Annotated in this window: 41 protein-coding genes and 1 pseudogene; 21 read left to right on the forward strand and 21 right to left on the reverse strand. The window is 71.0% G+C overall.

The window, feature by feature from the left end; genetic code table 11:
* Positions 1-473 precede the first annotated feature (473 nt).
* The gene (aspS, locus tag AB0395_RS34545) at positions 474-1,805 is read left to right on the forward strand and encodes an aspartate--tRNA(Asn) ligase (RefSeq protein WP_366288211.1); all 1,332 of its coding nucleotides are present in this window, start codon (positions 474-476) and stop codon (positions 1,803-1,805) included.
* A 59-nt stretch (positions 1,806-1,864) separates the two neighbouring features.
* On the opposite strand, the gene AB0395_RS34550 is transcribed toward aspS, so the two are convergent.
* From AB0395_RS34550 to AB0395_RS34560, 3 genes are all read right to left on the reverse strand, one after another.
* Positions 1,865-2,899, reverse strand: coding sequence for an iron chelate uptake ABC transporter family permease subunit (locus AB0395_RS34550; RefSeq protein ID WP_366288212.1), 1,035 nt, complete (start codon positions 2,897-2,899; stop codon positions 1,865-1,867).
* A gap of 86 nt (positions 2,900-2,985) precedes the next feature.
* Positions 2,986-4,023, reverse strand: coding sequence for an iron ABC transporter permease (locus AB0395_RS34555; RefSeq protein ID WP_366288213.1), 1,038 nt, complete (start codon positions 4,021-4,023; stop codon positions 2,986-2,988).
* 26 nt (positions 4,024-4,049) lie between these two features.
* A complete protein-coding gene (locus tag AB0395_RS34560) occupies positions 4,050-5,096 on the reverse strand; it encodes an iron-siderophore ABC transporter substrate-binding protein (protein WP_366288214.1) in 1,047 nt (348 codons plus the stop codon).
* Positions 5,097-5,430: 334 nt separating this feature from the next.
* Between AB0395_RS34560 and AB0395_RS34565 the strand changes: the two genes are divergently transcribed.
* Positions 5,431-6,543: an MBL fold metallo-hydrolase gene (locus tag AB0395_RS34565; RefSeq protein ID WP_366288215.1), complete on the forward strand. Its 1,113-nt coding sequence runs from the start codon at positions 5,431-5,433 to the stop codon at positions 6,541-6,543.
* Positions 6,544-6,609: 66 nt separating this feature from the next.
* Here AB0395_RS34565 and AB0395_RS34570 read toward each other — a convergent pair whose 3' ends face one another.
* On the reverse strand, positions 6,610-7,260 hold the full coding sequence (locus AB0395_RS34570; RefSeq protein ID WP_366288216.1) for a nucleotidyltransferase domain-containing protein: 651 nt from the start codon (positions 7,258-7,260) through the stop codon (positions 6,610-6,612).
* A 357-nt stretch (positions 7,261-7,617) separates the two neighbouring features.
* On the opposite strand from AB0395_RS34570, the gene AB0395_RS34575 reads away from it, so the two are divergent.
* The 5 genes from AB0395_RS34575 (at position 7,618) to AB0395_RS34595 (ending at position 15,300) form a co-directional block, all read left to right on the forward strand.
* Positions 7,618-9,330 carry a cellulose synthase catalytic subunit gene (locus AB0395_RS34575; protein ID WP_366288217.1) on the forward strand — a complete coding sequence of 571 codons (1,713 nt, stop codon included), beginning with the start codon at positions 7,618-7,620 and terminating at the stop codon, positions 9,328-9,330.
* The gene (locus AB0395_RS34580; protein ID WP_366288218.1) at positions 9,327-11,360 is read left to right on the forward strand and encodes a galactose oxidase-like domain-containing protein; all 2,034 of its coding nucleotides are present in this window, start codon (positions 9,327-9,329) and stop codon (positions 11,358-11,360) included. The genes AB0395_RS34575 and AB0395_RS34580 overlap by 4 nt, the downstream gene beginning before the upstream one ends.
* Positions 11,357-12,358 carry a glycoside hydrolase family 6 protein gene (locus AB0395_RS34585; protein WP_366288219.1) on the forward strand — a complete coding sequence of 334 codons (1,002 nt, stop codon included), beginning with the start codon at positions 11,357-11,359 and terminating at the stop codon, positions 12,356-12,358. Before AB0395_RS34580 ends, AB0395_RS34585 begins: the two co-directional genes overlap by 4 nt.
* 101 nt (positions 12,359-12,459) lie before the next feature.
* Positions 12,460-14,415, forward strand: coding sequence for a Xaa-Pro dipeptidyl-peptidase (locus tag AB0395_RS34590; RefSeq protein ID WP_366288220.1), 1,956 nt, complete (start codon positions 12,460-12,462; stop codon positions 14,413-14,415).
* A gap of 234 nt (positions 14,416-14,649) precedes the next feature.
* Positions 14,650-15,300: an SDR family NAD(P)-dependent oxidoreductase gene (locus tag AB0395_RS34595; protein ID WP_366288221.1), complete on the forward strand. Its 651-nt coding sequence runs from the start codon at positions 14,650-14,652 to the stop codon at positions 15,298-15,300.
* A gap of 93 nt (positions 15,301-15,393) precedes the next feature.
* Here AB0395_RS34595 and AB0395_RS34600 read toward each other — a convergent pair whose 3' ends face one another.
* Positions 15,394-15,684, reverse strand: coding sequence for a DUF1330 domain-containing protein (locus AB0395_RS34600; RefSeq protein ID WP_366288222.1), 291 nt, complete (start codon positions 15,682-15,684; stop codon positions 15,394-15,396).
* 728 nt (positions 15,685-16,412) lie between these two features.
* Between AB0395_RS34600 and AB0395_RS34605 the strand changes: the two genes are divergently transcribed.
* Together AB0395_RS34605 and AB0395_RS34610 are read left to right on the forward strand one after the other, a co-directional pair.
* Positions 16,413-17,519: a hypothetical protein gene (locus AB0395_RS34605; RefSeq protein WP_366288223.1), complete on the forward strand. Its 1,107-nt coding sequence runs from the start codon at positions 16,413-16,415 to the stop codon at positions 17,517-17,519.
* On the forward strand, positions 17,516-18,697 hold the full coding sequence (locus AB0395_RS34610; RefSeq protein WP_366288224.1) for a S8 family serine peptidase: 1,182 nt from the start codon (positions 17,516-17,518) through the stop codon (positions 18,695-18,697). Before AB0395_RS34605 ends, AB0395_RS34610 begins: the two co-directional genes overlap by 4 nt.
* 58 nt (positions 18,698-18,755) lie before the next feature.
* Here AB0395_RS34610 and AB0395_RS34615 read toward each other — a convergent pair whose 3' ends face one another.
* Together AB0395_RS34615 and AB0395_RS34620 are read right to left on the reverse strand one after the other, a co-directional pair.
* A complete protein-coding gene (locus tag AB0395_RS34615) occupies positions 18,756-19,703 on the reverse strand; it encodes a YihY/virulence factor BrkB family protein (RefSeq protein WP_366288225.1) in 948 nt (315 codons plus the stop codon).
* A 269-nt stretch (positions 19,704-19,972) separates the two neighbouring features.
* A complete protein-coding gene (locus tag AB0395_RS34620) occupies positions 19,973-21,556 on the reverse strand; it encodes a helix-turn-helix domain-containing protein (protein WP_366288226.1) in 1,584 nt (527 codons plus the stop codon).
* A gap of 84 nt (positions 21,557-21,640) precedes the next feature.
* Between AB0395_RS34620 and AB0395_RS34625 the strand changes: the two genes are divergently transcribed.
* From AB0395_RS34625 to AB0395_RS34645, 5 genes are all read left to right on the forward strand, one after another.
* Positions 21,641-23,464 carry a penicillin acylase family protein gene (locus AB0395_RS34625; protein ID WP_366288227.1) on the forward strand — a complete coding sequence of 608 codons (1,824 nt, stop codon included), beginning with the start codon at positions 21,641-21,643 and terminating at the stop codon, positions 23,462-23,464.
* A complete protein-coding gene (locus tag AB0395_RS34630) occupies positions 23,461-24,669 on the forward strand; it encodes an MFS transporter (protein ID WP_366288228.1) in 1,209 nt (402 codons plus the stop codon). Before AB0395_RS34625 ends, AB0395_RS34630 begins: the two co-directional genes overlap by 4 nt.
* The gene (locus AB0395_RS34635) at positions 24,662-25,513 is read left to right on the forward strand and encodes an alpha/beta hydrolase (protein WP_366288229.1); all 852 of its coding nucleotides are present in this window, start codon (positions 24,662-24,664) and stop codon (positions 25,511-25,513) included. Before AB0395_RS34630 ends, AB0395_RS34635 begins: the two co-directional genes overlap by 8 nt.
* 278 nt (positions 25,514-25,791) lie before the next feature.
* Positions 25,792-25,962 carry a hypothetical protein gene (locus AB0395_RS34640; protein WP_366288230.1) on the forward strand — a complete coding sequence of 57 codons (171 nt, stop codon included), beginning with the start codon at positions 25,792-25,794 and terminating at the stop codon, positions 25,960-25,962.
* A gap of 209 nt (positions 25,963-26,171) precedes the next feature.
* Positions 26,172-27,395, forward strand: coding sequence for a GNAT family N-acetyltransferase (locus tag AB0395_RS34645; RefSeq protein WP_366288231.1), 1,224 nt, complete (start codon positions 26,172-26,174; stop codon positions 27,393-27,395).
* A gap of 103 nt (positions 27,396-27,498) precedes the next feature.
* On the opposite strand, the gene AB0395_RS34650 is transcribed toward AB0395_RS34645, so the two are convergent.
* Positions 27,499-27,912, reverse strand: coding sequence for a DUF2795 domain-containing protein (locus AB0395_RS34650; RefSeq protein WP_366288232.1), 414 nt, complete (start codon positions 27,910-27,912; stop codon positions 27,499-27,501).
* 378 nt (positions 27,913-28,290) lie between these two features.
* Here AB0395_RS34650 and AB0395_RS34655 point away from each other — a divergent pair, with 378 nt between their 5' ends.
* On the forward strand, positions 28,291-29,664 hold the full coding sequence (locus AB0395_RS34655) for an NADP-dependent succinic semialdehyde dehydrogenase (protein WP_366288233.1): 1,374 nt from the start codon (positions 28,291-28,293) through the stop codon (positions 29,662-29,664).
* 214 nt (positions 29,665-29,878) lie between these two features.
* Here AB0395_RS34655 and AB0395_RS34660 read toward each other — a convergent pair whose 3' ends face one another.
* A complete protein-coding gene (locus AB0395_RS34660) occupies positions 29,879-31,186 on the reverse strand; it encodes a glycine hydroxymethyltransferase (protein WP_366288234.1) in 1,308 nt (435 codons plus the stop codon).
* Between the two features lie 103 nt (positions 31,187-31,289).
* On the opposite strand from AB0395_RS34660, the gene AB0395_RS34665 reads away from it, so the two are divergent.
* Both AB0395_RS34665 and AB0395_RS34670 read left to right on the forward strand, forming a co-directional pair.
* Complete coding sequence (locus AB0395_RS34665; protein WP_366288235.1) at positions 31,290-32,339, forward strand: helix-turn-helix domain-containing protein; 1,050 nt, start codon at positions 31,290-31,292, stop codon at positions 32,337-32,339.
* Between the two features lie 28 nt (positions 32,340-32,367).
* Positions 32,368-32,514 carry a hypothetical protein gene (locus AB0395_RS34670; protein ID WP_366288251.1) on the forward strand — a complete coding sequence of 49 codons (147 nt, stop codon included), beginning with the start codon at positions 32,368-32,370 and terminating at the stop codon, positions 32,512-32,514.
* A 153-nt stretch (positions 32,515-32,667) separates the two neighbouring features.
* On the opposite strand, the pseudogene AB0395_RS34675 reads toward AB0395_RS34670, so the two are convergent.
* The 4 genes and pseudogenes from AB0395_RS34675 to AB0395_RS34690 form a co-directional block, all read right to left on the reverse strand.
* Positions 32,668-33,087, reverse strand: a pseudogene (locus AB0395_RS34675) (cytochrome P450); the annotation flags it as partial.
* Positions 33,088-33,131: 44 nt separating this feature from the next.
* Positions 33,132-33,668: an ATP-binding protein gene (locus AB0395_RS34680; protein ID WP_366288236.1), complete on the reverse strand. Its 537-nt coding sequence runs from the start codon at positions 33,666-33,668 to the stop codon at positions 33,132-33,134.
* Positions 33,669-33,798: 130 nt separating this feature from the next.
* Positions 33,799-34,116, reverse strand: coding sequence for a DUF4031 domain-containing protein (locus AB0395_RS34685; protein ID WP_366288237.1), 318 nt, complete (start codon positions 34,114-34,116; stop codon positions 33,799-33,801).
* Positions 34,113-34,664, reverse strand: a complete 552-nt coding sequence (locus AB0395_RS34690) for a helix-turn-helix domain-containing protein (RefSeq protein ID WP_366288238.1) — start codon at positions 34,662-34,664, stop codon at positions 34,113-34,115. Before AB0395_RS34690 ends, AB0395_RS34685 begins: the two co-directional genes overlap by 4 nt.
* Positions 34,665-34,784: 120 nt before the next feature.
* Here AB0395_RS34690 and AB0395_RS34695 point away from each other — a divergent pair, with 120 nt between their 5' ends.
* Both AB0395_RS34695 and AB0395_RS34700 read left to right on the forward strand, forming a co-directional pair.
* Complete coding sequence (locus tag AB0395_RS34695; RefSeq protein ID WP_366288239.1) at positions 34,785-36,362, forward strand: MDR family MFS transporter; 1,578 nt, start codon at positions 34,785-34,787, stop codon at positions 36,360-36,362.
* A 50-nt stretch (positions 36,363-36,412) separates the two neighbouring features.
* Complete coding sequence (locus AB0395_RS34700; protein WP_366288240.1) at positions 36,413-37,393, forward strand: GNAT family N-acetyltransferase; 981 nt, start codon at positions 36,413-36,415, stop codon at positions 37,391-37,393.
* Between the two features lie 113 nt (positions 37,394-37,506).
* Here AB0395_RS34700 and AB0395_RS34705 read toward each other — a convergent pair whose 3' ends face one another.
* Entirely contained in the window at positions 37,507-38,886 is a 1,380-nt protein-coding gene (locus AB0395_RS34705; protein ID WP_366288241.1) for an MFS transporter, read from the reverse strand.
* Between the two features lie 102 nt (positions 38,887-38,988).
* Here AB0395_RS34705 and AB0395_RS34710 point away from each other — a divergent pair, with 102 nt between their 5' ends.
* Complete coding sequence (locus tag AB0395_RS34710; RefSeq protein ID WP_366288242.1) at positions 38,989-39,855, forward strand: helix-turn-helix transcriptional regulator; 867 nt, start codon at positions 38,989-38,991, stop codon at positions 39,853-39,855.
* 28 nt (positions 39,856-39,883) lie between these two features.
* Here AB0395_RS34710 and AB0395_RS34715 read toward each other — a convergent pair whose 3' ends face one another.
* The 5 genes from AB0395_RS34715 to AB0395_RS34735 form a co-directional block, all read right to left on the reverse strand.
* On the reverse strand, positions 39,884-41,176 hold the full coding sequence (locus AB0395_RS34715; RefSeq protein WP_366288243.1) for an AAA family ATPase: 1,293 nt from the start codon (positions 41,174-41,176) through the stop codon (positions 39,884-39,886).
* Positions 41,177-41,213: 37 nt separating this feature from the next.
* The gene (locus tag AB0395_RS34720; RefSeq protein ID WP_366288244.1) at positions 41,214-42,683 is read right to left on the reverse strand and encodes a hypothetical protein; all 1,470 of its coding nucleotides are present in this window, start codon (positions 42,681-42,683) and stop codon (positions 41,214-41,216) included.
* Positions 42,680-43,783 (reverse strand): hypothetical protein, encoded by a 1,104-nt coding sequence (locus AB0395_RS34725; protein WP_366288245.1) that lies wholly within the window; start codon positions 43,781-43,783, stop codon positions 42,680-42,682. The genes AB0395_RS34720 and AB0395_RS34725 overlap by 4 nt, the downstream gene beginning before the upstream one ends.
* The gene (locus tag AB0395_RS34730) at positions 43,780-44,559 is read right to left on the reverse strand and encodes a hypothetical protein (protein WP_366288246.1); all 780 of its coding nucleotides are present in this window, start codon (positions 44,557-44,559) and stop codon (positions 43,780-43,782) included. The genes AB0395_RS34725 and AB0395_RS34730 overlap by 4 nt, the downstream gene beginning before the upstream one ends.
* Positions 44,560-44,732: 173 nt before the next feature.
* A complete protein-coding gene (locus AB0395_RS34735) occupies positions 44,733-46,763 on the reverse strand; it encodes an AAA family ATPase (protein ID WP_366288247.1) in 2,031 nt (676 codons plus the stop codon).
* A 69-nt stretch (positions 46,764-46,832) separates the two neighbouring features.
* Here AB0395_RS34735 and AB0395_RS34740 point away from each other — a divergent pair, with 69 nt between their 5' ends.
* Entirely contained in the window at positions 46,833-47,435 is a 603-nt protein-coding gene (locus AB0395_RS34740; protein ID WP_366288248.1) for a helix-turn-helix domain-containing protein, read from the forward strand.
* 237 nt (positions 47,436-47,672) lie between these two features.
* Here the strand turns inward: AB0395_RS34740 and gndA are convergent, their stop codons facing one another.
* Entirely contained in the window at positions 47,673-49,103 is a 1,431-nt protein-coding gene (gene gndA / locus AB0395_RS34745; RefSeq protein ID WP_366288249.1) for an NADP-dependent phosphogluconate dehydrogenase, read from the reverse strand.
* Positions 49,104-49,227: 124 nt separating this feature from the next.
* Positions 49,228-50,922: a protein kinase gene (locus AB0395_RS34750; protein ID WP_366288250.1), complete on the reverse strand. Its 1,695-nt coding sequence runs from the start codon at positions 50,920-50,922 to the stop codon at positions 49,228-49,230.
* Positions 50,923-51,580: the final 658 nt, after the last annotated feature.

Raw genomic sequence — 51,580 nt, forward strand, 5'->3', positions numbered from 1 at the left:
AACTACAACACCCCCCCCCCCCCGGCCGCGCCCGGGCGCGCGGAAGGGACCGTCTCGTGGAGGGGGCTGTGTCGTGGAAGGGGCGTGTCGTGGAGGGGACGGTGTCCTGGCCGGACGGCACCGGCGCGGACACGGCCCGGCGCTCCCACGCGACACGTGGCGATTGCCGTTGCGATCCGGGGCGGCGCACACGTAATCTTCCGGCAACGCGTTGACGGAGACGAGTAGTCACCGACCAGGGCAGGCAGGAGAGAGCCGCCGGAAGCTGCGAAGGCGGACCCGCCCCCGGTGCCGAAGACCCTCCCGAGCGCGGGGAGGAACGGCGTCCGCGCCCAATGCCCCGCCGGTCGGCCCCCGTAACCGGGCCATTGAGGCCGCCGTCGTCACGGCGGCGGCGAAAGTGCGGTGGCACCGCGAGTTCCCTTCTCGCCCGCACTCCCAAGGGATCACCACTCACTGACCAGAGGTTTGTGATGATCTCCACACCCGCAACCGTTCAACCCGCCTGCCGGACCTTGGCCGCGGAGCTCCCGCGGCACATCGGCCGGCAGGTGACCGTCCAGGGATGGCTCCACCGCAGGCGCACCCTGAAATCCGTGGTCTTCCTCATCCTGCGGGACCGTTCCGGCCTGGTCCAGGCCGTGGTCACCGAGCCCGAGGCCATGGCCGCGGCCGAAGGCCACCCGGAAGAGACCGTCCTGCGGATCACCGGGACCGCGACCGCCAACCCCCAGGCCCCCGGCGGAGTCGAGGTGACCTCCCCGGAGGTTGCCGCCCTGTCAGGACCGGCGGAGGCCCCGCCGTTCGACCTCTACCGCCCCGCCGTCCCGGCCACGCTGCCGACCATCCTCGACCATGCCCCGGCCGCCCTGCGGCATCCGCTGCTGCGAGCCCCCCACGTCATCTCCGCGGCCTCGGTCGCGGGTTTTCGGGCGACACTGGACGCGCTCGGCTTCACCGAGATCCACACACCCAAGGTGGTGGCCTCGGCGACCGAGTCCGGCGCCAACGTCTTCGCGATCGACTGGTTCGGCACCCGCGCCTACCTGGCCCAGTCCCCGCAGTTCTTCAAGCAGGCCATGGTCGGTGTCTTCGAGCGCGTCTACGAGACCGGCCCCGTCTTCCGGGCCGAGCCCCACGACACCGCACGGCACCTGGCCCAGTACACCTCGCTGGACGCCGAGCTCGGTTTCGTCACCGACCACCGGGAGGTGATGGCCGTGCTGCGCGAGGTTCTCGCCGGAATGACGGCCGCCGTCGGGAACCGGGCCGGTGAGGCGTGCGCGCTGCTGGGCGTCGAACTGCCCGACGTCCCGGAACGGATCCCGGAGATCCACTTCGCCCAGGCCCAGGAACTCCTCGCCGCCCACACCGGTGAGGACCCCCGGGGCGAGCCGGACCTCGCCCCGGCCCACGAACGCTGGCTGTCGGAGTGGGCGCTGCGCGAGCACGGCAGCGAGTTCCTGTTCGTCACCGGTTACCCGATGGCCAAACGCCCCTTCTACACCCACCCCGAGCCCGGCAGGCCGCAGTACTCCAACAGCTTCGACCTGCTCTTCCGCGGCCTGGAACTGGTGACCGGCGGCCAGCGCCTGCACCGCCACGAGGACTACCTCGCGGCCCTGGCGGCCCGCGGGGAGTCGCCGGAGCCGTACGCCGGCTACCTCGCCGCCTTCCGGCACGGCATGCCGCCGCACGGCGGCTTCGCCCTCGGTCTGGAACGGTGGACCGCCCGGCTGACCGGGGCGGACAACATCCGCCGCGCCACCCTGTTCCCGCGTGACCTGCACCGCCTGACCCCGTGACGCGCCCGCGGCGCGGCCCCTTTCGAACACCACCGGAACGGGCCGCGCCGCCCGGCTGCTCACAGGCTTCCCCGTCGCCATTCGCGGCTCAGCAGGTAGCCGAGGTAGACGCCCCCGACGGCCAGCGTGTAGATGCCGACGGGCAGGTTTCCCGGGATGGGCGACTGCTGCGCGGCGAGGTCGGCGAGCACCAGCAGCAGCGCGCCGACCAGTGCGGCCAGTGTCAGGTGCGGGCCCGGCAGGCCCGTGAGCCGCCTGGCGATCTGCGGGGCGGTCAGCGCGATGAACGCGATGGGCCCGGCGACGGCGACGGCGCCCGCGGACAGGACGATCGACAGGACGATGGCGACCGCCCTCGTGCGCTCTGGGGCGGCACCGAGCCCGGCGGCGAGATCGTCCCCCAGCTCGGCGGCGACGAGGCGCCGTGAGATGAACACGACGAACGGTGCCGCGACCAGGAGGATCACCCAGATCGTGGCGGCGTGGTCCCAGGCCCGTGCTGCCAGGCTGCCGTTGACGTAGGCGGCGAGCACGGCGGCCTTGTCCCGTTCCACCGCGTAGACGACGTACTGGGTGAACGCCGTCGCCATCGCGTGGACGCCGATGCCCGCGACGATCAGGCGTCCGGGGGCGCGGAACCCGCTCCCGGTCGACAGGTGGACCAGCGCCATGGCGACCGCGCCGCCGGCGAGGGCGCCCGCGGAGGCCGGTAGCGCGCCGGGCAGGAGCAGCACGACGAGCGCGGCTCCCGCCCCGGCGCCTGCGCCGAGCCCGATCACGTCCGGGCTGCCGAGGGGGTTGCGGGTGACCGTCTGGAACAGCGCCCCGGACAGGCCGAGCGCGGCGCCGGTGCCGACGGCCACGGCCAGGCGCGGGCCGCGCAGGCGCTCGAGCACGAACGCCTGCTTGCCCTCGGCTCCCCCGGTGAGGGCGCCGGCGAGGTCGGCGAGGGGGATACCGAGCCGCCCGAGCGACAGCGTGGCGACGGCAGCGGCGGCGATGAGCGACACGATGACGATCGCGGCGATGACGGAGACACGCGAGACGGGGATCGCCACCGCGCGCCCGATCGTGACGAGGCCGCGCGGGGACACAGAAGGGGATCCAGAAGGGGACACGGAAGGGGACACCGAAGGGGACACCGAAGGGGGCGCGGGAGAGGGCGCGGAAGGGGGGCGCGTCATGCGAGGCCTCTCATCCTGCGTACGGCCAGCAGCAGCGCCGGCGCTCCGATGAACGCGGTCACCACGCCGACCATCAGTTCCTGCGGACGCAGGACGACGCGGCCCGCGACGTCCGCCAGGAGCAGCAGGCTGGGGCCCGTGATGGCCGAGAACGCGATCCGCGCGCGGAAGTCGGCGCCGGCGAGTGCCCTGACGATGTGCGGAACGGCCAGGCCGACGAAGGCGATGGGGCCGACGGCCGCGGTCGCCGCCGTACTCAGCAGTGTCGCCGACAACAGGCCACAGGAACGGGTCAGGGCGAGGTTCGCGCCGAGCGCCGTCGCGGCCTCGTCGCCCAGGGCGAGCGTGTTGAGCGCGGGCCCCAGGAGTACGGCGAGCAGCAGGCCTGCCGCGGCCAGGGGGAGGACCGAGAACAGGACCTCGAAGTCCCGTCCGCCCAGGGCGCCGACCACCCAGTAGCGGTAGCCGTCGAAGACCCGGGGCATGCTCAGGGCGACCCCCTGGACGTAGGCCGTCAGCACCGCCGAGACGACCGCGCCCGCCAGGACGAGCCGTAGCAGGCCTGCGCCGGAGCCCGTCGAACCGATGACGTGGACGAGGAGCCCGGCCAGGAGCGCTCCCGGCAGCGCCCACCACACGGTGGCCCACTGGCCGGACGCGCCGAGGAAGGCCGTCGCGGTGACGATGGCCGCGGACGCGCCCGAGGTGATGCCGAGGAGACCGGGGTCGGCGAGGGGGTTGCGGGTGACGCCCTGCATGAGCGTTCCCGCGACCGCGAGGCACAGACCGGCGAGCAGGCCGAGCGCGGTCCGCGGGTACCGGCTTTCGACGACCGCCGCGGTCTCGGGGTCCGAGGCGCCGGTGAGGACGCCGAGGACGTCCGCGAGCGAGGTGGGGCGGCTGCCGAGCGCGATGCTCGCGACCACGGCGAGCGCGAGCACGGCCAGTCCGATGATCAGGAGGCACGCCTGCCGGGCGGCGCCGGTGCGGGATCGGCCGGTGCCGCCCGGCAGGGGGCGGGTTGTGGTGCTCATCGAGGCGGGACGGTCGCCGTGCGATCTCAGCGGTCGACGGTCGCGACCGCCTTGTCGATCAGCGGCAGGTAGCGGTCGATGACCCACGGCACCGTGAGCGGGTTGATGATCGACGACGCGGTGACGAACGGGGTGTCGTCGCTGGAGACGACGCCGCCGCGCTTGACCGCGGGGATCGCCGCGTACAGCTTCTGCGCCTCGATCTCCTTGCGGGTCTTCTCGTCGGTGTAGAAGGTGAAGACCAGGTCGCTGCCGGCGAGCTTCTGCGCGTTCTCCAAGCCGATGAGGGCGGAGTCGGTGCCCTCGGTCTCCTTGAAGGTGTTCACCACGGGGTCGACGGTGAGCCCGAGGGAGGAGACCATCTCGACCCGCTGCTCCTCAGGCTTGAACACGCCGAGGGTTCCGGGGCCGCTGGTGTAGATGTAGGAGAAGGTGACGCCCTTGTACTGGGGCCTGGTCGCGGCCGCGTCGGCGAGCTGCTTCCTGATGTTCGAGATCAGCGTCTGAGCCTCCGCGGGCTTGCCGAGAGCCTTGGAGATGATCTCGATCTGCTGGTCCCAGTTCGTGCTCCAGGGCAGGTCGGGATAGCCGACGGTGGGTGCGATGTCCGAGAGGAGGGCGTACTGCTCCTTCGTGATGCCGGACCAGGGGGCGAGGATCACGTCCGGGTCGAGTTCGACGATCGTGTCGAAGTCGATGTCGTCGCCGCCGGCGAACTGCTTCGGCAGCGTGCCGCCCGCCTTGGTCACCGCCTCGTGGATCCACGGCAGGTAGCCGGTCTTGTCGCTGCCCCATGAGTAGCTCTCGATCCCCACCGGCGTGAAGCCGAGCGCGATGGCGGTCTCGGTCGACCCCTGCCCGAGGGTGACGACGCGCCTGGGCTGTTCGGTGATCGTCGCCTGGCCGAGCGAGCTGTCGATCGTGACGGGGAAGGCGGAGGTGCCGGTCTTCACCGGTGCGGCGGCGGGCTTCTCCTCCGGGGTTGAGCAACCGCCGAGGGAGAGGGCGGCCGTGGCGACGATCGCCGAGAGGGTGAGCGCATGGCGGCGCACGCGGGTGAGACTGAACGGCATGGGTGTTCCCTGTGTTTCGTGGAATGCGCTGTCGCGTCCCGGCGCCCCGAGGAACCGGCCCTGGATCGGGCGGCGGGGGAGACGGCGGAGCGCAACGCGAACGTTGAAAGTGGAGCACAACGCGAACGTTGAAAGTTAGGTAAGGCTAGCCTATGTATTTTTTCGCCTTCGGGTCGCCCCCGTGTTACGCGTGGGGCCCTGGGGCCGGGCGGGGTGCCGTGGACCAGGCCGGGCGTCCTCGCGCCGCCGTACTGGGAACACCGGCCGGGTCCGGATCAGTTAGAAGATCGGAGCTACTTCGGGCGTGTGGGACGGACCTCGGGAGCGTGGGCGGATGGCGGGAAACAGGTCGGTTGGGCGTCTGCTGGCGGGCGGGCTGGCGCTGGCCGCGGCGGGCTGGGTACTGCGGGACGTCCCGGCCGCTCTCGGCGGCAGGGCCGAGGGCGAGCGGCTGGCGCGGATGCGCCGCTCGCCGCAGTTTCGCGACGGCGCCTTCTACAACCCGGTGCCCGGCGCGGAGATGTCGCCGGGCGCTCTGCCCAGGCTCCTCGGGAAGCTGATCTTCGACCGTGACGGGCGGCGCCCGTCGGGACCGGTCCCCCTGGTGACCTCACCCGCCGTCCCCCCGTCCGCGAACGGTCTCAGCGTCGTCTGGTACGGCCACGCCACGACGCTGGTCGAGATCGAGGGACGGCGGGTGCTGTTCGACCCGGTGTGGAGCGACAGGTGTTCCCCGGTGCCGCTGGCCGGGCCGAGGCGGCTGCACCCGCTGCCGGTGCCACTGACCGCCCTGCCCGCAGTGGACGCCGTGGTGATCTCGCACGACCACTACGACCACCTCGACATGGCGACGGTCCGTGCGCTCACCGTTCTGCAGAGCGCCCCCTTCCTGGTCCCGCTTGGCATCGGCGCGCACCTGGAGCGCTGGGGCGTGCCCCCCTCGCGGATCGTCGAGCTGGACTGGGAGGAGGAGACGCGGGTCGCGGGCCTACGGTTCGTCGCGACCGCGGCCAGGCACTTCTCCGGGCGCACCCTGACGCGCAACACGACGCTGTGGGGCTCCTGGGTCGTCGCGGGGAAGGACCGGCGGGTCTTCTACGCGGGAGACTCCGGATACTTCGACGGCTACGCCGCGATCGGCGCCGCGCACGGTCCCTTCGACCTGACGCTCATGCCCATCGGTGCCTACAGCCCGAGCTGGCCGGACATTCACATGAACCCGGAGGAGGCGGTGAACGCCCACCTCGACCTGGGCGGCGAACTGCTCCTGCCCGTCCACTGGGCGACCTTCAACCTCGCCTTCCACCCGTGGGCCGAACCCGTCGACCGGCTGTGGCGCGAGGCCAAGGCCAGAGACGTCCGGCTCGCGATCCCCCGCCCCGGTGACCGCGTCGACGTCGGCGACCCGTCCGCGCCGGACAGCTGGTGGGAGCTGTTCGGCGCCTGAGGCCCCCGCGGGCGCCCGGCGAGCCGTCATCCGGCGTCTCGGGCGGCCACGCGGGCAGGGCGACGGTCAAAGGGCGGCCTTTCTCGTGCTCACCAGATACTCCTCGACACGCTGCCGGTCCGGCTCGGCGGGAAGCGCGTCCCCGCCGTCCAGACGGGCGATCAGCTCCTCCCGCCACCGCTGGACCTCGGCCCAGGGCGTCTCGCCCCGCCGTACGGCCAGCAGCCGGTCGCGGTAGTCGTCCATCCGCACCAGCGGCTCGCCGTGGCGGACCAGATGCAGGCCGCTGAGCAGCAGCCTGATCATGTGCATGGCCTGCTTCCACCGGGGACGCTCGGGGTCCAGGCGGCGGAACTGGGCGTCGGCGTATCCGGCGAAGGTCTGGCGGGCACGTGCGGACAGGAAGGCGTCCCGGATCGCGAGCAGCTCCGCGCCCGCGGGTGCGGTGTGCTCGACGATCGGTGACCACAGGCACTCCAGGACCGTCGGGTTGGCCTCCATCGCGAGGCGGCAGAACCGCTCGACCTCCCAGGAGAACTGCTCGGGCAGCGGCCCCTCCACGTGCGTCGGAGGCTTGGCGAGCCGCCAGAACAGCGGGGTCGGCGCCACGAAGACCCCGCGCCGGTCGACGTCGGAGTCCTCGGTCTCCAGCCCGTATGCCCGCGAGCCGGTCACCACCGACAGCACCAGATGATCCGGGACGAACCTTACTTCCATCCGCTCAGCCTGCCAGTTCCCCGCGTCCGCCCGACACGGGTTTTCCCGCAGCCCGCTCTCCGCCGGCGGCTCCGCGGCGCTTGGTCCGGCGGCCGGGACCGGCGGGGGGAGAGGGGAGCGCACCTCTGATGAGGGCGTTCTCCGGGCCGTCTCGCCGAGGGTCTGGCAGTCCTCCTCTGGAATGGTCCAAAACCTCTGATACAGGTGATGTCTGGCTTATTGCTGAGAATATGATGGACCACTGTTTACCGATCTACGGGCCGGTGGTGACCATGCTTTCGGGCGGGACGGCCGGTGTGATCCACCTGGGGGGACAGTGCCGGGTTTCTTCGTGCGTGCGGTGAGGTCGCCGGACCAATGAGCGCCTCCACGAGCACCGCGAGGACCGCTCTTTACGACTACGAACGGTTCAGCAGGCTGGCAGGCCCCATGACCGAGCCGGAGCCCGGCGAACCGTACCGGGTCCGTTATCGCTCGCTGCTGTCGGGCGAGCCGCACCGGGTGCGCGCGGCGCTGCTGATGGTCGCCGCTCTCGTTGTCGAGTTCACCCTGATGGTGTGGTTGCTGCTGCCCGAGCACTGGACGGTCCGTCCCGACCCCTACGGCGGGCTTCCGTGGTACCTGCCGGTCGCTGACCGGGCCATGCTCGTGGCGATCGCCATGATCGAGCTGTTCCGCCTGGTCAGCGTGGTGTCCAACGTGCACGCCATGCTCGCGGCCAGGGACCCCCTTCCGGTCACGCCCGAGCCTGGCAGCAGGGTCGCCTTCATCACCACCTGCGTGCCAGGCAAGGAGCCCCTCGAGATGGTCAGGGAGACCCTGGCCGCGGCACTGAAGATCCGCCACGACGGAGTCCTCGACGTGTGGCTGCTGGATGAGGGCGACGACCCCGACATCCACGAGCTCTGCGACTGGCTGGGCGCGCGCCACTTCACCCGCAAGGGCGTGCCCGAGTGGAACCAGCCGAAGGGCTCCTTCAGGGCGAGGACCAAACACGGCAACTACAACAGCTGGCTGGCGGCCCACGGCGACGACTACGACTTCTTCGTCTCGGTCGACACCGACCACGTGCCTCTGCCGGAGTTCTGTGAGCGCATGCTCGGCTACTTCCGCGACCCCAGGGTGGCCTTCGTGGTCGGCCCCCAGGTCTACGGCAACTACACCGCGGGGGTCACCAAGGCAGCCGAGAGTCAGCAGTTCCTCTTCCACTCCCTGATCCAGCGCGCGGGCAACCTGTACGGGGCGCCGATGTTCGTCGGGACGAACAACGCCGTACGGATCAGGGCACTCAAGCAGATCGGCGGCCTGTACGACTCGATCACCGAGGACATGGCCACCGGCATCGAGTTCCATCGCGCCCGCGACCCGGAGACCGGGCAGCGCTGGATGTCGGTCTACACGCCGGACGTGCTCGCCGTCGGCGAGGGACCCACGTCGTGGACCGACTTCTTCAGCCAGCAGCTGCGCTGGAGCCGCGGCACCTACGAGACGCTCCTGACCCAGTTCTGGCGGGCGGCCTTCCGCCTCTCACCCGGCAGGCTGTTCAACTACACGCTGATGGTGACGTTCTACCCGATGTCCGCGCTCAACTGGCTGCTGGCCGGGCTGAGCGCCGTCCTCTTCATGGCGGTCGGCGGCTCGGGCGTGACCGTGCCGATGGACATGTGGCTCATGCTGTACGGCGACGCCGCGCTGCTGCAGGTCATGCTCTACACCTGGAACCGCAGGCACAACGTCAGCCCGCACGAGCCGGAGGGCTCCTCGGGGGTCGCCGGAATGGTGATGTCGGCCCTGTCCGCGCCGATTTACGTGGCATCGCTGGCCGGAGCCGCGCTGCGGCGTCCCAGCCGGTTCGTGGTCACCCCGAAGGGCGATTCGGCCAGCCCCGACCGGATCGCCACCTTCCGCATCCACCTGTGGTGGGCCGCGCTCTTCGGCGGGGGACTGCTGCTCAACGTGTTCTGGACAGGTCACCTGCATCTGGCCATGAGCCTCTGGGGGATCCTCGCCCTCGTGATCTGCCTGGGCCCCCTGGCGACCTGGGCGTGGACAGGAAGGGGGAACCGTTGAGCAGGCTGCGCAAGAACCTGGCCGCCGCCGTCGTCGTGGCCGTCGTCGTGGGCGTCAACCTGCCCGCCGTCTCCGGGTTCGCCTACCGGGAGTGGCACTACCACCAGATCAATCAGGACGACTATAAGGCGAGCCACGGCCACTGGAGCTTCCTGAAGGTCCCTGATGAGTTCAAGGTGAACGCCATCCACGCGGCGCTGCTGCACACCGGCAAGGTGCTCATCGTCGCGGGCTCGGGCAACAACATCATCAACTTCGCAAAGGGCACCTTCAAGACCCTTCTGTGGGACCCGGCGAAGCCTGGACAGCCCGGCGAGTTCAAGCTCATCGACACCCCCGTAGACCTCTTCTGCTCCGGCCACGTGATGCTGCCCAACGGCAACCTGCTCATCGCGGGCGGCACGCTGCGCTTCGAGCAACTCAAGGACAAGGTCAAGCGGGCCGCGGGGCCGCTGGTGGTGAAGAACGAGAATCCGCACATCACCAAGCACCTGCCCGCGGGCACGCTGGTCGCCGCCCCGGACGGGCGGCTCTACCGCACCACCGCCGACATCATGGTGCCGCCCGCAACGAAGACCGAGACCGGTGTGCGCGGCAGGCCACGGATCAAACCCAGCGAGACCAAGGTGTTCGCCGAGTCCGTCACCGAGGGCGCGTCCGGCGTGCTCACCGGGCCGGACGGCTCCGTCAAGTACCAGATCCAGGGGCTGACCACCGAGCGGGAGAAGCGCAACCTGTACGCCATGGGTGGCGGCATGACGCTCAACAAACAGGACTTCCAGGGCATCAGGGACGCCTTCGAGTTCGACCCCGTGGCCGAGCGCTACATCAGGGTCCAGGACATGACCGAGGGCCGCTGGTACCCGACGCTGACCGGCCTGCCGGACGGCAGGGTGATGACGGTCTCGGGGCTCGACACGGTCGGGCAGGTCACCAGGGACAACGAGATCTACGACCCGCGGACGAAGAAGTGGAGTCCCGGCCCCAGGCGCTTCTTCCCCACCTACCCCGCGCTGTTCCTGCTGGACGACGACACGCTCTTCTTCTCCGGGATGAGCGCGGGGTACGGCCCCGGCCAGCTCTCGATGCGTCCCCCCGGCGTCTGGGACTACCGCCACGACACCGACCACCTGATGCCGACCACCGGTGCGCCCGGCGGCCTCGCGCCGGACGAGATGGAGGCCTTCACCCCGGTCCCCGGCCTGCCCGAGCCCGAGCTCAACGAGACCGGCGCCTCGGTGATGCTGCCCCCGGCGCAGGACCAGAAGATCATGGTGATGGGCGGGGGGCCGGTCGGGGAACGCCAGCCCGGCCAGAAGAACGCCACCGACCGGACCGCCATCGTCGACTTCAAGCAGCCCGCGCCCCGCTACGTCCGTGGCCCGAACCTCTCCCACCCCGTGCGTTACTCGTCGGCGGTGCTGCTTCCCGACGACACCGTGTTCTCCTTCAACGGATCGAGCGACTACCGGGGCAGGAACAACAGCAACGTCCTGCGGGCCGAGGTCTACGACCCGGCGGCCAACGCCTTCCGTGAGGCCGCCTCGCCCGAGGTCGGCCGCAACTACCACGCCGAGGGCCTGCTGCTGCCCGACGGCAGGGTACTCAGCATGGGCTCCGACCCGCTCTTCGGCAACGGGGAGGGCTCGATCCCCGGCAGCTTCGAGCAGCGGGTCGAGATCTACACCCCCACCTACCTGCACAACGGCGAGCGGCGCCCGGAGTTCACCGGCGGCCGACTGACGGTGAACCTGGGCGGCAGGGCGGGCTTCAAGACCCCCGACGCCCAGCGCATCCAGAAGGTGCGCTTCATCCGGCCGAGCGCGGTCACCCACGTCACGGATGTGGAACAGCGTTCCATTGAGATCGACTTCACCCGGGTGCCGAGCGGCATCGTCGTCACGCTCCCGGCCAACCCCGCGCTGATGCCGCCCGGTTGGTACATGATGTTCGGGGTCACGGAGAAGGGAACCCCCTCCCAGGCCCGCTGGGTCCAGGTCCTGGATGGCCGAGTCCGAGGAGTCCGATGAACAGGTACGGCCGTGCCGCCGCCGCCCTCGCCCTCGCCGTCACGGTGACGGCGTGCACGGGTGACCCCGCCCCTTCGGCGAGCCCGGGCCGGTCCGCGGGACCGGCCTCCCCCGCGGGGATCCGGTTCTACGTCGACGGGGAGGGCGCTGCGGCCCAGGAGGTCCGCAGACTGCAGCAGGAGGGCAAGACGGAGGAGGCGGCGCTGATCCGCAAGATCGCTGACCGCCCCAACGCCATGTGGATCGGCGACCCGGACCCGTCGGCCAGGGTGGCTGACATCACCGAGAAGGCGCGGCGCGCGGGCCAGGTGCCGGTCCTGGTGGCCTATCACATCCCCGACCGCGACTGCGGCCAGTTCTCCGCGGGCGGTGCCGCCAACCCCGACGAGTACCGGGCCTGGATCCGCCGTTTCGCCGAGGGCATCGGGGACAGGGCAGCCTGGGTCGTCCTCGAACCGGACGCGCTGGCGCACATCCTGGACAACTGCACCCGCGGTGGTCAGGCGGCCGAACGGCTCGACCTGCTCAGGGAGGCCGTGGAGACGCTGAAGAGGCAGCCGGGCACGAGGGTCTACCTCGACGCGGGCAACGCGGGCTGGATCAGGAACCCGGGCGACTGGATCGACCCGATGCGGCGCGCCGGGGTCGAGAAGGCCGACGGGTTCGCCTTCAACGTCAGCAACTTCTTCACCGTCGAGGAGAGCGTCGCCGTCGCCGGGCGGCTCTCCGATGGGCTCGGCGGGGCGCCGTACGTGATCGACACCTCACGCAACGGCAACGGCTCGCCCCGCGACGCGCAGGGCGACGACGCCTGGTGCAACCCGGCGGGCAGGGCCCTGGGCGCCGCGCCGACCACCGGCACGGGCCGCGAACGGGTCGACGCCTTCCTGTGGGTCAAGCGGCCCGGTGAGTCCGACGGCGAGTGCCACCGGGGCGAGCCCACGGCAGGGGCGTGGTTCCACGCCTACGCGCTGGAGCTGGCCCGCAACGCGGGATAGTCACTGAATTCGTTACCTCCCGGATCTTGCAAGTGAAGTTCTCCTTGCAGGAGATTGACAACTGTTGTCAATCTTCATCGACCCTTCGGGAGTCCCCCTCGATGAACAGATGGAAGACAGTCCTCATCGCCCTGGCGGTCGCCGTGCCCTCCGCTGCCCTGCCGGCCTCGGCCGCGGGATCCGCGCTCGCCCCGATCGAGAACGAGGAGACCCAGCCGGTCTACTCGCGCGCCGACGCCCTGACGGAGACCGTGTTCGTCGAGGTCGCCGGGGTCGACAGTGACCGTGACGGCAAGCCCGACCGGGTCGCCGTCGACATCATGCGGCCGAAGGAGACCACCTCCGGGCTGAAGGTGCCGGTCATCATGGAGTCCAGCCCCTACTACGCGGGCACCAACACCGTGGACAACCACGTGGTCGACCTCGACGGTTCCGACCCCTCCGGCATGGAGTACCGCCGCAACAAGCTCGACGACCTGAACGAGACGTTGTTCGGCCGTGAGGAGGGCTCGAGTGCCTCCCGCGCGGTCGCGCCGCCCTTCCGCGGCTACTACGACAACTACTTCGTCCCGCGCGGCTACGCCGTCGCGCTGGTGGAGAACCTCGGCTCAGGGCGGGCGACCGGCTGCCCGACGACCGGCCTGGAGAACGAGACCGCAGGGCCCAAGGCTGCGATCGACTGGCTCAACGGCAGGGCGCGCGGGTTCGACGCCTCAGGCAGGCAGGTCCGCGCGGACTGGTCGACGGGGAATGTCGGCATGATAGGTGTCTCCTACAACGGCACCCTCGCCAACGCCGTCGCCGCGACCGGGGTCAAGGGCCTCAAGACCATCGTGCCGATCGCAGCCATCTCCTCCTGGTACGACTACTACCGCGCCAATGGCGGGGTGGTCGCCGCAGGCGGCTACCAGGGCGAGGACGCCGATATCCTGGCCAAGTATGTCCTGACCAGGCAGAACGCCGAACAGGCCTGCGGTGAGCTGATCAAACAGCTCGAACACGACCAGGACCGGGTGACCGGCGACTACTCCGCCTTCTGGGACCGGCGCAACTACCTCAACGGCGTGCGCAACGTCCGCGCCGCCGTCTTCGCGGTCGCCGGGCTCAACGACTGGAACGTCAAGACCAAGCAGACCGTCCAGTGGTGGAACGCCCTCGCCCGCCAGGGTGTGCCGCGGAAGATCTGGCTGCACCAGGGGCCTCACTTCAACCCCTTCTCCTACGCCCAGCGCAACGCCGAGTGGCTGCGTCAGCTGCACCACTGGTTCGACTTTCACCTGTACGGCCTGCGCAACGGCATCCTGGACGAGCCGCAGGCGGACGTCGAGTCGGGGCCGGGGCAGTGGGCCCAGCACGCCTCGTGGCCGCTGCCCGGAACCCGTGACGTGCGGCTGAACCTCGCCGCGGGAACGGGTGGTGAGAACGGCACGCTGGGCTGGAAGCAGCCGCGTGGCCGCGCCGTCGAGTCCTTCACCGACCAGAACGCCCGCACCGCCGAGCAACTCGCGGAGAACGTCACCGCGACCGACCCGAACCGCCTGGCCTACCTGTCGGAGCCGGTGGCCAAGGATGTCCGCCTGTCCGGCACACCGGACGTCACGGTCAGGGCCGCCTTCGCGGCGGGGCGCTCGCCGTACCTGACCGCGCTGCTGGTCGACTACGGCACGGACACCCGTGCCACCGGCGACCTGGTCTTCGGCAACACCCCGGTCTGCTACGGACAGGGGGTGCCGGGCGACACCGGATGCGCCTACCTCGCCGAGCACGTCACGGCGACCGCCCCCTACAAGATCATCACCAGGGGCTGGATCGACGTCCGCAACCGCAACTCCGCCTCCAGGACCGACCTGCTGAGGGAGGGCAGGTTCTACGACTTCGACGTCGACCTCCAGCCGAGCGACTACATCGTCAAGGCCGGTCACCGGATCGGCGTCGTGCTCATCTCGACCGACCACGACTACACCCTCCGCCTCCCCGCGGGGACCAAGGTCTCGGTCGAGCCGGGCGCGAGCTCGGTCCGGCTTCCCCTCGTCGGTGGCCGTAACGCCCTCGGCTGACGGCGACGACGGTGAGCGTCTCCCGGCCGGAACCGCCCTGCAGGCCGGTCGCGGTGTTCTCGGCGGGACCCGCGGGGCCTGCGGGGCCCGGCTGGGAGGCGCTCACTGTGCGCGCGTACGGCGTGCGCGGCCGTGGGGAAATCTCTCCCGGCATCCGTTGACCTTCACATTAATGTGAGGCTTTAGTCTCCTTCTCGCCAGAGATCGACAGTTGAGCGGGCGAAGGAGTCGGTTATGCCGGGAGCGGTGGTCATCGGGGCGGGGCCGGGGATCGGGCGGTCGGTCGCCTTGCGGTTCGCCAAGGAGGGCCTGCCGGTCGCCCTCGTGTCACGTACCGAGGAGACGGCGCGTGCCGTGGCCGAAGCGGTCTCCGGCGCCGGTGGGCGGGCCGTTCCGCTAACCGCCGACAGCGCCGACGAGACGGCGCTGCGGGCGGCGCTGGACGCGGCGGCAGCCGAGCTGGGGCCGCCGGACGTCGTGGTGTACAACGCCGCGATCATCCAGGCCGACTCGCCCGGCGAGCTGTCCGCGCGCGCCCAACTGGACGCATGGGCGGTCAACGTGGTGGGCGCGCTCACCGCGGCGGCGCACGTCGCGCCCGGGATGGCGCAGCGCGGAAGCGGCTCGTTCATCGTCACCGGCGGGATGCCCAAGCCGAAGCCCGACTACGTGAGCCTCTCATTCGGCAAGGCCGGGGTGCGAACGCTGGTCACCCTGCTGGACCTGGAGTACGGGCCCTCCGGGGTCCATGCGGCCACGGTGACCGTGCCGGGTGTCGTTGCCCCCGGCACGGACTACGATCCGGACGACATCGCCGAACACTACTGGCGGCTGCACACCCAGCCGCGGGAACTGTGGGAGCGGGAGGTTGTCCACGGCGGCTGACCCGCGCCGCCGACGCCGGAAGCCGTTCCCGAGCGGCTCGCCGCACCGTGTTTTTCCAGCAGGGACGCCCCGTCCTTCAGGGCGGGGAGGATGTCAGACTCCGTCGACGATCAGCCGCTCGCTGACGGTGTTACGGATCCGCAGAGGGGCGATCCGCTGGTATTCGGCGGAGTCGTTCCACGCGCGGGCGGCCTCGAGGCTCGGGAACTCGATGATGACGATCCCGCCGGAGACCTGGTCGCCCTCAAGGACCTCGACGGCCCCGCCTCGCACGATGTAGCGGCCGCCGTACGGCTCCGTGGTCGCCGAGACCTTGGAGCGGTACTCGGCCAGTTCCTCGGCGTTGCCGGTCAACTGCACCTTCGCGATCATGTATGCGGTCATGTGCCCCACGGTACCGGGGTGTGATCCGCACGTCCTCGCCCAAGAGGAGGAAACCGCGTGGATCACACCCCGGACAGGGGCGGCCCGAATCGGGCCCGCGCTTGTGTGCCGGGGGGGGCAGACGCCCAGGGCCTGGGTGGCGAGCGCGGTTCCCTGAACCCGGGCGGCGATTTTGGCGAACGCGGTCTCGCGGGAGGTCGAGGTGTCGTCCGCGAAAGGGATGACCGCCCCGTCGGGGGTGAGGCCCTTCAGGCCGGTGAGGGGGTAGGTGGCGAAACTCGGCTTGGACTGCTCGCCGTCGACGAGGACCGGAGAGCCGAGCTGTTCCAGCCGCGTGATCGTGTCGGTGACCGCCTCGGTCTGCCGGGCCGCCAGCTCCCCGTCGTCGATCCGGCCCTCGGCGTGGTCGGCCAGCGCGGTCAGCGGAGCGGGCGGTCGGGGATGCTGCCGATTGGTTCGGTAGGGATCTCCATGCCGTGAGCGTAGATAACGGTCCGTGCTTCATCAATCACTCGCGGGTGTGGAACGGCCACTCCGCAGAGGTGGAACATCCGCTCGCGGGTGTGGAACATCCCCCGCCCTGACCGGCGCCCGTCTCGGCCGATCGCTTACCTCACTGCAAACGGCGTGAATTATGTGGTTATAGGGTCCATTGTGGTCAAGGGGAACCGTGGTATTAGGACGCACGTTCTAAGTCTTGATCCACTAGCCATACAACGGGAGCGACGATGACCTACCCCCCACCCGCGAATCAGCCCCCCGCCGGAGGGCCGGGTGCGGGACCACACCCGACGCAGGGCGAACCGTGGCCGTCCCAGCCTCATTGGGAACAGCCGTACCAGCAACAGCCCTATCAGCCGCCGCAGCCTTACCAGCCGCAGCCCCAGCAGCAGCCCTATCAGCCACAGGCCCATCCGCCGCAGGCGTACCCGCCCCAGGGATACCCGCCCGCGCAGCACCAGCCGCCCGCCCAACAGGCGTACCCGCAGGGACCCCAGGGCTGGCCACAACCCCCGGCCCCGCCCCAGCAGTTCCCGCCCCAAGCCTCGCAGCAGGTCCCGCAGCAGTTTCCGGCCCCGCCGTCCCAGTCCCCGCCCGCACGCAGGACGGGGCGGGTTGTCGGCGGAGTTCTCCTCTGCGGGTTCGGGTTGCTCGCGGCGCTGGGCGGCGGCGGGCTCGTGGCACACGCGGTCTCCAACAGCAGGCAGGAGATCACCGACAAGACGTACATGCGAGATCTGTGGCGCAACCTGCCCGTGGAGACGGTGTTCCCCGCCTCGATCGGGGTGCACGACCCCGAGAGCGAGTCCAACGCCGAACGCGGCTGGAGCAGGGTCGCGGTCTCCCAGGACACCTCCTGCAAGACGGCGCTGTCCGGCAGCCTCGCCGCGACGGCGGCTCAGCGCGGCTGCATTGCGGCGGTGCGGGCCACCTATCTCGACCCCACGGGCGGGACCGCGGCTACCGCCGCCGTCATCGCCTTCTCCAGCGAGGACGGCCGTAAGGACCTCGACGCGATGATCACCGAGACTCAGCGGGAGAAGCACGGGGCCGACCAGGCGGTGCACGCCCTCGCGGCCCCGGGCCTGTCCTGGAAGGACGCCTTCCGCGCGGGAAGCGGGGGCGGCCAGGTGTTCGCCCCCTACGTCTCCCTGCTCGTCGTGGTCACCTCGGGCCCGGCCGACGGCCGCAGGGCGGGGCGGCTGCCCGAGCCGTGGGGAGGGCGGGAACTTCAGCAAGAGGAGGACCTCCAACCGTGGGCGGAAACCGCGAATGGGCTCGCCGAGACCCTGGCCGCGCGCCTGGGCGCCGAGGCCGTGAAGGTGCGCGCATGATCCGCCGGACGCTGACCGTCGCCCTCCTCGGCGCCGTCCTGTTCTCCGGTACGGCGGCGCCCGCGCTGGCCGAGGCACCGCACGGCTGGGAGCTTCAGGTGATGAAGGTGGCCGCGGCGCAGAGCCTGTCCCAGGGCAAGGGGGTCACGGTCGCCGTGCTGGACACCGGCGTCATGAAGGAGCATCCGGTGTTCAAGGGCCGTGTGACCGCGGGGCCCGACTTCATCGGCGGCGGAGCCCGGCCCGGCCAGCCGTACTGGGGAGAGCACGGCACCGCGATGGCCTCCAGCGTCCTCGCCGTCGCCCCGCAGGCGCACGTGCTGTCCGTGCGCGTCATCTGGGATCACCTGGACCCCGCCAGGAAACGGGCCGAGGAGGCGGCGAAGGAGGGGGACAAGGCGGCTGAGGAGGAGAACCGCAAGAGGGGCAACGCGCTGGCCAAGGGCATCCGCTACGCGGTGGACAAGGGCGCCAGGGTCATCTCGATGTCCCTCGGCACCGACGAATGGTCGTGGGCGGGCTACGAGAAGGACACCGCGGCCGCCGTCGACTACGCGGCGAGCAAGGGCGTCGTGCTGGTGGCCAGCTCGGGCAACGGCGGCTCGACCGACATCCTCGACACCGACGCCAACAACAGGGTCTCCTATCCGGCGGCCTTCCCCGGCGTGATCGCGGTCGCCGCTGCGGGTCCCGACGGAGGCCGGGCGAAGTTCTCCCAGGTGCACACCTACACCACGGTCGCCGCGCCCGGTGTGGACATCTACGCCGCCCGTAACACGGGCGGCTACGAGGCGGGCAGCGGCACCTCGCCCGCGGCGGCGCTGACCTCGGGCACGGTGGCGCTGATGCTGTCCCGCAATCCCAAGCTGACCCTCAGGCAGATCCGCGACATCCTCACCCGGACCGCCATGAAGCCGCCCGCGGGCTACACGGTCTTCCTCGGCCACGGGGTCGTCGACACCGCGGCGGCGGTGCGGGCCGCGGGCTCGCCGCCGGTGTCGAAGGCCGCGGAGTACAAGGGCAAGAAGTATCTCGGCGGCGGTCCGGTCGGCTCGCCCGTCACCCACCCGCCCATCGACTCCACCTTCCTCGTCGTCGGCGGATCGGGGCTCGGTGTCGGGCTGCTGTGCCTGGTCGGTGCGTTCTTCCTGTTCCGCAGGCCCCGCCGGGCCCGTTGACCCGCCCGCGCGGGCGCGGCCGGTCCTCTCCCGCGCCCGCGCCCGCGCCGGGTCCCGTTCACGGCGGCGAGCCGGTGTTTCCCGGTGGGGGTGAAGCGGGGGGTGACACGGTCCTGCCGGTCGTCAGGTCGACGATGCGGCCGCTCCTGCCGGTCGCGGTCAGCGCGGCGGCGAACAGGACGAGCTGGTTGAGGATCTTGAGGAAGACGAGCATCGCGGCGGCGCCCGCCACGACCTGGTAGGCGGGGTTCGCCGCGGTCATGCCGATGTAGAGCTGACCGAGGGTTTTCAGTATCTCCAGGCCGATGGTGATGAGCAGCGCGGGCCCCAGCACCCGGCGCAGCGGCAGCCGCAGCCGCGGAGGCGCGCTCAGCAGGGCGATCGCCAGCAGGGTGTTCACGCTCACGCCGATCAGGAACGCGGCGGTCGACAGCAGCCACTTGGCCGGGGCGTCGTCGGTGCCCACGGTGTGGACCACCAGCCAGTTCAGTATCTCTCCGGTGACGAACGCCATGGCGAGCGTCACCGAGAGCAGCAGCCCGAGCCCGGCCAGCACTCCCAGATCGATGAGCTGGCGCACGAGGAGTCTGCCCGGATACTGCTCGAGGCGCCAGATCGCCCTGATCGCGGAGCGCAGTGTGTCCATCCAGAACAGGCCGGTCAGCGGCAGGCCGACAAGAGCGATCACCCCGGCCGTGCTCTGCGCGTCGCGCAGCGCGGCCACGTCCAGACGGGGGAAGTTTCCGCTCAGATAGTCCTGTACGGCCAGCAGTACCTCAGGCGTGTCCAGGACATGCCCGATGATCGCGAAACCGAGAAGCCCGAGCGCGAAAACGGCGAAGAACGAGTAGTAGGTGAGCGCGGCGGACAACCGGCCGCCGTCCACCTGGTCATAGCGCACGGCGGCACGCACCAGATGGTCGAGCCAGCCATGGCGGCGGCGAGCTCGCGCCCACACCGCCGAGATCCGCCCGGCGAATCGCCCGGTGAAGCTCATGGCCGTCATGGGGAAGCCCTCTACCCCGCGGCCGAGAGGCGTATCGCCCGCTGAGGGTGGAGGAGGCGGGCGGGCGGTCTCACGCCCCGCCAAAGGCGGGGGGTGACGGAACGCGACAGGATCATCCCGGAAGTCTGGCAGAGAACCCGAGGCCGCCCGCAACCCCGGCCGGCGACCGGGCCGGAAAGACCGGGCACGGGCTCGCCTGCTTCACGGCCGGGCGGCCGGGCACGGGCTCGCCTTTCACCCCGCAACGGCCCGGCGCGGGCCGCCCCGCCTCACGCCGGGGAGGCAGGGCCGGGCTCGCGGTACCCCAGGCGCAGGCGCAGCCAGGTGACGAGGCGGGTGTCGGGATCGGTCAGGTCGAGGCCGTTGGCGGCGAGCCTGCGGATCCGGTAGCGGAGCGTGTTGGGGTGCACGCCGAGACGCAGGGCGGCGGCGCGGACGTCCCCGTGACATTCGATCCAGGCCAGCACGGAGTCCGTGACGTCGCGCGGTGCCGGATCGGCCTCGTGCAGGAGCAGGCCGGGACGCTCGTCGAGCAGCGAGCGCAGCTCGATGAGCGTCGCCGCGGCACGGACCTCGTCGATCGTGGCCACGGCCGTCCCCGAGGCCCGCAGCGCGGCCAGGGTCAGATCGGCCTGGTGGCGGGAGCGCGGCAGGTCGTCCGCGCTCACCCGGCCGCCGACGGCCGCCGCCAGGCGGCGCCGCAGGCCGAGCTGCCGGGTCAGATCGGAGGCGATCTCCCTGAGCGCCGCGAGGTCCGGCGTCGGCATCAGGCAGTAGACGGTGTCGTGGCGCAGCACGCACGCGGCCGTCCGCCGGTAGGCGTCGAAGTAGGTGGCGACGCCGTCGAGGAGGTGCTCGCCGAGCGGGGTGTCTCCGGCGGACAGTTCGGCGACGGCGAGCACCGCGACCCCCGAGTCGGGGTCGAGGCCGAGGCGGCGGCAGGCCGTTCGCGGATCCCTGCCGTCCAGGGCCTGCCCGACCAGCTCGCCGCGGCGCTCGCGCTCGACGGTCCTGGCGGTCCGCGCCCGTAGCAGGTGCGCGCCCGCCAGCCGGGCGAACTCCTCCACAAGCACCAGCTTGTCGTCGGAAAGCTGGTCCCGCCCCTCGAGGACCCACATCATGCCGAGAGGCTCGGGCCCGCTGCGGATGCCCGCGCCGACCCGCCAGATCGTGTATTCGGCGGTGTCGTACGGCGCGTTGGTGAGGAAACGCAGCGCACGCCCGCTGGTCAGCAGCAGCCGCCGGGTCTCCCGTGGCGCGTTCTTGGCGGGCACCACCCTGTTCAGGATGACGTCCCGCTGCAGGTCGTCGTTGACCTGGCCGGGCACGGCGGAGTAGGCGAGCAGCCGCCACTGCGTGTCCACGATCCCCACGGGCCGGTCGAGCGTCTCGGCGACGGCGTTCACCAGCGCGTTCAGGTCGCCGACCGGGACACTGCCGAGGTCCCGGCTCGGCGCCGTGACCAGGCTGTCGCCCAGCAGGACCGCGTCCTCGACCAGCGTGTGCAGATGGCTCCAGGACATCGCCGACTCCAGCGTGACCAGGGCGACGCCCGCCTCGGCCGCCGCCTCCGCCAGCGGCGCGGCGCTCGCCGCGTCGGACCGGAGCACGGCCGCCGCCGCGCCGGCCAGCCCACGGATCGTCTGGGCCGCGCCGGGCGTCCCGGCGGTCAGCCCGACGAGCAGCACCATCGCCCCGGCGCGGGGTGGCGCGGTGCTCAGCGGGTCGTGGATCGCGGGCCCGGCGATCGGCACCTCGAGGCCGCGTGGCGCGGCGACGACCGTCACGTAGCCGGTCCCGATCCGCTCGACCACCTGTGCGAGCGATGGTTCGAGGTATTCGACCTGATTCATCCGTGAAGTATCGGCCAAGGGGGACGACGATTCATCGTCCGATCGGACAAGGAATTACGGCTGGTCTTCACCCAGGGTTAGCGCATGAACAATTCCTGGGGATCGGTACGGGTCCACCGGGACGCGTACGGCATGCCGCTGCTCGACGCGTCCAGCGAGCCCGCCGCCTACTACGGGCTCGGTTACGCGCAGGCGCAGGACGACCTGCACGGCGTGCTCAGGCAGTACCTGCTGGTCCGCGGTGAGCTCGGTGAGCCGGAGCGGGACGCCAACCAGCGACGTTGGCAGGTGCTCGAGGAGGCCCGGCGTGGCTTCGAGGCACTCCCCGGCGACCTGCGCGCCTGCTACGAGGCCTTCGTCGCCGGGATCGGCGCGTGGATGGACGAGCATCCCGGGCGGGTCCCCGACTGGGCGCCGCCGTTGGAGCCCGCCCTGCCGATCGGCGTCAACCGCACGGTCATGCTGTTCTGGATCATCACCGACGGCGTCGAGGCGCTCCGCGCGTCCGGTGTGCTCTCGGCGGACCCGGCCTCGGAGAAGGACGTCGGCTACGCCCCGCTCGGTTCCAACGCCTGGGTGGTCCGGCCGTGGCGGACCGCGACCGGCGAGACGATCGTGGTCAGCGACCCGCACCTGCCCTTCGGCGGCGCCTTCGCCATGCACGAGGCGGTCGTCAAGGCAGGCGACCTGCACTACACCGGCTTCTGCTTCCTCGGGGCGATGCTGCCCCCGCTGGCCCACAACCGGACCTGCGCCTGGGGTCTGACCACCGGGGGACCCCGGGTCGCGGACGCCTACCGGATCGCCGTCGACGGCGACGTCTACCTGTACGACGGCGAGCCCAGGAAGATCCTCCGGCACGACGGCCACGAGTACGTCGTGCACAACGGCGTGATCGCTCCCGTCCTGGCCAGGGACGACGACGCCGTTTACGTGGTGTGCACGCCGTACATGGGCCTGGCCGGCGAGACCGAGCAGCAGTTCATGGCCATGGTGCGCGCCCGTGACGTCACCGAGCTGCGGGCGGCGTTCGAGGCGTGCGCGTTCCCGCCCCAGAACGTGCTGGCCGCCGACGCCTCGGGCGACTGCTTCTACCTGCGCACCGGCCGGGTGCCGGTCAGGGCCTCCGGCGAGAGCGGCGTGCTTGACGGCAACACCTCGGCCACCGCCTGGCTCGGCATCCGCCCGGCCGCCGACCTGGTCCAGCTCGCCGATCCCGCCTCCGGCTACCTGCAGAACTGCAACACCGCCCCCGACACCGTCACACCCGATCCGGCCCTGGCGCCGGAACGCTGGCATCCGGACGTCTTCAACGACGAGCCGGGCCGTACCACGAGCCGGGGAAGGCGTCTCACCGAACTGCTGCCCCGGGCCTTCTCCGTCGACCTCCCGGAGGCGACCGCGTGGGCGCTGGACGACATGTGGCCGGACACCGCGGCCTGGCAGGCGAAACTCCTGGCCGCCGCCTCCGCGGAACCCGGCCGGATCCACGGCTGGCCCACCGGGCACCGGCGGCTCCTGCACCGGCTGCTCGCCTTCGACGGCCGCGCCCGTCCCGAGTCGGCGGACGCGACGGCCTGGATCTCCTGGCGCACGCGGATCTCCGGCGACGACCTCCTGGACGCCGTCGAGCAGGCCGCGCGGGCCGTGCCCGACGGGGTTCACGAAACCTACGGGGAGGGACATCGGCTGCTGCCCGGCGTGCCGGGCCGCGGCGGCGCGCTGGAGCTCGACGTGTCCCTGCGGTCGACCTACTACGCGCAGGGCACGGCCTTCGCCGGAGGCCCCTGCCTGCGGATCGTCGCGCTGAGCGAGCACGGCATGCGCTCGTGGAGCGTTTCGATGCCGGGCCAGGCCGAGCTGTACAGCCGCGGCGAGGTCAAGCCGATCGTCTTCGATCCGTCATGAGGCTCTATCCCGTCATCGCGGTCGGCATGCTGGCGATCACCGACGCGTTCGTGAACCAGGCCCTCAGCGTGCTCGCGCCGGACATCACCGGCTCGCTCGGCGTCTCGACCGGCGCCCTCACCTCCCTGCTCGCGCTCCAGCTCCTCGCCGTCGGCGTCGCCCCGTTCCTCATGTCCGTGCTGGTCAGAGGCCGCCCGATCCGTGCCGGTGTCTCCATCGTCACCGGGTTCGTGTGGAGCGTCGCCACCTTCGCGATCGCGTTCGCCGGCGACATCTGGACGCTCGGCGCGCTGCTCCTGGTCAGCGGCCTGGCCAACGGCAGCCAGATCGCCCTGCACTCGCCGCTGCTCGCCGACCTCTACCCGCCCGCCGTACGCGGCAGGATCCTCGCCCTGTACGGCGCCGCGATGCCCGCGGGCGCGATCCTGAGCCCGCTCACGGTCTCGGCGCTGGCGGGGTGGCTCGACCTGGACTGGCGGGCGGTCTACGCCGTGCTCGGCGTGCTGTCGATGCTCGGCTGCCTGGCCGCGGTACGGCTGCGCGACCCGGGGATCGGACGCTACGACGAGGTGGCGACCAGCCGCGGAAGCCTGTTGCGCTCCCGGACGCTGCGCCGCGTCTTCGCCGCCTTCGTCGCCTACGGCATGCTCCTCGTCCCGGCCGTGACATTCCTGTCGGTCCACCTCAAGGAACGCTGGGGCCTGGGAACCGACGTCCGCGGGCTGTTCTCGGCATGTTGCTCGGCCCTGGCCATCGTCGTGCTGGCCACGCTCGGGCGGCGGCTGGACTCGATCTTCCAGTCCGACGCGGGAAGGGTGCCGATCGTCGCCGCAGGGGTCATCGCCTGCTCGGCCATGGCCTTCGCGGCGGGCGCGGTCGCGCCGGCCCTGCCCCTGGCGCTGGCCGCCTTCCTGATCGGCCTGGTCCTGACCCCGCTGATCCTCCCGATGATCACACTGATCATGATCGCGGTGACCGATCCGGGCGGGCGCAGCTACATGGCCAGCCTGTTCGGCGTCGGCCTCGCGGTGGGCGGCCTGATCGGGGCCGGGCTTCTCAGCACCGTGGAAAAGGCGTACGGCACGGCGGGCGCGGTCGCCTCGGTCGCCCTGCCCGGGCTGATCGCCGGGCTGATCGTTGCCTCGACGGCCCGTACCATCCGTACCGATCTGATTCCCGTCAGGGAGGAGAACGTCAATGTCTAGCGTCTTCGGCGAGCCGGGGTATGCGCCCCTGCCGGACGGGCGGCGGTTGCACTACGTCGGCCAGGGCGAGGGGCGGCCCGTCGTCGTCCTGGAGTCCGGGCTCGGGGCGTCCCGCGTCGAATGGGGGTTGGTTATGCCAGCGATCGCCGAGCGTACCCGGGTCGTCGCCTACGACCGGGCCGGGCTCGGTCGCAGCGACCCTGACCCGCACCGCCGCGACCTGGAGCGCATGGTGGAGGATCTGGGACACCTCCTCGACCACCTGGGGGAGGAACGGTACATCCTGGCCGGGCACAGCCTGGGCGGGCCGATCATCCGCTCCTACGCGGCCGCCAACCCGGAACGGGTGGCCGGGCTCATCCTCATCGACCAGGCGGCCGAGGACCTGGACATCTACTACCGGAAGGGGACGCGGGCCATGGCGCTGGGCCTCCAGTCCATCATGGCCGGGCTCGCCGCGCTCGGCGTCAAGGTCGTCCCGGCCGAGGTCCGCCGCATCCTCGCGCTGTTCCCGCCGGCCATGCAGGCTGAGGCGCTGGCCGAGATGACCCGCCCGTCCGAGTTCCGTGCCACCCGGGCGGAGTACGCCGCCCTCGCCGAGGGGTTCACCCGCCTGCGCTCCTCGAAAGCCGCGCTGCCGCCGGTCCCCGTCACGGCCATCAGCGGCGCGCTCAGCCCCGGCAAGGTGGAAAGGCGCGTCCGCCCCGAGCTCATCGCCAGCCACCGGCGGCTCGTCGAGGCCCAGCCCAACGGCCGTCACGTCCTGGCCGAGCGGTCCGGGCACATGGTCCCCCAGGACGAGCCCGGCCTGGTCGTCGCCGAGATCCTCCGGCTCGTCGCCTGACCCGCCGGGCGCGGGCCGCGCGGGTTCCCGCGACGGGTCCTGGACCACGGCTCCCGGACCACGGTTCGGGCCGCCGCTGGCCAGGAGCCGGAGAACACCATGAGGGACCGTTCCGCATTTCCTCCCCGCCCCGAAGGACGGGGCATCCATGCTGGAGGAACGTGTGAGAGGGAGGAGAAGGAGGAGTCAGGGGTGTCCCTGAGGGGGCGACCCTGGCTTGACCCTGACTTCGGCTTCCCGCCCTGCCGCGGGGCCGTAGCGGGACGTAGCGTGGAGACATGGGACGGATTCTGTTGATAGTGGCGGCCGTCGTGCTCGCCTTCTTCCTGCTCGGCTCGCTCCTGGGCCTTGTCTTCGGCCTGCTCAAGTGGGCTCTGATCATCGGCCTGGTCGCCGTGGTCGTCACGTTCGCGGTCAGGCTCTTCCGCTCCTCCGGTCTCGGGGGCTGACAAAGCCGGAGGGGGCGGGGCCCGGCACAGGGGGTGGCCGGCAGGCCACGACCGGGCCCCCGCCCTGACCGGACACGCCGTGCTCGCGGGAGGAGCCGCCTCGACCGGAGGCGCTGTTCTCGCACCGCCCGGCGACCGGTCACATGGCGCTGACCGCACGGGACGTTAATCGCTTGGCCGGTCCCGTCCCGCTGGATATGGTCGGGCGGGTGTCCTCGGTTGAGATCCGCACCGTACCCGAATCCGACGTCGAGCAGGTCTTCGAGCTCAGTGACATCGTCTTCCACCAGCGGACCGACGAGCGGGAACGCGAGGAGCGCAGGTGGCGCTTCCTGCTCGCTCACCGCGTCGGCGCCTACGATGGCGATCTGCTGGTCGGTTTCATGGCCTGCCTCCCGCTGCGCGTCTCCGTGCCGGGAGGCATCCTCGGATGCTCCGGCGTCACCTTCGTCGCCGTCCTGCCGACACACCGCAGGCAGGGTGTGCTGACTGCGATGCTGGAGCGGCTCTGGTCCGACACGGCCGAGCGCGGCGAGCCCCTGGCCGCGCTGTATGCGTCGGAGGCCGCGATCTACGGGCGGTTCGGCTTCGGCGCCGCGACCAGGGCCGTCAGCGTGGAGATCGCGACCGACCGGCCGCTCGGCCTGCGCGTCGAGCCCGACCCCGGACCGCTCAGGCTGATCTCCCCCCTGGAGGCGCCGAAGGTCCTCGGCCCGCTGTACGGCAGGGCGGCCGCGCGCCGCGCGGGCCAGTTCCTGAGGGACGAGCGGTGGTGGGCCGGTTCGGTGCTCGCCGAGACCGACGAGGAGGACCAGGATCTGACAGCCCCGAGGGTCGTCATCCTCGGTGAGGAACCCCGGGGATACGCGGTCTACCGCTCGAAGCAGGGCGACGACAGCGCCGGGTCGCCCGGCGTCGTGCAGCTCGTCGAGCTGGAGGCGGACACCGTCGAGGCAGAGGCGGCGCTCTGGCGCTACCTGGCGTCGGTCGACCTGACCAGCCGGATCTCCTGCTGGGCACGGCCCGTCGACGATCCGCTGCCGCTGCTGGCCGCCGACCCCGACCAGGTGACCGTGACGCGGACCTGGCCCGCGCTGTGGCTGCGGCTGGCCGACCTGAAGGCCGCGCTCACCCGGCGAGGCTGGGCGCGGCCCGTCGAGGCCGTCCTGGAGGTCCGTGACGAGCGCGTTCCCGCCAACCACGGCCGCTGGAGCCTGCGGGCGGGACCCGGCGGCGCGTCCTGCGCCCGCACCAGCTCCGCGCCCGATCTGACGCTCGCCGTACGCGATCTCGCCTCCGCCTACCTGGGGGACGTCCCGGTGCGGAGGCTGGTCGCCGCCGGGCTCGCGGCCGAGCACACCCCGGGTACGGCGGAGCGACTCGACGCCGCCCTCGCCACCCCGCTGGCCCCGTTCGCCGCCGACCAGTTCTGAGCCGCCCGACTCCAGTGCCTCACCGTTGCGGAGAACGCCACGGGCCGTCTGGCGCCGGGCAGCCTGGCGGGCTGTACCGTGCTGGTCGCGGGCGGGGGCGCCGCTATCGGCGACGCTCGGTTCCCAGCCCGAGGGCCCTGGCCACCTCGCCGATGTTGCGGAACTCCCCGTCGGGCAGCTCGCGCAGGCTCGCCTCGAGGCTGTCAGGGGCCATCTTCTCCTCTGCGTGCGCCGTCAGCTCCTCGCGGTCCGCGGGCCACCTCGCGTCGCTCAGCCACTTGGCCAGGGTGCTGCGGCGTTCGACGTCACTGGGGGTGATCCCCGCGGGCGTGCCCGGCTCGTGTCCCGGCGGATACCTCCTTGGCGCCAGTTCCTCGTCGGTGTCCCTGATCGGCTCCGGGTCAAGCCACTCCTCGGCATGAGTGGGACCACCGCCGCGAACCGTCCCCTCGACCTCGTGCTTCCGCTCCTCGTCGACCCTCGGGCCGTGCTTGGCGCTGCCGCGTTCCGCGTTCATGGCCTCAGCTCCCGAAATAGGCTCCTCCTGAGGAGGCCCTACCCATTCCGGCATCTCCCAACATTCGCCCTCTGCGGGCTGGGCGTCCTCTTTTCGCAGGTCACAGGGGACTCTTCGCGGCGTGCCTCCGGGGGACGACACGTGAGAGGTGAGGGACGCTCTCATCGGCTCTGCTTCTTTCCTGTTTCCCGCCTGTCTGAGCGGATACTGAGGAGAAGGGGGAGCAGGACGTCTGCCTGCTTTGGTTCCCTGCCCGTGCTGCGCGACCGGTGCCGTGAGGCCGGTGCCGTGAGAAGGCCGCCGCCGCACCCGCCCCCCGTCCGGCAGGTCCCGATTCCGGCCCGCCGCCAGAGAACGGCGGCCGTCGAGGAGGTACTGATGGCGATCGCGACGATCAATCCGGCCACCGGTGAGACGCTGAAGACCTTCGAACCGCTGAGCGAGCAGGAGGTGGAGGAGCGGCTTGCGCGTGCCGCGGCCGACTTCCTGACCTACCGGGGCACCGACTTCAAGCAACGGGCGTCCTGGATGCGCGGCGCGGCCGACCTGCTCGAGGGCGAGCAGGAGGAGGTGGCCCGCCTGGTGACCACCGAGATGGGCAAGACGCTGACCGCGGCCAGAGCCGAGGCGGCCAAGTGCGTGACGGGGATGCGTTACTACGCCGACCACGCCGAGGAGTTCCTCGCGGATGAGCCTGCGGACGCGCGGGCCGTCGGAGCGCGGCGTGCCTACGCGCGCTACCAGCCGCTGGGGCCGGTGCTCGCGGTGATGCCGTGGAACTTCCCCCTCTGGCAGGTGATCCGTTTCGCCGCGCCCGCGCTGATGGCGGGCAACGTCGGGCTACTCAAGCACTCGTCGAATGTGCCGCAGATCGCGCTCTACCTGGGGGAACTGTTCACCAGGGCGGGTTTCCCCGCGGGCTGCTTCCAGACCCTGCTGATCGGCTCGGCGCAGGTTGAGCGGCTGCTGAGGGACGCCCGCGTGGTCGCGGCCACCCTGACCGGCTCGGAACCGGCGGGCCGTTCCGTCGCGTCGATCGCGGGCGGCGAGGTCAAGAAGACCGTCCTGGAACTGGGCGGCTCCGACGCCTACGTCGTGATGCCGTCCGCCGACATCGAGGGCGCGGTCTCGACCGCGGTCACCGCGAGGGTGCAGAACAACGGCCAATCCTGCATCGCGGCGAAGCGGTTCATCGTGCACGACGACGTGTACGACGAGTTCACCGGCCGCTTCGTGGCCCGCATGGAGTCCCTGCGAGTGGGGGACCCCATGGACGACTCGACCGACGTGGGGCCGCTCGCGACAGAGCAGGGACTCGGCGACCTGGAGAGGCTGGTGGCCGACGCGGTCGGGCGCGGCGCGCGGGTGCTGTGCGGCGGGGTGAGCCCGGACCGGCCGGGCTGGTTCTACGAGCCGACCGTGCTCACGGGCGTCACCCCGGAGATGAGGCTGTTCGGGGAGGAGGCGTTCGGTCCCGTCGCCTCGCTGTACCGGGTCGGGGACATCGATGAGGCCGTCACACTGGCCAACGGCACGTCCTTCGGACTCGGCGCGAACGCCTGGACCACCGACGAGATCGAGCAGGAACGCCTCATCGCCGACCTGGAGGCCGGAATGGTCGTCGTCAACGGCATGGTGGTCTCCTACCCGCAGCTGCCGTTCGGCGGCGTCAAGAACTCCGGGTACGGCAGGGAGCTGTCCGCACACGGCATCCGCGAGTTCTGCAACCTCAAGACCGTCTGGATCGGCTGAGCCGCCCGCGTGGCCTCCCGGCTCGTCAGGGAAGCGGGCGGGAGACGCCGAGGGGAGACGTCCTGGAGGAGGGAGGACGTCTGGGAAACCGGGGCGGGATCGTCCGAGCCTCGACGAGGGAGGCCGGGACACGGCAGCCCGGAGAAGTCGGGCGGGAGCGGCACGGACCGGCCCGCCAGGGGCGAACCCCCGGGGGTCGCGGGCCGGTCCGAGATCATGGGGTGGAACGGCGCAGCGCCACCGTGTCCTGCATGACTTTGGCGGGGGCGTGGCCGTCGATCAGCAGTCTGCGCATCAGTACCGCGATCTGGTGCATCGTATCGGGAGCGAACCCGCGGCGGGTCACCTCCTGGGTGCCGATCCGCAGGCCCCGCATCGGCTCGCCCGGAGCCTGGTCGGGCAGGCCGATGCCGCTGAGGTAAACGCCGCCCTCGGCGAGCAGCCGCGCCGCCTCGTCTCCGCCGCCGAACGCGGCGGCGTCGATCGCGACGTGGTGGGAGACCGTCCAGCCCAGGTGGGCCGCCGCGACGGCGAAGCCCTCCACGGCCAGCGCGGCGGCCAGGGCGCGGGCGTTCGCGATGCAGGCGTCGGCGTAGCCCGGACCGTTCGCGGCGTGCTCGGCCGCGGTGACGGCCAGCGGAGCCAGCCGTGAGGCGTCATAGTTAGCGGTCAGCCCAGGGTAGGCGGCGGCCGAGACCCGGCGCGCGAGGTCCTCCTCACGCGTCACGACGGCGCCTCCCGGCGGCCCGCCGAAAGACTTGTAGGTCGACATGGTCAGCAGGTGGGCGCCCTCCTCCAGCGGTCGCTGGAAGCGGCCGCCCGCGATCAGGCCGGCCATGTGCGAGGCATCGTAGACCAGCACCGCCCCCACCTCGTCGCACGCCGTCCTGACCCGCGCGACGTCGTGCGGGAACAGCATCAGGCTCGCTCCGATCACCACCAGGACGGGCCTGTGCTCGCGCAGGAACCCCGGCAGCGCGTCGTGGTCGATGCCGAACCGGGCCGCGTCGTAGGGCAGGTCGACCACGTGCAGGCCCCGGATCCCGGCGACGCCCTGGGCATGGTGGCTGGCGTGGCCGCCCGCGGCCTCGGGCAGCACCGCGATCGTGTCGCCGGGAGCGGCGAACGCGGTATAGCAGGCCAGGTTGGCCAGCGTCGCGCTCTGCAGCCTGACCTCGGCGAACTCCCCGCCCATCAGAGCCGCGACCTGAAGCGGGGCGAGCACCTCCAGTACGTCCAGCTCATCGAGGCCGGTCTGGAACTTCTCCCCGGGCCAGCCCATGGAGGGGCGGCTGCCCAGCGACAGCTCGTGGGCCGCCCTGGCCCGCTCGCTCATCGTGTTGGTGCCCGCGTAGAGCACGATGCCGTCCTCGTCGAGCCTGCCCTTGTGCTCGGCGAGCGCCGCGTCGACCAGCCGGACGACCTCGCCGAGGCCCAGGCCGTCCGTCTCGGCCTCCAGCTCCGCCAGACGCCGCTGTGCCCTGGACGACGCCCAGGGGGCGATTCGGCTCCGCTTCTCCACGCCGGTTCCTTTCGCGAGGCGACGCATGCGACGGTACGGCCCGCACCAAGACCAGTCATCGTCTTCCCAGCGGAGATCTTTCATACATCTGTAGGATTCGGTGATGATCGGCGATGATGTCCAGGACCTCCTCGACTCCCTGGCCGTGGCCGTGGGACGGGGCATGGCCGTGGACGATCCCGAGGGCCAGGTCGTCGCGCACAGCGTTCACCACGGTGAGGTCGATCAGGTCCGGGCCCAGGCGATCCTGTCCCGCTCCGTTCCCTCCGAGGTGAGGGCCTGGCAGGAGGCCCATGGGGTGGCCACGATCCGCGAGCCGGTCAGGGTGCCCGCCAACCCGGCGCTTGGTATGGCCGCGAGGCTCTGCGTGCCCCTACTCCACCAGGACAGGCGGGTCGGCCTGCTGTGGATCATCGAAGGGGAGGGGCCGCTGAGCGGGGAGGAGGAGGCGCGGGCCGTACGGGATGCGGCCGCCATCGCCGCCCTGCTCGACGACGGCGGGGGATCGGGCACGCTGCGCAGGCTCCTCGTCGGGGGGATCACGGCGGAGCGGGCCACGGGAGTGCTCGGCGAGGGGCCGCTGCGCCTCCTGGTCCTGCGCGGTGACCGGGAGGACCTGGGCAGGGCGGTTGACGACGAGCTCGCCAGGACGCGGCGCCCTCCCGTCTTCGCCATCCTCGACAGGCACGCCGTTCTGCTGCTCAACGGAGGTGAGGACGGTCCCGCGCTGGGAGGGCGGCTGATCGCCCGCACCGGGGGAGTCGCGGGGGTCAGCGCCGTGCACGCCGGGCTCGGATCGGTCAGGAAGGCCTACCGGGAGGCGGTCGCCGCGGCCAGGGCGGCGGCGGCGGAACTGGCGCTCGGGCCGGTAGCCTGCTGGCCTGACCTGGGCGTCTACCGGCTACTCGCCGAACCCGCGGCGACCCCTCTCGGCCCGCTGCGCGAGCACCCGGCCCTCGCCGTCACGCTCGAAACCTATCTGGACAGCGGCGGAGACGCACAGGAGACCGCCAGGTTGCTCCACCTGCACCGGACGAGTCTCTACTATCGCCTGGCCAGGATCGAGGAGGTCACCGGGCGCAGCCTGAAGGATGGAGCCGACAGGTTAGAACTCCATCTCGCGCTGAAGCTGGCTCGCTGGAATGCGGTGTAGTGGCGGATAAACCGGGCAAAGCTCTGCGGTGCGGCAGTTGGTCAGCGAGATCTTCAGCATCGTTGTCGTTCTCGGCCTCTTCGGCCTGGCGGCACTCCTCGTCTCCGTGATCGTTCTCGTCACACTGGTGGTGCTCGCTGCGTCGACCGTCCTCGGACGGCGGAGTCGTCCCTAAAACCTGTCTGACAAGGCGTGGCTCGAGCTCACCGACGACCTGTTGACCAACCCACCAACCACGATCAACGGTGGACTCGCCCTTCCGGGCGACAACCCGCATGCGGAGTCCTCGCAGTCGCAGTGTCGCGGCCGCGGTGACTCGAACGGGCTTCTGGCCGGGGAGAAGCTCCAGGCGCCATCGGGTGGCGATGGTGGCCAGGATGAGGATGGCCTGGACACAGCTGTACTGATCGCCGATGCACTTGCGGGCGCCGCTGCCGAAAGGGATGAACGCGTTGCTCGGCCGGGGCATGTAATCCGAGTAACGCGCATCTGTCCAGCGATCGGGGTCGAAGGACGCCGGATCGCGGTATTGGTCGGGACGGTGGTGGATCAGGTAGGGGCTGAAGACGACGATGGTCCCGGCGGGGAGAGGGTAGTCACCCAACGTGGTGTCGGCCGTGACGGTGCGGGTGACCAACCAGGCAGGCGGCCGCAGTCTCAGGGTTTCGGTGACGATCCGGCTGGTCACCCTCAGCTGAGGCAGGTCGTCAACGCGGGCGGGCCGGTCGCCGCCCACCCGAAGCCGCACGCGGGGCGGACGGGAGTCTCTGTCCCTTCAGGGCGGAGTGGATGTCAACTGGTCCTGGCGTGCTCTCCCGCCCGCAAGACGTCGCCCGGGTAGGGATCGTCCTCGGCGGTCCCGCCGGGGCTCTTGTGCGCTTCGCGCTCCCTGTGCTCCTCGTTGAGCAGGAGCGACAGCCCCGGAGCGTCCTCGACGAAGCGCAGGGTCTTCTCCAGGCAGACGATCGACCCCCGATCGGGACGGCTGACGAAACGGATGTCGTCGGCCAGAGCCTTCATGATGAGCAGGCCTCGGCCATGCTCGGACGTGGGGGAGGGGAAACGCGTCCCCGAGAAGTCGAAGCCGTTGCCCGTGTCCACCACTTTGATGACGCAGCGGTCGCTGAAGAGCTCGGTGCTCACCATGTAGTCGTCACTCGGTGTCGCGTGTTGGATCACGTTGGAGCACGCTTCGGAGAGCATGAGCAGGATGTCCTCGCGAACCTGTGGTTCGACCCCCAGTGCGCGGAGCGACGCGTCCAGCAGCTGCCTGATGACGGGAACACTCGCGGCGTCACGCGGTAGACGTAGCGCGATTGTGGCCTCCACGGTCCCTCCTTCGCAGTCGACCTCTAGCGACCTCTGGAGCCCTGCCCCACTCCGCCCGTCCTAACCGGGGTGAGGCGGGCACATCTCCTCCTCCCGGTGCGGGCGGGGGCGGAGCGCACGACCGTGTCCTTCAGGGGGCGGTCATGCCCGCGGTGCCGGAATGTCCGTGAGACGCGGGCATTCCGGGACGCATCTTGCGCCTGCGCAGGCCGGACGCGATCAGCCGCGCGAGGAGCTCCCGCGAGGAGACCGCCTCGGCCCCCAGGGAGACCGCCCGCTCGTAGACGGTCTCCGGAACGTCGTAGTGGTCACGGTCGAACGCCCGGGGCGGTGTGCCCAGCAGGGCGGCGAAGGCGTGCAGTTCCTCGGTCGAGCTGTCGCTGACCAGGTGGGACCAGAGCAGGCCACGGGGACCCGGCCAGTTCGGCGGGTCGATGAGGACGCTCACCTGCGCAGCAGGTCGAGCGCGACCTCGAGGGCGGCGGCCCTGCGCTCGTCCTCGTCGATCGTGTCGTCCCTGAAGACGAACCAGGACGCGTGCAGGACGAACAGGGACATCGAGTTCCTCAGCCGGGTGGCCGTCGAGTCGCCCGGCTCGACGAGGAAGGTGATCACCTCGAACATCCGGTCGCGGGTCTGCTCCATCACCGGGTGATTCTTCAGCGAGGTCTGGTTGCGCTCGAAGAAGCGCATGATCTCGCGGTGCTTGCCCCGGTGCAGGCTCTCGGAGTAGCGGCGGATCAGCTCGCGCCGGGTCTCCTCGGTGCGGGGCTGGGCCTTGGCCCAGTCGAGCAGTTCCTCGACCGAGCGCAGCCGGGTTTCGGCCAGGCTGGTGACAATCTCGTCCTTGCTCTTGAAGTGGTAATAGAGGGCGGCCTTGGTCACGCCGAGTGTCTCCGCTATCTCGCGGAGCGAGGTCGCCTCATAGCCCTGCTCGATGAAGAGTTTCAGGGCGATTTCCTGGATGCGAGTCCGGGTATCGGCGTTTTCCCTCATGGTTCCCTTTACGGTGAAATCGACTTGACGGCCGGTAAGTAGGCGCCCTACATTTCCGATCATATCCGACACTTGCCGGTCGGCAAGTAAGCAAGATCATCTCTACAGGGGGCGACAGAAGTGACGGAGACCGCGACCGCACCGGCGCGGCAGCGTGAGGTCATGGTGGTGCTGCCGGGCTTGATGCTCGCGATGGTCCTGGCCATGCTCGACAACATGATCGTCGGTACGGCGATGCCCCGTATCGTGGGCGAGCTGGGCGGTCTGACCCACCTCTCCTGGGTGGTGACCGCCTATGTGCTCGGCACCACCGTATCAACTCCCATCTGGGGCAAAATCGGCGACCTGTACGGCAGGAAGAACATCTTCCTCGCCTCCATCGTGATCTTCATGATCGGTTCCGCGCTCTGCGGCATGGCCGGATCCGAGATGTTCGGCGGCCCCGCCGACGGTATGGGGCAGCTCATCGGCTTCCGCGCGCTTCAGGGGCTCGGCGCGGGCGGTCTGATGGTCAACGCCATGGCGATCATCGGTGACCTCGTCCCGCCGCGCGAGCGCGGTCAGTATCAGGGCATCATGGCCGGTGTGATGTCGCTCGCGATGATCGCGGGCCCGCTGGTCGGCGGTTTCATCACCGACCACCTCAACTGGCGCTGGGCCTTCTACGTGAACCTGCCCATCGGGTTCCTCGCCCTCGCGGTCCTGGTGGCCAAGCTCAAGCTCCCCACGTATCGCACCCAGCACCGCATCGACTGGCTCGGCGCGGTCCTGCTCTCCGTCGGTATCACCGCGCTGGTTCTCATCACCACCTGGGGCGGCAACGACTACGAATGGGGCTCGCCGCAGATCCTCGGGCTGGCCGTGGCCGCCGTGGTCAGCCTGGTGATCTTCGTCCTGGTCGAGCGCCGTGTCACCGAGCCGATCATGCCGCTCAACGTGTTCCGCAACCGCAACTTCACGCTGATCTCCCTGGTCGGCTTCCTGCTCGGCTTCGCGATGTTCGGCGCCATCAACTTCCTGCCGCTGTTCCAGCAGACCGTCCAGGGCGCCTCGGCCACCAACTCGGGCCTGCTCCTGCTGCCGATGATGGCCTCGGCCATGGTGATCTCGCTGTTCGTCGGCCGGGCCATCACCAAGACCGGCAAGTACAAGATCTACCCGGTCCTCGGTGGTGTGATCATGGCGATCGCCATGTGGCTGCTCTCCACGCAGACGGTCGACACCCCCTCGTGGCAGACCGGCGTGTACATCGCGGTGCTCGGCCTCGGCATGGGCTTCCTGATGCAGACCACCATGCTGATCGCGCAGAACAGCGTCGAGCAGAAGGACCTGGGCGTCGCCAGCAGCGCCTCGACCTTCTTCAGGTCCATCGGAGGCTCGTTCGGCGTCTCGCTGTTCGGTGCGATCTTCAACAACCAGCTCACCTCCAACCTGTCGAGCAAGCTGGGAGCGGCCGCCGGTGAGAAGCTCACCTCGGGCGGCGGTCAGTTCAACCCGGCGGCCCTGCACCAGCTGCCCCCGGCCGTGCGGACCGGCTTCCTCGAGTCGCTGGCCGGGTCGATCGGCAGCGTGTTCTCCTGGGCCATCCTGTTCGCCGTCCTGGTGCCGGTGTTCGCCGTCTTCATCAAGGAGATCCCGCTGCGCAGCGGCCAGGAGAAGGGCGCCGAGGCCGAAGCCCCGGTCGCGGTGCTCGACTGAGCAAGTCGTGACCCAGTGAGAGCCAAGTCGCCCCGCGCAGACTGGGCGGCATGGACAGCACAGCAAGCGCAGCAACCACAGCGACGACCATGACCGCCGCCGGGTACCTCACCCGGCGGCCCAGGGCCGGGGACGCAACCGACATCCACCAGCTGATCTCCCTGTGCGACACGCAGGTGATCGGCAAGGCGGACATGACCCTCGACGACGTCACCGACCAGCTGAACGAGCCCGCCTTCGACCGGGAGACGGACGGGTGGGTCGTGCACGACGGGTTGGGACGCCTGGTCGCCTGGGCGTGGGCCTGCGGCAAGGGCACCGGTGACAACGTGGACGTCGACGTGGTCGTGCACCCGGAAGCGCCCGAGCTCACCGGCCCCCTGTGGGACACCGTGATCGCGCGGGCGGCCGAGATCGCCGCCGGGCTGGGCCACGACAGGGCCGTGGTCGACATCGGTCTGTATCGGGAGGACAGCGGCAAACGCGCCATCGCCGCCGCCCGCGGCTTCGTCGCCGCGACGAGCTTCATCCGTCTCCTGGTCGACCACGGCGCCTCGGTTCCCGAGCCCGCCCTCCCGGCCGGGGTGACAGTTCACCACGGGGTGACCGAGGAGGTGCGGCGCGAGGGGCACGCCGTACAGCAGGCCGGTTTCGCCGAGCACTTCGGGTTCACCCCGAAGGACTACGACGAGTGGTACGCCGACCTGGACTCCTCGGCCAGCACCGACTGGGCGCAGCTCGCCGTCGCGCGCGTCGACGGCGAGCCCGCCGCGATGCTGCTGGGCACCGACGCCTTCGCCGGGGACGAGAACTCGGGCTACGTGCGCCAGCTCGCGGTACTGCCCGGCTTCAGGGGGCGCGGCCTCGGCCGTTTCATGCTGCGCAAGGCGTTCGCCGCCGACGCCGCGCGCGGGCGGGTCGGCACTTACCTCCATGTGGACGCGAACAACAGCACCCCCGCCCTGGATCTGTACCTGTCGGTCGGCATGCGGCAGGTGCTGGCCATCGACGTCTGGCGCAGGACCGTCTGACTCCGCGGACACGCCGCGGGTACGGGCCCCCTCGCCGTACCCGCGGAACCCGTCCGCCGAACCCCGAGCCCATCAGGACGCTCCCAAGCCCGTCACCCGCGTCCCGGGGACGGTCACCGCCGCAGCAACGGCAGCGAGCAGAGCCCGGCGGCCAGGACCGTGGCCGCCAGCGTCACGCCGATGTTCGTGATCGACCCCCCGCTCAGGTACAGCGTGCCGAGCGTGGCCACGCCGACGACCTGGCCGAGCTGGGTCACCATGACGAACAGCCCACTGGCGTCCGGGGCGTCCTCGGGGGCCACGTGGGTGAGCGCGATCGCGAGCACCGGGCTGAAAACCCCGCCCAGGCCGAACCCGGCCACGGCCTGGGCGATCGACAGGAGCGGCTGGCCGTGGTCGCCGCCGCTCAGCGCGACCGCCATGCCCAGGTAACCCAGCGCGGCCACTGCGAAGGAGGCGACGACCATGCGCCGTCTCAGCCGCTCGGGGACCCGCCGCCAGTTGAGGCTCGCCGCGGCGAACGCCACCGCGCTGGGGATGAAGGTCAGGCCCGCCTGCAGCGGGCTGTCCCCCAGCGTTCCCTGCAGGTACTGGGCGAAGCTGAACAGGAACCCGCCGTAGACCGTCATCATCCCGAAGACGGCCAGCACGGAGGGGATCACACCCCGGGCCTTGAGCACCCGCGACGGCACGAGCGGGGCGGAGGCCCGCCGCTCGACCAGCACGAAGACTCCCACGAGCGCCACGCTCGCGGCCATCGAGAGCCAGCCCCACAGCGGCCAGTCCTGCTCGTGGCCCAGCACCAGCGGAACCACCAGAAGGCTCACCGCCAGCGAGAGCGTGACCAGGCCCGGCAGGTCCAGGGGGCGGTGGCGCTGCGGACCGCCGGAGGGCAGCAGTCTCGCGCCCACGACGAGCAGGCCGAGCCCGATCGGCACGTTCACCAGGAACACCGGGCGCCACGCCGTGCCGAACAGGTCGGCGGAGACCAGCACGCCGCCCAGCACCTGACCGATCACGGCGGCCCCCGAGATCACCGTGGCGTACAGGCTGAGCGCACGGGCCCGCGCGGCTCCTTCGAAGTTCGTCTGGATCATGCTCAGCACCTGGGGCACCATCAGGGCGGCTCCCGCGCCCTGGAGGAGTCGGAAGGCGATGAGCTGCTCGGCCGAGACGGCCAGGCCACAGGCAAGGGAGGCGGCGGTGAACCCGGCAAGGCCGTAGAGGAACAGACGGCGCCCGCCGTAACGGCCGCCGAGGCGGGCACCGGTGATCAGCAGCATCGCGTAGGCGATGGTGTATCCGGAAATGATCATCTGGAGTCCTGAGCCAGACGCGCCCAGGTCGGAACGGATCACCGGAGAGGCGACGTTGACGATGGAGACGTCCAGGATCGCCATGAACTGCCCGGTCAGAATCACCGTCAGCAGCCAGGGGACACGAGGAGGAGCCACCGGAGCCGCGGGGGCCTCGGTGGTCGGTAGCGCGGTCATGAGAAAGACTGTGGGGCCACGCCGATACCGGTAACGAGAGTCTGCTGATCCTGGTACCGGCAGCACCTGGCAGACGGCCTCGGCGTCGGCCAGCATGGGGGAGTGACCGTGATCCAGCCGCGTGCCCGTAGGACGGAGCTCGCCTCATTCCTGCGCAGTCGTCGCGACCGTTTGACCCCCGACGACGTCGGCCTGCCCCCGGGGCTGCGCCGCCGTACCCCGGGGTTGCGGCGCGAGGAGGTCGCTCTGCTCGCCGGGGTCGGCGTCACCTGGTACACCTGGCTGGAGCAGGGCAGGCCGATCAACGCCAGCGTGCAGGTGCTCGACGCAATCTCCCGCACCTTTGGCCTGGACGCGGCGGAGCGCGAGCACCTCTACCGGCTCGCCGACGTGCCCGCCGTACCGGAGCCGGACACCTGCGGCGGCCTCGAACCGGAGACCCAGGGCATCCTCGAGCACCTCAACCCGCTGCCCGCGGCGGTCTACAACGGTCGTTACGACCTGCTGGCCTGGAACCAGACCTACAACGCGCTGTTTCCCAACATGACCCTGCAGCCTCTCACGACCCGCAACGCGCTCTGGCAGATCTTCGTCACCCGCAACTGCTGCAGCCCGGTGGTCAACCGGGAGGACGAACTGCCACAGATGGTGGCGACCCTGCGGGCGGGCTTCGGGCGGCATCTCGGCGAGCCGTCCTGGACCGACTTCGTCCGCAGGCTGTCGGCCGCGAGCCCGGAGTTCGCCCGGATGTGGGCGGCGCACGACGTGGCCAGGCCGGGAAGCCGCATGAAGATCTTCCGGCACTCCGAGATCGGGCAGGTGCGCACGATCTCCACGAGCATGGCTCTGGCGTCACCGCCGGACACGCGGATGGTCGTCTACACGCCGCTCGACGACGAGAGCCGGGAGCGCATCGCCTGGATCAGGACGCGCCCCAAGGTCACGCCGATGCCCGTCCACAGCCACTGACCCGCGCCCGCGGGAGCGGGAGCCTCTCTCAGTGGGCCGTGACCCGGTGCTTCGACAGGTGGGCCAGCACGGCCTGGTTGGCCTCCCAGCCGTCGGGGAACTTCACCGGCACGCCGAGCTGGACCGGCTCGGCGGAGGGATGGGCGTCCAGCAGCTCGGGGATGCCCGCCCTGGCGACCACGACACAGGCGTGCCGGTGCCGTGAGGCCAGCACGCACAGTCGTCCCGACTCCAGGTGGAAGGCGGTGGCGTCACGGCGTCCGGACAGCGGATGGAGCACGATCGTCACGTCGTACTCCCGTCCCTGGAGCCGGTTCGCGGTGTCCACCGTGATCTCCTCGGGCACCCCGGCGGCGCGGATCGCGGCGACCTGGTCGCGGTGCGCGGCGCCAATGGCGATCCGGTCGGCCGTCACCCGATGGCTGCCGCGCTCCGAGTGCGCGACGGGCGCCCGCTGCAGCAGCCGTACCGCCAGCACCGCGACCGCCTGCACGGCCTCAGCGTCCGTGCGCACGGTGTGGCGGCTCGGCAGCTCGTACAGCGCCCAGCCCGAGGCGGCCGCCTCCTCGAGGGCCCGGTCATAGGAGGTGCGCATGCCGTTCACAGTCAGCTCCAGCGACCGCTCGGCGTGTCCGGTCCCCGCCTTGAACCCGGTGAACGGGTAGAACGCCTCGGAGACCACCGGCGCCGCCGAGGCGGGCAGTCGCCAGGAGACCGGCAGCCGGTGCACCGGCAGGTCGGGATTGTGCCGCAACAGCACGGAGACCGCGCTCTGCACCGGGTCCCAGGACAGGCCCGCCCAGCGCTCGCCGTCCACGATCGAGAACGGGTCGAGCTGGCCGGGGTCGCCGACGAACAGCGACCGCTCGAACAGCGAGGCGATGCGCAGCAGCTTGTCCGAACGCATCTGGTAGGCCTCGTCCACGATCGCCCACGGCCAGGTCCTGTCGCCGACCCAGGCCCACTTGTCCGCGGTGGCGATCACCACCGCCGGGTCGCCCAGGTCGGGCAGCTTGCCCGCGACCGAGACGTTGGGGTGACCGAGGACACGGGCGGGCGTGACGTAACCGCTCGCCGACAGGCGGCCGATCGTGAGGTCGGGATGCCCGGTCGCCAGCCGGTCGACCAGGTCGTCCACCTGCTCGTTGGTCTGCGCGACGATCATCAGCGGCTCGCCCGTCTCGGCGATGTGCGCGGCCGCCCTGACCACCAGGGTGGACTTGCCCGCTCCCGGCGGGGAGTCGACGACCACGCCCCGGTTGCGGGGAAGGTCGGCCAGGACCGCGTCGACGACGGCCGCCGCCTCCTGCTGCGGCGTCACGCGGGCGCTCCCGCGCGGCGCGCCTCCCGGTGCACGTTCACGACCACTCCTCCTGCGCGTCCTCGTCGCTCGGCACGTACTCCTGCGGTGGGCCGCCGTGCGTCCACGGCGTCAACTCGGGGTCGGGGAGCGCGGCCGAGGACTGGAAGTCGTCGGTCAGCGAGGTGTAGGCGACCCGCTCGCCGAGCTCGGGAACCGAGCCCGGTGCGGGCGTCCTGCCTCTGCCCATCCCCTTGGTGATCTTCAGGGTGACCTCGCCGCCGGTGATCTCGACGATCTCGGCGGCGTGCCCGCGCCGCTCCGGGCTGCCGACCGTGGTGCCCGGCGCCAGCCGTACCGGGTCGGCGGTCTTGACCGTGATCAGCGGCCTGAGCTTGCGCGAGCGGCCCTCTCCCTCGGTGTGCTCTGGGTCGGCGGACGTGATCGTCCCGGCGAACGCCTCGCCGGTCAGCCGATACTCGGCCATGACCAGCGGATCGTCGTAGGCTCGCTGCACGTCGTAGCTCGCCCGCGCTCTTTCGAGGCCCGCGAGCCGCGCCGCGGCGCCGACCGCGCCGTCCCTGCGCGCCTGCGGCGGCCCGCCCTCGGCCATCCGCTCGACGAACCGGCTGAACGATCCCCGGTCGACGTCCCAGCGGTCCCGAACCCGCGCCCCCTCGGGCAGCGCGCGCAGCAGCTCGACGGCTCGCCACATCAGCCGCCACGTCGGTTCGAGCTGGGTGCGCAGCGCCTGGGTCACGCGCTCGACGGCGCGCTCGGTCGGGGCCTCCTCGTAGGCGTTCACGGCGGGGGCGAGCACCTCGTTGTCGAAGCCCGGGTCGGTCGCGGGCCCCGCGGGCGGCCACAGCAGCGGATCCTCAGCCTCCTCCGCTGCCCGGGGGCCGGTCATCCCCGCAGGAGGGGCGATCCATCCGAGCAGCGCGGCCAGGTTTGCGTCCTCGAGGCCGCTCTGCCCGGTCGCCCAGTGCAGGCCGAGTGTCTCGGTCGCCGCGAGCAGCAGGCAGGAGCCTGGCTGCTGCGACCTGTCGGCGAAGTAGGTCAGCCATCGGCCGAGCAGCGGCACTGACGGGTGCACCGGATAGGGCCCGTCGGCCCTGCGGAACCGGGTCGAACGGCCGAGCAGCCCAAGGAAGGCCACCGCCTGCCGGTTCGGCACCAGGATCTGCGGGGCGTCGAGGCACCGTTCGTACGGCTCCGCGCCTTTTCTCTCGACGGTCTCGGTGGCCTTGCCGAACCCCTCCACGTACGGCAGCACCACCTCGGCCAGCTCGGCCGCGAAGGTGAACCGCAGGTCCCGGTTACGCGGCTGCGGCACCACGAGCAGCCGGGGATGGCCGGGATCGGTGCCGACCATGGCGGCCAGGGGGGCCGCGGCCTCGCCGGCGAGCCTGAGCGGGATGAACACCATCGGATGCGGGGCCAGATGGCAGTGCCTGACCGTGGTGATCGGCTGCGCGACCCCGTCCCGGATGGCGCGCAGCTGCGCCAGCGCCGTCAGCGCGCTCATCGCAGGCACTCCTCGCGCAGCCGGTCCGCCATGCGGAGCAGACGGGCGATTTCCTCCTGGCCCTCCGCGGGCTCCAGAGTGCCCTCCGCGAGGCCGAGCGCCTCCGCCATGCCGGAGACGCCGCCCAGCTCGTCGCGTACCTGACGGCCGAGCAGGTCGGTCGAACCGTTCTCCCTGGCCTCGTCGCGGCAGAACATGCACATGTCGCAGGTGGACAGACAGTCGGGCGCGTACCGGGCGGGCACCTGGCACAGCGCCTCGGCCAGTTCCCGCGCCGAGCGGGTCGGCACGCCATCGCAGTCGGGGGCGAGGTCGAAGGTGAGCCCCTCGGGGATCCCGTCGAGCAGGCGGTCGACCCGGGTCATCCGGGCGAGCTGCCGCCTGAGCACCGCGAGCTGCTTGCGCACGTCGACCAGCGTCGCCGTAGGCCGGTTGGCGAAGTTCTCCGGGCAGACCAGCACCACGTCGTGGGAGACCAGCTCAGGGGAGTGTCCCAGGCCGGCCAGCAGCTCGCGCAGCGCCAGCACGTAGACCGCGGCCTGCCTGGCCGCGGCGGCGACCTTCTGCGGCTCGGCCTGCCCGTCGATCACGCCGAACGACTTGATCTCCACGATGTGGAAGCGCCCGCCGAGCTGGAAGGCGACCACGTCCGGCTCCAGGTAGCAGGTGTGCCCGGCGATCTCCAGGCTGAGCAGCGGATGGTCGTAGAAGACCGCGTTGTCCTCGCCCTCCCGGACGGCCCTGTCGATTAGCGCCCTGGTGTGGGAGTGACGCAGATGGGCGCCGACGCTCTCCACGTCCTGGTAGCCGACCTGGGCGACGGGCAGCCCGAGCAGCTCGCGCAGCAGCCGCAGCAGTTCGGCGCAGCCGTTCTCCTTCACCAGCGCCTCGAACACGTTTCCCCGGGTGATCGCGAACTGGGACTGGCCGAACGGGGCGGGGAAGCCCAGGTGCCTGGCCGTACTGTCCTTGTCGACGCCCGCCGCGTCCAGCAGCGCTCTGCGGGCGCAGCCGGGGTTGGCGGCCAGCGCCGCGATGGCGCGGGCGTCGTGCGGGCGCGACGGCACGGGCCCGCGCAGTTCGTTCAGCCTGCCGTTCAACTTGCCCCCCTCAGAGTGTTCATGGCGGCGGCGCCGAACAGGCGCTCGACGTCGGGCAGCTGCCTGCCCGCCCGCGCCGCGACCTCGGCCCGCTGCGCGGCGTCCGCCGCGCGGTGTACTTCCAGCTCGGCGTGCGCCGCGCGGATCGCGGTCGCCGGATCCGCGGGCGCGAAGCCCTGGACGGCGCCGGGGATGTTCTGCGCCATCCTCGACAGCAGCCGCAGCGCGCCCTGTGGAGGGTCGGAGAGGCGGGCGAGGTGCTCGGCGACGCGCATGGTCGAGGTGAGGAAGTCCACGCGCGGGCTCAGCGGCCCGAGCACCCGCCGCTCCTGCTCCCAGGTGCTGTCGGCGAGCAGCCCCCTGACGGGAGAGAGGCGGTCGGTCAGCGCGGCGCACAGGTAGTAGGGGCGGGCGTACGGGTCGCTGCGGAAGGAACGTTCCTCGTCCCTGCGGAGACTGGTGAGCTGGGGGCCGCGCAGCGCGCGGGAGAAGAACGCGTCGTTCACCGCCACGATCAGCTTGGCGGCGGCCGGAACGCCCAGCAGGGCGAGCGCCTGGTGCACCTGCTCCCTGATGGGCAGCAGCGAGGTCTCCGGCTCGCGCGAGGGCCGTTCCGGCTCCTCGGCGGAGATCGCCTGGTCCCAGGCCTGCTCGGCCCTGCGCAGGTCCCCCCGTAGCGACCGGGCCAGCGAGTTCTCCTTCGCCTTCACCGCGCGCCGCACCTCGGCGCGGAGCTCGGTTATTCGCCGCTCCAGCGCGTCCAGTGATTCACTCACGGCACGGAGCGTAACAGGAGTTCCACCAGTCTCCCCTGAATTCCAGCGAATTCCAGTATTGAGGCCGTTGTGTCGCGTGGTGATACCGGATGAAAGGGGTATTTATCGCACTATTTGGTCATTCATTCCGGTTGTCCGCGCCGGAATTAGCCTCCCGTGCCGTCCTTCCGCTGTCATGCGCCTCCAGGAAGGCCGATCCCGGCGGGCAGCGGGCGGGAGTGCACCACGTCCAGCCGGGAGACGGCCCTGGTGAGCACGACGTAGAGCCGGTTCAGGCCCCTGGACTCCGCCTCTGCGATGGCGGCGGGCTCGGCCACGACCACGTGGTCGTACTCCAGCCCCTTGGCCATCGTCGCGGGCACGGCGGTGACGCGGGTGTCCGCGGATTCCTCGCCGAGCACGGCGACCTCGACGCCCGCGGCCCTGAGCGCTCCGGCCAGTGCCTCGAGGGCGTCGTCCGCGGCCATCACCGCGATCGAGCCGTCGTGGCCGAGGGCGTCGCGCACCGCGTCGACCACCGCCGTGAGGAGATCGGGCGCCTCGCTGATCCTGAGCCGCCCGTCGCTCCGGAACGAGCGCGTCCTGGGTACGTCGACCGCCAGCCTCTCAAGCAGCCGGTTGGCGAGCGTGACAACGGCCCCCGGCACCCGGAAACCGGTCGTCAGGACCACCAGCTCCGCCTCGGGCTTGCCGAGGTCGGCGAGCTGCTCGGGCCAGCCCATCGCCGCCCACGGAGTGGTGCCCTGCGCCAGGTCGCCGAGCACGGTGATCGAGCCGTGCTCGCTCCTGCGCGCGATGACCCGGCACTGCATGGCCGACAGGTCCTGCGCCTCGTCGACGATGACGTGACCGTACCCTCGAGGCCGTTCGACGAGGCCCGCGACCTCGTCGATGAGCACGGCGTCCGCCGCCGACCACCTGGCGCTCCTGAACGAACGCGGAGGCCGCGCCCACAGGATCGCCGACTGCTCGTCGGGGGTGAGGATCCCGTCCGCTGCCCTGGCCAGCGAGGCCGGGTCGCCGAGCAGCTCCGCCACGACCTCCTGCGGCCGTGCCACGGGCCACACCGTGTCCAGGAACTGCCTGACCGCCCTGCTCGTCCTCCTGGTCCATGCCGCGTCGGCGGTCCAGCCGCGCATCTCCGCCTGCCCTCGTATGACGCCGACGACGCGCGACAGCACGCGGTCGCGCCCGATCCCGTACGGCGTTGCCTCCCGCGCGGCGTCGTCCACGATGCGGTACAGCTCCTCCCCGTGAACCCGCCAGCGGTGGGCGCCCTCGGGCACGGTGAGCGGGCCGGAGGGGCGGCCGATCCGCCCGTAGAGCGCCCTGCGCAGCACCTGCGCCATCCGGGCGTCGTGCTTCACCGTCGCGGCCGTCTCGCTGTCCGTGCCGCGCGGCGGCTCTCGCGTCAGCAGCCGCTCCAGGGTCGTCTGCTCGACGTCGACCTCGCCGAGCGCCGGGAGAACGGCGGAGATGTAACCGAGGAACGCCTGGTTGGGGCCGAGGATCAGCACCCCGTTTCTGGAGAGCCGCTGCCTGTGGGTGTAGAGCAGGTAGGCGGCGCGGTGCAGCCCGACGGCGGTCTTGCCTGTGCCCGGCGCCCCCTGGACGCAGATGGACTCCCCGAGCTCGGCGCGGACCAGCTCGTCCTGCTCGGGCTGGATGGTGGCGACGATGTCACGCATCGGGCCGACACGGGGCCGCTCGATCTCCTCGGCGACGATCCGGCTCGCCGGGCCGGGAACCCCGCCGTCGCCGAGACGCTCGTCCTCGAAGCCCGTCAGGATGGTGTTCCCCGACCAGCCGAAACGGCGGCGTACCGCGACGCCGCAGGAGTCATGGGCGTCGGCCCGGTAGAACACCCTGGCGACCGGTGCGCGCCAGTCGATCACCAGCGGCTGCCGCCCCGTCCCGCCCGAGATGTGCCGTCGTCCTATGTAGTACCGCTGTCCCCGGTGGTCGCCCGCGTCCGGGCCCGCGCCGAAGTCGAGACGGCCGAAGAACGCGGGCCCCTCCGGCTCCTCGCTCAACTCCTTCGCGAGGCTCTTGAGATGGCGTCCCAGTCTCTCCGCGCTGTAGCGGTCACCCGCCACGTGCTCGCCGACGACGACGTTGAGGTGTGCGCCGTCGAGCATCCGGCGCAGGGCCGCCCTGCACGCGTCCAGGTAGGCCAGTTCCGCGTCGAGTCCCGTCCCGGTCACCAAGCATCACCCCTAAAAGTTAACCGAGTTAAGATATTAACCCGGTTGTGCTTCTGTTAGGTTGAACGGGTGACAGGACTCCGGGAGCGCAAAAGGCAGCAGGTCCACGACGCGATCTCCACAGCGGCGATCACCCTGTTCCTTGAGCGAGGGTTCGACGAGGTGTCCGTCGCCGAGGTCGCGGCGTCCGCCGGGATCTCGAAGCCGACGCTGTTCAAGTACTTCGCGGCGAAGGAGGACCTCGTCCTGCACCGGATCTCCGACCACCAGGGCGAAGCGGCCGGGGTCGTACGGCGACGCAGCCAGGACGAGACACCACTGGCCGCCCTCCACCGCCACTTCCTGGCGGGACTGGAGCGGCGCGACCCCGTGACGGGGCTCAACGACGACAAGACGGTGCTCGCCTACCACCAGATGGTCTTCTCAACCCCCAGCCTGGCGGCCAGGGTCTCCCACTACATGGCCGTGGACGAGGAGGCGCTCGCGGAGGCTCTCGGGGAGAGCACGGACGAGCTGACCGCGCGGCTCGTCGCCGCCCAGGTGCTCGCCGTACAACGGGTGCTGGCCCGGAGGAACTGGGCGAGACTCGCCAAGGGGGAGACGGCCGACGAGGTCCACCCGTCGGCGGTCGCCGCCGCCGACCGCGCGTTCGCCCTGCTGGAGTCGCCGTAGAACCGGATGGAAATCAGGCGGACACCCCTGGACGGGCTTTCTGGCCGGGGGATTCCACGGGGCCTCGCCGACGGCACGGGTGTTCACGGACGAGGAGGTGGGGCGCCCGGGGCGTCCGGCCGTGGCCGGAGGTGGGCGGCCATCAGGAGCCCGACGGGAAGCGCGTGCCGGAGGGCGCCGCGCTCGCGGCACCCCCCGGCACGTGAAGACGTCCCCCGAAGGGGCGGGATCAGCCGCTCAGCCGCCGATCTCGGAGCGGTCGCCGGACCACAGGGTGTGGAAGCTCCCCTCCCGGTCCGTCCGCTGGTAGGTGTGCGCGCCGAAGAAGTCCCGCTGCCCCTGGATCAGCGCGGCGGGCAGACGCTCGGCACGCAGCGAGTCGTAGTAGGCCAGCGCGGTCGAGAAACCCGGTGCGGGGATGCCCAGCTCGGCCGCCTTCGCCACGACCCGCCGCCACGAATCCTGCGCGAGCCCCAGCGCCTCGACGAAGAGCGGCGCGGTCAGCAGGGTCACCGGCGGGGTCTCCGCCGCGTAGGCCTCGCGGATGCGGTCGAGGAAGACCGCCCTGATGATGCAGCCGCCACGCCAGATCGTGGCCAGCGCGCCCGGGTCGACGTCCCAGCCGTACTCGGCGCTTCCGGCGTTGATCTGGTCGAACCCCTGGGCGTAGGCGATGATCTTCGACGCGTACAGCGCCCGCCGCACATCCTCGACGAAGCTCTCGCCGACCGGTCCCGCGGGCACGCCCGCCGGACCGGGCAGACCGCGGGCGGCCTCCCGCAGGCCGACGTGACCGGAGACGGAGCGGGCGAACACGGCCTCCGCGATGCCGCTCACCGGAACGCCCAGGTCCAGCGCGATCTGCACCGTCCACCGCCCGGTGCCCTTCTGCTCGGCCCGGTCGGCGATCACGTCCACCAGCGGCCTGCCGGTCGCGGCGTCCACCTGCCGGAGCACCTCGGCGGTGATCTCGATGAGGTAGGAGGACAGCTCGCCCCGGTTCCACTCGTCGAAGATGTCGGCGAGCTGCGCCGGGTCCAACCCGAGCCCCTGCCTGAGCAGGTCGTACGCTTCGGCGATCAGCTGCATGTCGGCGTACTCGATGCCGTTGTGCACCATCTTGACGAAATGACCGGCACCGTCGGGGCCGATGTGCGTGCAGCACGGCACGCCGTCGACCTTCGCCGCGATGTCCTCGAGCAGCGGGCCGAGCGCCGCGTACGACTCCTCGGAACCGCCCGGCATGATGCTTGGCCCGAGCAGCGCGCCCTCTTCGCCGCCGGAGACACCGGCGCCGACGAAGTGGATTCCCCGCTCCCGCAGTGCCGCCTCCCGCCTACGGGTGTCGAGGAAGTGCGCGTTCCCTCCATCCACGAGCATGTCACCCGGTTCGAGCAGCGGGGCGAACTCCTCGATCACCGCGTCCGTCGGCGCCCCGGCCTTGACCATGATGATGACGCGGCGAGGACGCTCCAGCGCCGCGACGAACTCCTCCGGAGTCTCACAGGCGACGAAGGTCCCCTCGTGCCCGTGTTCCTCGACCAACGACTTGGTCCGTGACTGCGACCTGTTGTGCACCGCCACCGTGTGCCCGTGCCTGGCGAGGTTGCGGGCGAGATTCGCCCCCATCACCGCCAAACCCGTCACACCTATCTGCGCCTGAGTCATGTTGTGACACCCCCTTCGCGTTCAAGGATGTCAGTTTGCACTGCCTCACCGTCGACGTGCCCGCCGAGGTCCGCGCGGGCATGTTGCCGGTCCAGCACGGGGCACGCGCGAGACCGCAGCCGACTCAGGGACGGAAGGAGGCCCCTGCGCGATCCGTGCCCAGGACGCCCCCGAGACAACGGTAGGTCCGCGCACCCGAGGCGAACTCGTCCTTCGAGGGCGGCAGGACCGTGGTCTGCCACTTCGCCGGGGGGATCTTGAGGGCGGCGCCACGCCGGGAGGCCAGCATGACCCACGACGCGCAGGTCTTCTTCACCACCGGGTTCCGTTCCACGACCGTCGTGTCGTACGTGAGGCCGTTCGGCAGCGTGGCGATCGCGAACGTCTCCCACGCGTGCGGCTCCCCGCACGGGATGGACCGCGCCGCCGCGTCGCCCGCGATCACGACGAGCCCGCCCCAGCACTCGCCCTTCTCCACGCACGAGGCCTGGGCGCCGGCGACCGCCGCCGCAGGGCATCCCGAGGTGACCGTCGCCACTCCGGCCTTCGCCCCCTGAACTCCCGCGGTGTCCGGCTGACCGCTGAGAGACGCGCCCTGGCCGAAGTTCTCCATGATCATCAGGCCGACGCCTGCCAGCAGCAGGATCGCGAAGGCCACGGCCACCGCGACGAACACCCGGGTGTTCGAGGTGCCGGAGGGGGGCGCCACGTCCTTCGCCGGTGACTGGGTGGTCCCGAGCCCCTGCAGACCGGGCGAGGTCAGGTGCGCGCGCATCGCCTCCTTGCCCGCCGCGGGGTGAGCCGGAGGCATGCCGTACGGCGAGGGCCCGCCCGGGAAGGGCATGGAACCCGGGCGGGGACCTGAGACGAAAGGCGCAGGCCCTTGGGTCCCCTGGGCGAAGGGCGGCTGAGGAGTGGCAGCAGGCCCAGGGGAAGAAGCAGGGGCAGGTAAGGAGACGGGGCGCGGCGGGATCGGCCTGGACCCTCGGGCGCCCCGGTCCAGATGCAGATCGGTGAGGGCGTCCCGCAGGGCCGCGACGGAGGGGGTGCGCCGCGCGGGGTCGCTGTCCATGGCGTGACGGAGCACAGTAGTCAACTCGGACGGCACACCGGGGATCTCCGGAATCGGCAGTCGGTGCAGCGCCATGATGACGGCGATATTGACCACTCCGCTCTCGGGGAACCGGGGCGGGCGGCCTGACAGCAGTGCGTAGAGGGTGGCGGCCAGGGAGTAGACGTCTCCCGCTGCCGCGGGTTCGATCAGGTCGAACGCCTCCGGCGGCGCGTAGGCGGGGGTGAGTGACTCGCGGGTCACCGAGGCCTCGCCACCGGAGGACGGCATGGTCGCCAGGCCGAAGTCGGACAGCACCACGTTGCCGTACCGGTTGATCAGAATGTTGGCCGGTTTGATGTCACGGTGCAGCACTCCCGCCGCGTGGGCCGCGGCCAGGGCGTCGGCGATGCGGATGCCGATGTCGGCCACCTCGGCGGGCGGCAGCGGCCCCTCGGAGCGCATCCGGTCCAGCAGCGACCCGCCGGGACACAGCTCCAGCACCATGTACGGCCTGCCGTCCGCGAGCACTCCGGCGTCGTAGACGTGGGCGACGTGTGGGTGTCCGGAGAGAGCGCCCGCGGAGGTGACCTCCCGCATGAAACGGCGCCGGTCACGTTCGGAGATCAGCACACGGTTGTCGACCTTGAGCGCGACCTCCCGGTCGACCGCCAGTTGCTTGGCCCGGTAGACGATCCCGAAACCGCCCTGGCCGAGCACGCCGGACACCTCGTAGCCCGGTACCGATAAGGCGCCCGCTTCAGCCATCTGCCACCTCCTGACGACGACGGGCAGATTACCGGAATTTTGCGTTCGTCCCGGTTGCGCGGGCCCTCGGCCAGGGGAGAGGTGACCGGCCGTGCGGGACCTCGGGAAGGGAGTCATGGTGAGTGCGTAGTGAGCTCGTAGTGAGAAGGAACGGTCCCGTGTCGCCGGGACGACGGAGACGAGCGCTCTGGCCCCGCTTCCCGTGCGTTCCGCCCGCGTGTGGGGGCACTTCCGCGATTTGACGATGGAGGGCGAGGTCCATAGAGTTCACAGGCCCGAGGGGGTTGGCGGAGATCGCCAAGGCCTCGGGACCCCCTTCTGATCAACTCGCCAGGTCGAGGCTTTCTGCCCCGGCCAGGTTCGATTCGACGTGGATCGAATGTCAGAGTAAATTGGAAGGGTTGCTCCGGAGACGGGGCGGTCTGAATTCCCCTCAGACAAGCTAGATCGAATCAAATGGATCCGCCCGGATCGGTTTGACACGAAAAAGCGGGTCTGAAAGAATAAAGACACAACGAAATGAACGAAACGAAACGCCCCGGAAGCTCCGGACAGAAAAGTTTGGGCGGATGGTGAACGCGTCCGTTTCTTGAGAACTCAACAGTGTGTTAAAAGCCAGTGCATGAAGCACAACCCGTCCCAACCACACGATGTGTGG

It is taken from the genome of Streptosporangium sp. NPDC051023 (genome assembly GCF_040689595.1).
Lineage (GTDB): Bacteria > Actinomycetota > Actinomycetes > Streptosporangiales > Streptosporangiaceae > Streptosporangium.

Bases quoted from the DNA above. Each gene is read 5' to 3' on its own strand.
- AB0395_RS34555 (WP_366288213.1), bottom strand. From the start codon at position 4,023: ATGAGCACCACAACCCGCCCCCTGCCGGGCGGCACCGGCCGATCCCGC.
- AB0395_RS34700 (WP_366288240.1), top strand. From the start codon at position 36,413: ATGGACAGCACAGCAAGCGCAGCAACCACAGCGACGACCATGACCGCC.
- AB0395_RS34610 (WP_366288224.1), top strand. From the start codon at position 17,516: ATGATCCGCCGGACGCTGACCGTCGCCCTCCTCGGCGCCGTCCTGTTC.
- gndA (WP_366288249.1), bottom strand. From the start codon at position 49,103: ATGACTCAGGCGCAGATAGGTGTGACGGGTTTGGCGGTGATGGGGGCG.
- AB0395_RS34720 (WP_366288244.1), bottom strand. From the start codon at position 42,683: ATGAGCGCGCTGACGGCGCTGGCGCAGCTGCGCGCCATCCGGGACGGG.
- AB0395_RS34655 (WP_366288233.1), top strand. From the start codon at position 28,291: ATGGCGATCGCGACGATCAATCCGGCCACCGGTGAGACGCTGAAGACC.
- AB0395_RS34620 (WP_366288226.1), bottom strand. From the start codon at position 21,556: ATGAATCAGGTCGAATACCTCGAACCATCGCTCGCACAGGTGGTCGAG.
- AB0395_RS34705 (WP_366288241.1), bottom strand. From the start codon at position 38,886: ATGACCGCGCTACCGACCACCGAGGCCCCCGCGGCTCCGGTGGCTCCT.
- AB0395_RS34590 (WP_366288220.1), top strand. From the start codon at position 12,460: ATGAACAGATGGAAGACAGTCCTCATCGCCCTGGCGGTCGCCGTGCCC.
- AB0395_RS34750 (WP_366288250.1), bottom strand. From the start codon at position 50,922: ATGGCTGAAGCGGGCGCCTTATCGGTACCGGGCTACGAGGTGTCCGGC.
- AB0395_RS34625 (WP_366288227.1), top strand. From the start codon at position 21,641: ATGAACAATTCCTGGGGATCGGTACGGGTCCACCGGGACGCGTACGGC.
- AB0395_RS34605 (WP_366288223.1), top strand. From the start codon at position 16,413: ATGACCTACCCCCCACCCGCGAATCAGCCCCCCGCCGGAGGGCCGGGT.
- aspS (WP_366288211.1), top strand. From the start codon at position 474: ATGATCTCCACACCCGCAACCGTTCAACCCGCCTGCCGGACCTTGGCC.
- AB0395_RS34665 (WP_366288235.1), top strand. From the start codon at position 31,290: ATGATCGGCGATGATGTCCAGGACCTCCTCGACTCCCTGGCCGTGGCC.
- AB0395_RS34595 (WP_366288221.1), top strand. From the start codon at position 14,650: ATGCCGGGAGCGGTGGTCATCGGGGCGGGGCCGGGGATCGGGCGGTCG.
- AB0395_RS34575 (WP_366288217.1), top strand. From the start codon at position 7,618: ATGAGCGCCTCCACGAGCACCGCGAGGACCGCTCTTTACGACTACGAA.
- AB0395_RS34640 (WP_366288230.1), top strand. From the start codon at position 25,792: ATGGGACGGATTCTGTTGATAGTGGCGGCCGTCGTGCTCGCCTTCTTC.
- AB0395_RS34600 (WP_366288222.1), bottom strand. From the start codon at position 15,684: ATGACCGCATACATGATCGCGAAGGTGCAGTTGACCGGCAACGCCGAG.
- AB0395_RS34630 (WP_366288228.1), top strand. From the start codon at position 23,461: ATGAGGCTCTATCCCGTCATCGCGGTCGGCATGCTGGCGATCACCGAC.
- AB0395_RS34635 (WP_366288229.1), top strand. From the start codon at position 24,662: ATGTCTAGCGTCTTCGGCGAGCCGGGGTATGCGCCCCTGCCGGACGGG.
- AB0395_RS34570 (WP_366288216.1), bottom strand. From the start codon at position 7,260: ATGGAAGTAAGGTTCGTCCCGGATCATCTGGTGCTGTCGGTGGTGACC.
- AB0395_RS34650 (WP_366288232.1), bottom strand. From the start codon at position 27,912: ATGAACGCGGAACGCGGCAGCGCCAAGCACGGCCCGAGGGTCGACGAG.
- AB0395_RS34585 (WP_366288219.1), top strand. From the start codon at position 11,357: ATGAACAGGTACGGCCGTGCCGCCGCCGCCCTCGCCCTCGCCGTCACG.
- AB0395_RS34565 (WP_366288215.1), top strand. From the start codon at position 5,431: ATGGCGGGAAACAGGTCGGTTGGGCGTCTGCTGGCGGGCGGGCTGGCG.
- AB0395_RS34560 (WP_366288214.1), bottom strand. From the start codon at position 5,096: ATGCCGTTCAGTCTCACCCGCGTGCGCCGCCATGCGCTCACCCTCTCG.
- AB0395_RS34615 (WP_366288225.1), bottom strand. From the start codon at position 19,703: ATGACGGCCATGAGCTTCACCGGGCGATTCGCCGGGCGGATCTCGGCG.
- AB0395_RS34690 (WP_366288238.1), bottom strand. From the start codon at position 34,664: ATGAGGGAAAACGCCGATACCCGGACTCGCATCCAGGAAATCGCCCTG.